At 68.5% G+C, this 56861-nt stretch carries 48 protein-coding genes and 3 pseudogenes (1 of these 51 running past the window's edge); 31 read left to right on the forward strand and 20 right to left on the reverse strand.

All coding sequences use genetic code 11. The features are described from left to right. Nucleotides 1-656 (forward strand): vitamin B12 dependent-methionine synthase activation domain-containing protein (locus tag DIE06_RS28705; RefSeq protein WP_311767646.1); only part of this gene is annotated, 656 nt, incomplete at its 5' end. A gap of 122 nt (nt 657-778) precedes the next feature. On the opposite strand, the gene DIE06_RS28710 is transcribed toward DIE06_RS28705, so the two are convergent. Further along, nucleotides 779-1102 (reverse strand): DUF1840 domain-containing protein, encoded by a 324-nt coding sequence (locus DIE06_RS28710; protein ID WP_006489103.1) that lies wholly within the window; start codon nt 1100-1102, stop codon nt 779-781. A gap of 200 nt (nt 1103-1302) precedes the next feature. On the opposite strand from DIE06_RS28710, the gene argS reads away from it, so the two are divergent. The 6 genes from argS to DIE06_RS28740 all read left to right on the forward strand — a co-directional run bounded on the left by argS (nt 1303) and on the right by DIE06_RS28740 (nt 9443). After that, complete coding sequence (gene argS, locus DIE06_RS28715; protein ID WP_124664303.1) at nt 1303-3084, forward strand: arginine--tRNA ligase; 1782 nt, start codon at nt 1303-1305, stop codon at nt 3082-3084. Nucleotides 3085-3168: 84 nt separating this feature from the next. Continuing rightward, nucleotides 3169-4068, forward strand: a complete 900-nt coding sequence (locus DIE06_RS28720; protein ID WP_124664304.1) for an SPOR domain-containing protein — start codon at nt 3169-3171, stop codon at nt 4066-4068. Nucleotides 4069-4137: 69 nt separating this feature from the next. Beyond that, nucleotides 4138-4779, forward strand: a complete 642-nt coding sequence (locus DIE06_RS28725; protein WP_124664305.1) for a thiol:disulfide interchange protein DsbA/DsbL — start codon at nt 4138-4140, stop codon at nt 4777-4779. Between the two features lie 19 nt (nt 4780-4798). Continuing rightward, the gene (locus DIE06_RS28730; protein ID WP_124664306.1) at nt 4799-5572 is read left to right on the forward strand and encodes an SDR family oxidoreductase; all 774 of its coding nucleotides are present in this window, start codon (nt 4799-4801) and stop codon (nt 5570-5572) included. Nucleotides 5573-6016: 444 nt separating this feature from the next. Further along, a complete protein-coding gene (locus DIE06_RS28735; RefSeq protein WP_124664307.1) occupies nt 6017-7612 on the forward strand; it encodes an ABC transporter substrate-binding protein in 1596 nt (531 codons plus the stop codon). A gap of 190 nt (nt 7613-7802) precedes the next feature. Continuing rightward, entirely contained in the window at nt 7803-9443 is a 1641-nt protein-coding gene (locus DIE06_RS28740; protein ID WP_124664308.1) for an ABC-F family ATP-binding cassette domain-containing protein, read from the forward strand. A gap of 7 nt (nt 9444-9450) precedes the next feature. Here DIE06_RS28740 and DIE06_RS28745 read toward each other — a convergent pair whose 3' ends face one another. From DIE06_RS28745 to DIE06_RS28755, 3 genes are all read right to left on the reverse strand, one after another. Beyond that, on the reverse strand, nt 9451-9705 hold the full coding sequence (locus DIE06_RS28745) for a DUF6429 family protein (RefSeq protein WP_185733498.1): 255 nt from the start codon (nt 9703-9705) through the stop codon (nt 9451-9453). Nucleotides 9706-9734: 29 nt separating this feature from the next. Beyond that, on the reverse strand, nt 9735-11519 hold the full coding sequence (locus tag DIE06_RS28750; RefSeq protein ID WP_124664310.1) for an SWIM zinc finger domain-containing protein: 1785 nt from the start codon (nt 11517-11519) through the stop codon (nt 9735-9737). A 73-nt stretch (nt 11520-11592) separates the two neighbouring features. Further along, nucleotides 11593-12669 carry an MBL fold metallo-hydrolase gene (locus DIE06_RS28755; protein ID WP_124664311.1) on the reverse strand — a complete coding sequence of 359 codons (1077 nt, stop codon included), beginning with the start codon at nt 12667-12669 and terminating at the stop codon, nt 11593-11595. 341 nt (nt 12670-13010) lie between these two features. On the opposite strand from DIE06_RS28755, the gene aceK reads away from it, so the two are divergent. From aceK to bioB, 9 genes are all read left to right on the forward strand, one after another. Next, a complete protein-coding gene (gene aceK / locus DIE06_RS28765; protein ID WP_124664312.1) occupies nt 13011-14837 on the forward strand; it encodes a bifunctional isocitrate dehydrogenase kinase/phosphatase in 1827 nt (608 codons plus the stop codon). 67 nt (nt 14838-14904) lie between these two features. Continuing rightward, complete coding sequence (gene can / locus DIE06_RS28770; protein ID WP_124664313.1) at nt 14905-15672, forward strand: carbonate dehydratase; 768 nt, start codon at nt 14905-14907, stop codon at nt 15670-15672. Nucleotides 15673-15899: 227 nt separating this feature from the next. After that, nucleotides 15900-16577 carry an SDR family oxidoreductase gene (locus DIE06_RS28775; RefSeq protein WP_124664314.1) on the forward strand — a complete coding sequence of 226 codons (678 nt, stop codon included), beginning with the start codon at nt 15900-15902 and terminating at the stop codon, nt 16575-16577. A gap of 39 nt (nt 16578-16616) precedes the next feature. Next, nucleotides 16617-17054 carry a YchJ family protein gene (locus tag DIE06_RS28780; protein WP_124664315.1) on the forward strand — a complete coding sequence of 146 codons (438 nt, stop codon included), beginning with the start codon at nt 16617-16619 and terminating at the stop codon, nt 17052-17054. Nucleotides 17055-17161: 107 nt separating this feature from the next. Then, nucleotides 17162-18421: a dienelactone hydrolase family protein gene (locus tag DIE06_RS28785; RefSeq protein WP_124664316.1), complete on the forward strand. Its 1260-nt coding sequence runs from the start codon at nt 17162-17164 to the stop codon at nt 18419-18421. A gap of 557 nt (nt 18422-18978) precedes the next feature. Further along, nucleotides 18979-20322, forward strand: a complete 1344-nt coding sequence (bioA, locus tag DIE06_RS28790; protein WP_124664317.1) for an adenosylmethionine--8-amino-7-oxononanoate transaminase — start codon at nt 18979-18981, stop codon at nt 20320-20322. Further along, the gene (gene bioF / locus DIE06_RS28795) at nt 20322-21533 is read left to right on the forward strand and encodes an 8-amino-7-oxononanoate synthase (RefSeq protein WP_124664318.1); all 1212 of its coding nucleotides are present in this window, start codon (nt 20322-20324) and stop codon (nt 21531-21533) included. Before bioA ends, bioF begins: the two co-directional genes overlap by 1 nt. Next, nucleotides 21530-22249 carry a dethiobiotin synthase gene (gene bioD, locus DIE06_RS28800; protein WP_124664319.1) on the forward strand — a complete coding sequence of 240 codons (720 nt, stop codon included), beginning with the start codon at nt 21530-21532 and terminating at the stop codon, nt 22247-22249. Before bioF ends, bioD begins: the two co-directional genes overlap by 4 nt. Before the next feature lie 36 nt (nt 22250-22285). Then, nucleotides 22286-23305, forward strand: coding sequence for a biotin synthase BioB (gene bioB / locus DIE06_RS28805; protein ID WP_124496556.1), 1020 nt, complete (start codon nt 22286-22288; stop codon nt 23303-23305). Nucleotides 23306-23399: 94 nt separating this feature from the next. Here the strand turns inward: bioB and DIE06_RS28810 are convergent, their stop codons facing one another. Both DIE06_RS28810 and DIE06_RS28815 read right to left on the reverse strand, forming a co-directional pair. Then, nucleotides 23400-24125 (reverse strand): copper homeostasis protein CutC, encoded by a 726-nt coding sequence (locus DIE06_RS28810; RefSeq protein WP_124664320.1) that lies wholly within the window; start codon nt 24123-24125, stop codon nt 23400-23402. Between the two features lie 76 nt (nt 24126-24201). After that, nucleotides 24202-25488: an EAL domain-containing protein gene (locus DIE06_RS28815; protein ID WP_124664321.1), complete on the reverse strand. Its 1287-nt coding sequence runs from the start codon at nt 25486-25488 to the stop codon at nt 24202-24204. Between the two features lie 292 nt (nt 25489-25780). Here DIE06_RS28815 and DIE06_RS28820 point away from each other — a divergent pair, with 292 nt between their 5' ends. After that, a complete protein-coding gene (locus tag DIE06_RS28820; RefSeq protein WP_124664322.1) occupies nt 25781-27448 on the forward strand; it encodes a Na+/H+ antiporter in 1668 nt (555 codons plus the stop codon). Between the two features lie 90 nt (nt 27449-27538). On the opposite strand, the gene DIE06_RS28825 is transcribed toward DIE06_RS28820, so the two are convergent. Then, nucleotides 27539-31111: an indolepyruvate ferredoxin oxidoreductase family protein gene (locus DIE06_RS28825; protein WP_124664323.1), complete on the reverse strand. Its 3573-nt coding sequence runs from the start codon at nt 31109-31111 to the stop codon at nt 27539-27541. A gap of 2031 nt (nt 31112-33142) precedes the next feature. After that, a pseudogene (locus DIE06_RS28835) lies at nt 33143-33687 on the reverse strand (sugar O-acetyltransferase). A gap of 474 nt (nt 33688-34161) precedes the next feature. On the opposite strand from DIE06_RS28835, the gene DIE06_RS28840 reads away from it, so the two are divergent. Then, nucleotides 34162-34776 (forward strand): glutathione S-transferase family protein, encoded by a 615-nt coding sequence (locus DIE06_RS28840; protein ID WP_124664325.1) that lies wholly within the window; start codon nt 34162-34164, stop codon nt 34774-34776. 74 nt (nt 34777-34850) lie between these two features. On the opposite strand, the gene DIE06_RS28845 is transcribed toward DIE06_RS28840, so the two are convergent. Together DIE06_RS28845 and DIE06_RS28850 are read right to left on the reverse strand one after the other, a co-directional pair. Further along, complete coding sequence (locus tag DIE06_RS28845) at nt 34851-35819, reverse strand: ion channel (protein WP_124664326.1); 969 nt, start codon at nt 35817-35819, stop codon at nt 34851-34853. 160 nt (nt 35820-35979) lie between these two features. Continuing rightward, on the reverse strand, nt 35980-36999 hold the full coding sequence (locus tag DIE06_RS28850; RefSeq protein WP_124664327.1) for a sulfate ABC transporter substrate-binding protein: 1020 nt from the start codon (nt 36997-36999) through the stop codon (nt 35980-35982). A 452-nt stretch (nt 37000-37451) separates the two neighbouring features. Between DIE06_RS28850 and dapA the strand changes: the two genes are divergently transcribed. Further along, nucleotides 37452-38345, forward strand: a complete 894-nt coding sequence (gene dapA, locus DIE06_RS28860; protein WP_124664328.1) for a 4-hydroxy-tetrahydrodipicolinate synthase — start codon at nt 37452-37454, stop codon at nt 38343-38345. Nucleotides 38346-38398: 53 nt separating this feature from the next. On the opposite strand, the gene DIE06_RS28865 is transcribed toward dapA, so the two are convergent. From DIE06_RS28865 to DIE06_RS28875, 3 genes are all read right to left on the reverse strand, one after another. After that, on the reverse strand, nt 38399-38779 hold the full coding sequence (locus tag DIE06_RS28865) for a type II toxin-antitoxin system VapC family toxin (protein WP_124664329.1): 381 nt from the start codon (nt 38777-38779) through the stop codon (nt 38399-38401). After that, entirely contained in the window at nt 38779-38988 is a 210-nt protein-coding gene (locus tag DIE06_RS28870; protein WP_124664330.1) for a hypothetical protein, read from the reverse strand. Before DIE06_RS28870 ends, DIE06_RS28865 begins: the two co-directional genes overlap by 1 nt. Nucleotides 38989-39098: 110 nt before the next feature. Beyond that, a complete protein-coding gene (locus tag DIE06_RS28875; protein WP_124664331.1) occupies nt 39099-40145 on the reverse strand; it encodes a LysR substrate-binding domain-containing protein in 1047 nt (348 codons plus the stop codon). Between the two features lie 107 nt (nt 40146-40252). Between DIE06_RS28875 and DIE06_RS28880 the strand changes: the two genes are divergently transcribed. Continuing rightward, the gene (locus DIE06_RS28880; RefSeq protein ID WP_124664332.1) at nt 40253-41509 is read left to right on the forward strand and encodes an MFS transporter; all 1257 of its coding nucleotides are present in this window, start codon (nt 40253-40255) and stop codon (nt 41507-41509) included. 71 nt (nt 41510-41580) lie between these two features. On the opposite strand, the pseudogene DIE06_RS28885 reads toward DIE06_RS28880, so the two are convergent. After that, nucleotides 41581-41838: pseudogene (locus tag DIE06_RS28885) on the reverse strand (glutathione S-transferase); the annotation flags it as partial. Between DIE06_RS28885 and DIE06_RS28890 the strand changes: the two are divergent. The 3 genes and pseudogenes from DIE06_RS28890 to DIE06_RS28900 form a co-directional block, all read left to right on the forward strand. Continuing rightward, nucleotides 41816-41992 (forward strand): annotated as a pseudogene (locus tag DIE06_RS28890) (LysR family transcriptional regulator); the annotation flags it as partial. The pseudogenes DIE06_RS28885 and DIE06_RS28890 overlap by 23 nt on opposite strands. A 160-nt stretch (nt 41993-42152) precedes the next feature. Next, nucleotides 42153-42437 carry a hypothetical protein gene (locus tag DIE06_RS28895; RefSeq protein WP_124664333.1) on the forward strand — a complete coding sequence of 95 codons (285 nt, stop codon included), beginning with the start codon at nt 42153-42155 and terminating at the stop codon, nt 42435-42437. 52 nt (nt 42438-42489) lie between these two features. Beyond that, nucleotides 42490-44610 (forward strand): phosphocholine-specific phospholipase C, encoded by a 2121-nt coding sequence (locus tag DIE06_RS28900; RefSeq protein ID WP_124664334.1) that lies wholly within the window; start codon nt 42490-42492, stop codon nt 44608-44610. Between the two features lie 53 nt (nt 44611-44663). Here DIE06_RS28900 and DIE06_RS28905 read toward each other — a convergent pair whose 3' ends face one another. Next, entirely contained in the window at nt 44664-45287 is a 624-nt protein-coding gene (locus tag DIE06_RS28905; RefSeq protein ID WP_124664335.1) for an alpha/beta hydrolase, read from the reverse strand. Between the two features lie 258 nt (nt 45288-45545). Between DIE06_RS28905 and DIE06_RS28910 the strand changes: the two genes are divergently transcribed. From DIE06_RS28910 to DIE06_RS28930, 5 genes are read left to right on the forward strand one after another with little or no spacing between them, the layout of a single operon-like run. Next, nucleotides 45546-45983, forward strand: coding sequence for a VOC family protein (locus tag DIE06_RS28910; protein ID WP_185733499.1), 438 nt, complete (start codon nt 45546-45548; stop codon nt 45981-45983). Between the two features lie 4 nt (nt 45984-45987). Continuing rightward, on the forward strand, nt 45988-46929 hold the full coding sequence (locus DIE06_RS28915; protein ID WP_124664336.1) for a glyoxylate/hydroxypyruvate reductase A: 942 nt from the start codon (nt 45988-45990) through the stop codon (nt 46927-46929). A gap of 29 nt (nt 46930-46958) precedes the next feature. Then, nucleotides 46959-47891 (forward strand): hydroxymethylglutaryl-CoA lyase, encoded by a 933-nt coding sequence (locus DIE06_RS28920; RefSeq protein ID WP_124664337.1) that lies wholly within the window; start codon nt 46959-46961, stop codon nt 47889-47891. A gap of 22 nt (nt 47892-47913) precedes the next feature. Continuing rightward, on the forward strand, nt 47914-48420 hold the full coding sequence (locus tag DIE06_RS28925) for a YbaK/EbsC family protein (RefSeq protein WP_124664338.1): 507 nt from the start codon (nt 47914-47916) through the stop codon (nt 48418-48420). After that, nucleotides 48417-48623: a DUF1289 domain-containing protein gene (locus tag DIE06_RS28930; protein WP_059511865.1), complete on the forward strand. Its 207-nt coding sequence runs from the start codon at nt 48417-48419 to the stop codon at nt 48621-48623. The genes DIE06_RS28925 and DIE06_RS28930 overlap by 4 nt, the downstream gene beginning before the upstream one ends. Nucleotides 48624-48856: 233 nt before the next feature. On the opposite strand, the gene DIE06_RS28935 is transcribed toward DIE06_RS28930, so the two are convergent. Next, nucleotides 48857-49759: a DMT family transporter gene (locus tag DIE06_RS28935; RefSeq protein WP_124664366.1), complete on the reverse strand. Its 903-nt coding sequence runs from the start codon at nt 49757-49759 to the stop codon at nt 48857-48859. Between the two features lie 113 nt (nt 49760-49872). On the opposite strand from DIE06_RS28935, the gene DIE06_RS28940 reads away from it, so the two are divergent. Further along, nucleotides 49873-50364, forward strand: coding sequence for an Lrp/AsnC family transcriptional regulator (locus DIE06_RS28940; RefSeq protein WP_124664339.1), 492 nt, complete (start codon nt 49873-49875; stop codon nt 50362-50364). 63 nt (nt 50365-50427) lie between these two features. Here the strand turns inward: DIE06_RS28940 and DIE06_RS28945 are convergent, their stop codons facing one another. Continuing rightward, nucleotides 50428-51324, reverse strand: coding sequence for an alpha/beta fold hydrolase (locus DIE06_RS28945; RefSeq protein WP_124664340.1), 897 nt, complete (start codon nt 51322-51324; stop codon nt 50428-50430). 279 nt (nt 51325-51603) lie between these two features. Between DIE06_RS28945 and DIE06_RS28950 the strand changes: the two genes are divergently transcribed. Further along, nucleotides 51604-52563 carry a nitronate monooxygenase family protein gene (locus DIE06_RS28950; RefSeq protein WP_124664341.1) on the forward strand — a complete coding sequence of 320 codons (960 nt, stop codon included), beginning with the start codon at nt 51604-51606 and terminating at the stop codon, nt 52561-52563. Nucleotides 52564-52670: 107 nt separating this feature from the next. Here the strand turns inward: DIE06_RS28950 and DIE06_RS28955 are convergent, their stop codons facing one another. The 3 genes from DIE06_RS28955 to DIE06_RS28965 all read right to left on the reverse strand — a co-directional run bounded on the left by DIE06_RS28955 (nt 52671) and on the right by DIE06_RS28965 (nt 55739). Next, nucleotides 52671-53633, reverse strand: coding sequence for a LysR family transcriptional regulator (locus DIE06_RS28955; RefSeq protein ID WP_124664342.1), 963 nt, complete (start codon nt 53631-53633; stop codon nt 52671-52673). A 179-nt stretch (nt 53634-53812) separates the two neighbouring features. Continuing rightward, the gene (locus tag DIE06_RS28960) at nt 53813-54889 is read right to left on the reverse strand and encodes a porin (RefSeq protein ID WP_124664343.1); all 1077 of its coding nucleotides are present in this window, start codon (nt 54887-54889) and stop codon (nt 53813-53815) included. A 352-nt stretch (nt 54890-55241) separates the two neighbouring features. Beyond that, a complete protein-coding gene (locus tag DIE06_RS28965) occupies nt 55242-55739 on the reverse strand; it encodes a peptide-binding protein (RefSeq protein ID WP_185733500.1) in 498 nt (165 codons plus the stop codon). Nucleotides 55740-56097: 358 nt separating this feature from the next. On the opposite strand from DIE06_RS28965, the gene DIE06_RS28970 reads away from it, so the two are divergent. Continuing rightward, nucleotides 56098-56861, forward strand: partial view of a bile acid:sodium symporter family protein gene (locus DIE06_RS28970; RefSeq protein WP_124664345.1) — the 5' portion only. Its footprint extends 280 nt past the window's final position; only the first 764 of its 1044 coding nucleotides appear in the window; the start codon lies at nt 56098-56100; its stop codon lies off the right edge, out of view.

The following is a 56861-nucleotide window of genomic DNA, read 5'->3' on the forward strand; positions in this document are numbered from 1 at the left end:
ACGACATCGAGATCTACACCGACGACTCGCGCTCGGAAGTGCTGCTCACGTGGCGCAACCTGCGCCAGCAGAGCGTGCGTCCGGTGGTCGACGGCGTGATGCGCCCGAACCGCTCGCTCGCCGACTTCATCGCGCCGAAGGAATCGGGCGTCGCCGACTACATCGGGATGTTCGCGGTGACGGCCGGCCTGGGCGTCGACGTGAAGGAAAAGCAGTTCGAAGCCGATCACGACGACTACAGCGCAATCATGCTGAAGGCGCTCGCGGACCGCTTCGCGGAAGCGTTCGCCGAAGCGATGCACGCGCGCGTGCGCCGCGAGCTGTGGGGCTACGCGAGCGGCGAGACGCTCGACAACGAGGCGCTGATCGCCGAAAAGTACGCCGGCATCCGCCCGGCGCCCGGCTACCCGGCCTGCCCCGACCACCTCGTGAAGCGCGACATGTTCGCCGCGCTGCAGGCGGAGGAAATCGGGATGAGCGTGACCGATTCGCTGGCGATGCTGCCGGCGGCGAGCGTGTCGGGTTTCTACCTCGCGCATCCGGACAGCCGGTATTTCTCGGTCGGGAAAATCGGGCAGGATCAACTCGAGGACTACGCGCGGCGGATGGCGCTGCCGCTCGACGACGCGCGCCGCGCGCTCGCGCCGCAGCTCTGAGCCGCGCACGACCGGGGCGGCTCGCCGCCCTTTTGGTCAGACAAAATGAAAAAGCCCGCATCGCGCGGGCTTTTTCATTTGCCTTTGCAGCCTTGCGATCTGCGTCAGGCGGGCAACGAAGCTCAGAAGCCCCAGTGCACGTCGGCCTGGCCGGCCTTCGCTTCGCGCAGCATCGTGAGGAACGGTGCGACGCGCTGCGCCAGGCTCGGCGGCACTTCGTGGTGCGCGTGGTCGGCTTCGTCCTCGTGGAAATGGCCGGCGTGCTCGGCGCGCTCCTGCTTCGCCTGCGCAACCGCACCTTCCAGCTTCGCGATCGCGTGGTCCAGTTCGTCGTGCGTAATGACGCCGCGCTCGCCCAGCTGCTTGCCGACGAGGCCCAGCACGTACACGGCGAAATCCTTCAGCACGTCGAGATCCTGTGCCGCCTTGCTCTTGAACGTAATCATGACAATTCCCTTTTCATCTTGTTGTGCCTGCGCGGCGTGGTTGGGGGGACGCCGGCAGACCGGCGTCCGGCCTCGCGGACGCGGGGCGCCTGAGCGGCATATTAGCACCTGTTAAAATTCTGCGATCCCTGAAACGCGCGCTTAAAAGCGCGCCGGCCGGCCGGCGTTTCCGGCCGCCACCAACGAAGCCTTCTACCAGCATGCTGCCAGCTCACAAACAGACCCTCGAAGCCCTGCTCGCGGATAGCGTCACGCAGGTCGCACACGCGCTGAAAGGCGCCGACGCGGCGTTCGTCGCCCCGGCCATCACGCTGGAGCGCCCGAAGGTCGCCGCCCATGGCGACGTCGCGTGCAACGTCGCGATGCAGCTCGCCAAGCCGCTCGGCACGAACCCGCGCCAGCTCGCCGAACAGATCGTCACCGCCCTCACGGCCCAGCCGGCCGCGCAAGGGCTCGTCGACGCGGCCGAGATCGCCGGCCCCGGCTTCATCAACCTGCGCCTGACGGCCGCCGCGAAGCAGGCGGTGATCGCCGCCGTGTTCGACCAGGGCCACGCGTTCGGCACGTCGGATCGCGAAAAAGGCAAGCAAGTGTTGCTCGAATTCGTGTCGGCCAACCCGACCGGCCCGCTGCACGTCGGCCACGGCCGCCAGGCGGCGCTCGGCGACGTGCTCGCCAACGTGATCGCGAGCCAGGGCTACGCGGTGCACCGCGAGTTCTACTACAACGACGCCGGCGTGCAGATCGGCAACCTGGCGATCTCGACGCAGGCGCGCGCGCGCGGCCTGAAGCCGGGCGACGCGGGCTGGCCGGAAGCCGCGTACAACGGCGAATACATCGCCGACATCGCGCGCGACTACCTGAACCGCGAGACGGTCGCCGCGAAGGACGGCGAGCCGGTGACCGGCGCGGGCGACATCGAGGATCTCGACGCGATCCGCAAGTTCGCGGTCGCGTACCTGCGTCACGAGCAGGACATGGACCTGCAGGCGTTCGGCGTGAAATTCGACCAGTACTACCTCGAGTCGTCGCTGTACAGCGAAGGCCGGGTCGAGCAGACGGTCGACGCGCTGATCAAGGCCGGCATGACCTACGAGCAGGACGGCGCACTGTGGCTGCGCACGACCGACGAAGGCGACGACAAGGATCGCGTGATGCGCAAGTCGGACGGCACGTACACGTACTTCGTGCCGGACGTCGCGTACCACGTGACCAAATGGCAGCGCGGCTTCACGAAGGTGATCAACATCCAGGGCTCCGACCACCACGGCACGATCGCGCGGGTGCGCGCGGGCCTGCAGGGCCTGCACGTCGGCATCCCGAAGGGCTATCCCGACTACGTGTTGCACAAGATGGTCACCGTGATGCGCGACGGCCAGGAAGTGAAGCTGTCGAAGCGCGCGGGCAGCTACGTGACGGTGCGCGACCTGATCGAATGGTCGGGCGGCGCAACGCCGGGCCAGGAAGCCGCACCCGACCTGATCGACGAGGCAACCATCACGCGCGGCCGCGACGCGGTGCGTTTCTTCCTGATCTCCCGCAAGGCCGACACCGAATTCGTGTTCGACATCGACCTCGCGCTGAAACAGAACGACGAGAACCCGGTCTATTACGTCCAGTACGCGCATGCGCGGATCTGCTCGGTGCTCAACGAACTGAAGTCGCGCTACAACGTCGAGGCCGCGCAGCTGCCGGGCGCCGACCTGTCGCAGCTGACGAGCCCGCAAGCCGTGTCGCTGATGCAGAAGCTCGCCGAGTATCCGGACATGCTCACGCATGCGGCGAACGAACTGGCGCCGCACGCGGTCGCGTTCTACCTGCGCGATCTCGCTGGTGAATTCCACTCGTTCTACAATGCGGAGCGCGTGCTGGTCGACGACGAAGCGCCGCGCAACGCGCGCGCCGCGCTCCTCGCCGCGACCCGGCAGGTGCTCGAGAATGGTCTGGCGGTACTCGGCGTGTCCGCGCCCGCCAAGATGTAAGCGGCCCGGACCGGGCAGCGAATGGCCGCGGCAGGAGCGCCCGCCGCGGCCTTTTCACGATTCTTTTTGCAGGTGACTCAAGCAATGGCACAACCACGCCGAACTTCGAAGCAATCGAAACAAGCCGGAGGGACATTTCTTGGAATCGTGCTGGGCCTGATCGTCGGCCTCGCGATCGCGGTGGTGGTGGCGCTCTACATCACGCGTTCGCCGTCGCCGTTCGTGTCGAAGGTCGCGCCACCGCCGGCCGACAACGGCGCGAGCCAGCCGCAGCAGTTCGACCCGAACCGCGCGCTGCAGGGCAAGACGCCCGGCCAGCCGGTGCCGCAGGCCGCGCAGCCCGCGCCGCCCAACACCGCGCCCGGCCAGGCCGCGAACCAGACCCAGGGCGGCCTGCTGCCCGAACCGCAGATCGTCGAAGTGCCGCCGTCGGGCAACACGTACGGCTCCGGCAACGCCAGCGGCTCGGGCAACACCACCGCGTCGAACAACACGTCGTCGGGCAACGGCGTCGCCGTCGCGCCGAAGCCGGCCGACAACCCGCCGCCGCCGAAGAAGACGCAACAGGCGCAGCAACAGCAACAGCAAGGCGGCGAGGACGACCTCGCGCGCTTCGCCGCGCAGAAGCAGGCGCAGCAGGCCGCCGCGCAGAAACAGCAGCAGCAGCTGGCCGCGAACACGCCGAAGCCGGCGCCGTCCGCGACGTCCGCCGCGGCAGCGAAGCCGCCGACCGCGAGCGACGCGAACACCGGCTACTTCCTGCAGGTCGGCGCGTACAAGACGGAAAGCGACGCCGAGCAGCAGCGCGCGCGCCTGGGCTTCCAGGGCTTCGAGTCGAAGGTGTCGAAGCGCGATGTCAGCGGCGTGACCTATTTCCGCGTGCGCGTCGGCCCCTTCTCGAAATTCGAGGATATGAACTCGGCCCGTCAGCGCCTGTCCGATGCAGGTGTCGACACGGCGGTGATCCGTTTCACGAAGCAGTAAGGAACCGGCCGCGCCCACGCAGAACCCGTTACGTTTCGTAACCCGAGCAACTGATTCGACGTCTACAACATGAAAAAACTGCTTAGCACGCTCCTTCTGTCCCTGGGCCTGGCCGCTGCCGCCTTCGCCCAGGCTTCGCCCGCCGCACCGGTGTCCGGCAAGGACTTCGAGGTGATGAAGTCGCCGCAGCCGGTGTCCGCGCCGGCCGGCAAGGTCGAGGTCATCGAGTTCTTCTGGTACGGCTGCCCGCACTGCTACGAATTCGAGCCGACCGTCGAGGCCTGGGTGAAGAAGCAGGGCAACAACATCGACTTCAAGCGCGTGCCGGTCGCGTTCCGCGACGATTTCGTCCCGCACTCGAAGCTGTTCTACGCGGTGTCGGCGCTCGGCATCTCGGAGAAGGTCACGCCGGCAATCTTCAACGCGATCCACAAGCAGAAGAACTACCTGCTGACGCCGCAGGCGCAGGCCGACTTCCTGGCGACGCAAGGCGTCGACAAGAAGCAGTTCATGGACGCGTACAACTCGTTCAGCGTGCAGGGCCAGGTGAAGCAGTCGGCCGAGCTGCTGAAGAACTACGCGATCGACGGCGTGCCGACGATCGTCGTCCAGGGCAAGTACAAGACGGGCCCGGCTTATACGAACAGCATCCCGGGCACCGCTCAAGTGCTCGACTACCTCGTGAAGCAGGTTCAGGACAAGAAGCTCTGATCCCCGTCCGCGCGCCGGCATGACTACTCCGTTGAAGGTCTTCATCACCGGCGCGTCGAGCGGCCTCGGCCTCGCGATGGCCGAGGAATACGCTCGCCAGGGCGCCACGCTCGCGCTCGTCGCGCGCCGCACCGATGCCCTCGATGCGTTCGCGCGACGCTTCCCCAAGCTGTCCATCTCCGTCCATTCCGCCGACGTGCGCGACGCCGATGCGCTGGCCACCGCCGCCGCGTCGTTCATCGCCGCGCACGGCTGCCCCGACGTCGTGATCGCGAACGCGGGCATCAGCCAGGGTGCGGTCACGGGCCAGGGCGATCTGGCCACGTTCCGCAACGTGATGGACATCAACTACTACGGGATGGTCGCGACGTTCGAGCCGTTCGTCGGCCCGATGACGGCCGCGCGCCACGGCACGCTGGTCGGTGTCGCGAGCGTCGCCGGCGTGCGCGGCCTGCCCGGCTCCGGCGCGTACAGCGCGTCCAAATCGGCCGCGATCAAGTATCTCGAGGCGCTGCGCGTCGAGCTGCGCCCGGCCGGTGTCGGCGTCGTGACGATCGCGCCCGGCTACATCCGCACGCCGATGACCGCGCACAATCCGTACCGGATGCCGTTCCTGATGGACGCCGACCGCTTCGCGGCCCGCGCCGCGCGCGCGATCGCGCGGCAGCACGCGTTCCGCGTGATTCCGTGGCAGATGGGCATCGTCGCGAAGGTGCTGCACGTGCTGCCGCGCTGGCTCTACGACCGCCTGTTCGAGAAGGCGCCGCGCAAGCCGAAGGCCGGCGCGCACTGAGGGCATCGGGTTGTCCGGCGCACCGTTCGCGCCGGGCCGGGCCGGGCCGATGCGGCGTCGGCGTCGCGGTCCCCGCCAACACCGCTCGCGTGGCCTCCTCCCTCCGGCCGTACCACGCGTCGGCCGACGATGCCGCGATCCCGTCGATCCGTCGATCCCGCTGATCCCGCTGATCCCGCTGATTTGCCGGTTCCCCGCCGCCTTCGCGGCAGCCCGTCGTTCGCCGCCGCACGGATCCCGCCTCCCTGCCGCCGTGCCGCTCCAGCACGCATTCCGTCGCGAACGCAGCCGTTTTTCGGTCAATTCACCGCGTTCCGGCGCCTTTTTTCACGCGTCGCGCGCTTTGACGGTATGCTATCCGCCAGCCGCGCCGGCCCCGCCTGTTACCGGGCCGCGCCCGCATTCCGATACCCAGCAAAAATCACAAGCCACGTGGGAGAACCCATGCACGTCAAGCTGTTCGCCGCGGCCGTCGTCGTCGCCGCCGTCGCCGCCCCCGGCCTCGCCGCCGCCAAGCCGCTCACCGTCTGCACGGAATCGAGCCCGGACGGCTTCGACGTCGTGCAATACAACTCGCTCGTCACGACCAACGCATCGGCCGACGTGATCTTCAATACGCTCGTGTCGTACGACGAAGCCGCGAAGAAGGTCGTGCCCGCGCTCGCCGACAAATGGGAGGCAAGCGCCGACGGCCTCACGTACACGTTCCACCTGCGCCCGAACGTCGCGTTCCAGACCACCGACACCTTCAAGCCGGGCCGCCCGCTGAACGCGGACGACGTCGCGTTCACGTTCTCGCGAATGCTCGACGATGCAAACCCGTGGCACAAGGTGGCCGGCGCGAGCGGCTTCCCGCACGCGCAGTCGATGGGCCTCGTGAAGCTCGTGAAGTCGGTCACGAAGGTCGACGACAACACAGTGAAGTTCGTGCTGAACGAGCCGAACGCGACGTTCGTGCCGATCCTGACGATGGGTTTCGCGTCGATCTACTCGGCCGAATACGCGGACCAGCTGCTGAAGGCCGGCAAGCAGGCCGACCTGAACGCGAAGCCGATCGGCACCGGCCCGTTCGTGCTGAAAAGCTACACGAAGGACGCGCTGATCCGCTACGACGTGAACCCGACCTACTGGGGCGCGAAGCCGAAGGTCGACCGGCTGATCTACGCGATCACGCCCGACGCATCGGTGCGCATGCAGAAGGTGAAGGCCGGCGAATGCCAGATCGCGCTGTCGCCGAAGCCGCAGGACGTGCTCGCCGCGAAGGGCGAAAGCGCGCTGAAGGTCGTGCAGACGCCCGCGTTCATGACCGCGTTCGTCGCGCTGAACACGCAGAAGAAGCCGCTCGACAACGACAAGGTGCGCGAGGCGCTGAACCTCGCGTTCGATCGCGCGACCTACCTGAAGGTCGTGTTCGACAACACGGCGACGGCCGCGAACAACCCGTATCCGCCGAACACGTGGAGCTACGCGAAGGACGTCGCGCCGTATGCGTACGATCCCGCGAAGGCGAAGCAGCTGCTCGCGTCGGCCGGGTTCCCGAACGGCTTCTCGACGACGATCTGGACGCGCCCGACGGGCAGCGTGCTGAACCCGAACCCGAAGGCCGGCGCGGAACTGCTGCAGGCCGACCTCGCGAAGATCGGCGTGAAGGCCGAGGTGAAGGTGATCGAATGGGGCGAACTGATCAAGCAGGCAAAGCTCGGCCAGCATGACATGCTGTTCATGGGCTGGGCCGGCGACAACGGCGATCCGGACAACTACCTGTCGCCGCTGTTCAGCTGCAACGCGGTGAAGTCGGGCATCAACTTCGCACGCTTCTGCGACGCACAGCTCGACAAGCTGATCACCGACGGCAAGTCGACCGCCGACCAGGGCAAGCGCACGAAGCTGTACGAATCGGCGCAGAAGATCATCCACGACCAGGCGCTGTGGATTCCGCTCGGCTACCCGACCGCGGCCGCGCTCACGCGCGCGAACGTGAGCGGCTATCGCGTCAGCCCGTTCGGCCGCCAGAACTTCGCGGCGGTCGCCGTGCAGTAATCGCGCGTGGCGGGCAAGCGACGGCGCACCGGCCCGTCGCTTGCGGCCCGCGCGCCGCGCTTGCTACACTGCGCGCTCATTCCTCATACCGGACGCCAGCCGAAGTGAACAACTAAGCCTTCCCAAAAATGTTTTCGCCGCCGTGCCACGCACGCCGCGCGAAGGGTTTCACACATTTTCGGAGGTGCTTATGGCTGCTGCCTCGCCGACCGGCGCGCTCGTCGCGCTTCATCACGTTTCCTTCCGCTTCGACGACGGCGTCACGCTGTTCGATTCGCTCGACCTGTCCATCGATCGCACGCCGACGGGCATCGTCGGCCGCAACGGCGCCGGCAAGAGCCTGCTCGCGCAACTGATCGCGGGCCGGCGCGCGCCGAGCGCGGGCACGATCGACCGGCACACGCCGGTCGTCTACGTCGCGCAGCAGCACGACGACGCGCCGGCCGGCACGCGCACCGTCGCGGAAATCGCCGCGCTCGATACGCCGCTCGCGGCCCTGGCGCGCCTCGCGGACGGCTGCGCGCACGCGCACGACTTCGACCTGATCGGCGATCGCTGGGATCTCGCCGAGCGGCTGCGCGCGGCGCTCGACGCAGCCGGCCTGCACGACGTGCGCGCCGACACGCCGGCGCACGCGCTGAGCGGTGGCCAGCTCGCGCGCGTCGCGCTGATCGGCGCGTTGCTGTCGGAGGCCGGGCTGCTGGTGCTCGACGAACCGACCAACCACCTCGATGCGCCGGGCCGGGCGTGGCTGCGCGCGGCGCTCGACGGCTGGCGCGGCGGCGTGGTCGTCGTCAGCCATGACCGCGCGTTGCTCGCGCACGTGCAGCGCATCGTCGAACTGACGCCGCACGGCGTGCGCGCGTATGGCGGCAACTACGCGCTGTACCGCGCGCAGCGCGATGCCGAGCACGATGCCGCGCAGGCCGCGCTCGAGCATGCGCGCACCGAGCGCGGACGCGTGCGGCGTCGGCTCGAACAGGAACACGACACGATCCAGCGCCATGCGGCCGGCTCGCTGCGCGATGCGAAGACGGCCAACCTGTCGTCGATGGCACGCCAGAGCCGCAAGGGGGCCGCGCGCGGCATCATGGGGACGGTCCGCCGTCACCAGAGTGAATCCAACGCAACGCTCGACGCTCGGGTGCAGGAAGCGGCCGCACGCGTCGAAACCGACGCGCCGGTGCTCGTGTCGCTGCCGGGCACCGAGGTCAGCGCGCGCCGCCAGCTGTTCACGCTCGAGCACGCGCAAATGCCGTGGCATGCCGCCGGGCGCACGGACGCAATCACGTGGTCGGCCAGCGGCCCCGTGCGGATCGCGCTGACGGGCCCGAACGGCTGCGGAAAATCGACGCTGCTGCGCATGCTCGCCGGCGAACTCGCGCCGCGCGCCGGTGCGTGCACGACGCACGTGAGCGCCGCCTATCTCGACCAGCGCCTCGCGCTGCTCGACCCCGATCGTTCGATCGTCGAGCAGTTGGGATTCCTCGGTACGCCACTTGCCGAAGGTGAACTGCGCAGCCGGCTCGCGCTGCTGCAGCTCGATGCTGCGCGCGCGACGCAGCCGGTGCGCCGCCTGAGCGGCGGCGAGCGGCTGAAGGCCGCGCTCGCATGTGCGTTGTGGCGCGGCACGCCCGCGCAGCTGCTGCTGCTCGACGAGCCGACCAATCACCTCGATCTCGAATCGGTGCGCGCGATCGAAGCCGCGCTGGCCGGCTTCCCCGGCGCGATCGTGGTCGCGTCGCACGACGCCGCGTTTCTCGCGGCGCTCGCACCGACCCACACGATGCAATGGCAGCGCGACGGGTGGCGTTACGAACCCATCGCGTGAGTGAAGGTCACGGTCGCTCGCTCGTCCGCGTGCCGCCCGAATCGACGAACAGCCGCGTGAAGAGTCGCTCGGATTCCCGCAAGCCTTCATCGGTCAGGATGACTGCTTTCGCCTTGTTGATCGGATTGCCGATCAACCCGCGCTCATGCAGTCGATTCAGCGTATCCCAATCGAAACTCTTCCACGCGCGATTTCCGTCGTGCAACGTCAGATAAAGGAGCGCGAGCACGGCGTCGTCGACGGCCGGTAGATCGATATCCATTTCCATCTCCTCCCGTCGCAGCGGCCGGGCTACGCGTCCAGCTTCGCGAGCAGCTTGATGAAGTTGCGCTTCGCGCGGTATGTCTTGCGAATCTCTTCGAGTTCCACGTCGAATGCCGCGTGCTGACGATGCGCGGCTCGAAGCGCGCGAATATCACGCACGACGTTGAATGCCTCATCGTACCGCGCGTTGCCCGCGCCGTGGTCGAGCGCGAACGGCAGATACCGGCGATAGAGCGCGATCGCGTCCTCCGGATGCGTCTTCGCGCGCGCCGCCGCCAGCGTGGGCCAGACGCCCGCCTCGATCGGTCCGCCGAGAAACGCATCCCACGCTGCGGCGTCGTTCTTCTCCGCGAGCAGCAGCTTCACGAGCTCCGTGCGCGGCGACGGTTCCCAACGCCGAGCAGCCGCGCCAGGCTGCGCCGGCGCTTCCCGCTTGCGCGCAAGAGCCAGCAGATGCCCGATCGCCCGCTCTCTGACGGCATCGTCTCGCTTCGTCGCCTTCGCGACCTTCATCAACGCACGGAATGCTTCCGCCGTCGGATGGTATGCAAAGCGCCGCCACGCAAGTTCGTCCGCCCGATCGTAATCGCGCCGGCGCACATGCTCGTCGATACAGAAGCCCAACAGACGGTTGTCGTGCCGATCGCTCATGTCACGCATCCCGCGCTCGGCCCACGCCAAACCTTCGTCGAAGCGCCCATGCTCCGCGCACAGTTCCGCGATCTGCGCGTACCGGTACGATGCCGACAGATCCTTCGACCAGATGCGAATCAGCGCGTCGACGTCGCCGTCGTGTTTCGCGAGCGCCTCCATCGCATGCTCGAGATTGTGACGCAGCACATCATGCGCGTACTTGTCGCGCTCGTTCAGTGGTCGCGCGGGCAGCACGGCCCAACTTTCCTCGACGCGCTCCCGATAGCGGCCCAATCCCGCGTCGCCCAGCACCTCCGCGTAGGCCGGCAGGACATCGCGGAACGTGTCCCACTGGCCGGCGGCTTGCAGGCGAAACAGTCGGTCCGCCAGCTTCACCGGATCCGGCCGTGTCTGGATGCATGCATCGAGATGCAGAGCGGCCAATTCACCGATTCCGGGTGCAACGCTACCGTCCGAGTCGTCGATCTGCTCGAGACTCGCTTCGGCGTCGGCAATCGCGAGTTCGGCCAGTTCGACGACCTGCGCGGCGTGGGGACCGGCCAGCCGCCGCCGCAGCGTGTCGGCAAGCTCGAACAGCTGTTCTCCGAACACGTGCGCTTCGTCCCAGCCGAGCGGCCGCGACACGCGGGCCATTTGCCGGACGGCGGCGCGCAGGTTCGTGATGTCGTCGGCCCGCGCCGCGCGTGCATCGAACAGCAGCCTGTCGCGCAACGATCGGTCGCGCTCGGCTGCGTCCAGCAGCCAGCGGCGCAACGCGTGTTCGTCGAGCGTCTCCAGATGGTCGCGAATCAGCTCCGCGTGCGTCTTGCGCTTGCGCCGCGACCGCACCGGCTCGTTTTCTTCGTCGTGAAAAACCTCCTCGCCGCTGTTCTCCAGCCACGACAGCGCGACCGCCACCGCATGCTTGCAGAACGCGCCATCGTCGCCGACCGGGCAATTGCATGCATAGTGCAGCGTGTCGTCGCTGCCGATTGCGAATTCGACGTGATAGCGATACGTGCCTCGCACGGTCGCCGACAGTTCGCGGTCACGCTCGGTCAGCCGCGAAACCGCGCCGTCGCGATAATACGTGCGACCGCGCTCGAAGGATTTTGGGTCGGCCAGTGTGCGGACGGCCGCAAGCGTGATGAGGTCGGCGAAGCTGACGTTGCGTGGCATGGATCGTGGAGCGTATGGCGATTGAAACGGAAGCGACGGCGACGGTGCGGCGCGCCCACCGCGATGGGCACGATCACGCGCGCGCGTAGCGAATCACGCCGTCGTCGCCCTGCTCGCGCACGAGTTCGCCCGCGAGCCACAGCAGGTTCAGATGGGCGATCGCCTCGCCGAGCGCGAACGTCATCTGGTGGATGTCGAGCTCGCGGCGGCGGAACATGATCGGCACGATGTCGGCCGCGCTCGCCGGCTTCTCCGCGCAGGCGACGCGCACTTCGTCGAGCCGCGCGTCGTGGTGCGCGCGCAGTTGCGCGATGCGCGTGCGCACGCCGCGGAACGGCTTGCCGTGCGACGGCAGCACGAGCGTGTCGGGCGCCATCGTCTCGTAGCGGCCGAGCGATTCCAGGTACAGCGCGAGCGGGTTCGCCTCCGGTTCGAGATCGAACACGGACACGTTGGTCGAGATGCGCGGCAGCACCATGTCGCCGGAAATCAGCACGCCGTCCGCTTCGCTGTGGAGCGCGCAATGTTCAGGCGAATGGCCGTAGCCGGTGACGACGCGCCAGGTGCGCGCGCCGATCGTCACCGCGTCGCCTTCGCGCAGGCGCCGGTAGCGCGGCGGCACGGCCGGCACCAGATCCGAGTAGTAGCTGCGGCGGTTGCGCAGCTTGTCGAGCGCGGCCGGATCGGTCAGCCCGTGGCGCGCGAAGTGATCGGCCGCGGCCGCGCCGCCGGCGTTCGAACCGTTGCCTGCCGCCATCAGGCAGCCGAACATGTACTCGCCGAGCGTCATCCACAGCCGCACGTTCCAGCGGCCCTGGTCGCCGCCTTCGCACAGCCAGTTCGCAAGGCCGAAGTGATCGGGGTGGCAGTGCGTGACGAGCACGCGCAGCACCGGCAACCCGTCGAGATGCGTATCGAAGATCTGTTCCCAGTGCGTACGGATCGCGTCCGACGAGATCCCGCAGTCGACGATCGTCCAGCCGGCCTGTCCGTCGATCTCGTCGCGCAGCAGCCAGAGATTGATGTGATCGAGCGAAAACGGCAGCGGCATGCGCAGCCAGCGCACGCCGGGCGCGACCTCGAACGTGTCGCCCGCGGCGGGCAGCGTGTCGGCGAAGGGATAGTCGAGTTGGTGTTCCAGTGCGTTCATCGGTGGGGTGTCTCGTCGTTATCGGGAAGAATGCGGGTGCGAATGCGGGTACGAATGCGAGTGCAAGCGCGCGCGGGCGGCAGGCCGCGGCGGGCATCGCGTCGATTCTATCGCCGTCGCGCGAAACGCGTGCCCGGCGGCCGCCGGCCGGTCAAAAAAAGTTCGTGCCAGAATCGGTTCCGTACCCGTATCTTTACGCGAAGATGCACGGAACGGTGTGCAACGGCGAACAACCCGCGCATTGACGGCGCTTGGCGCCGGACCCCGAAAGTCATTGAAACGCCGACTTGGGCGCTAAAATGGCGAGTGCTTACAGTCCCTCTCGAACGAGCCTGCACGCGATGAATCACTTCCCCAAACTGCTGTCGTCGCAGATCGGTTTCGACGTCGCGCAGACGATGCTCGAATACTTCGACCGCCACTACCGGATCTTCCGGGAAGCGGCCGTCGAGGCGAAGACGCTGTACGAGCGCGCCGACTGGCACGGCCTGCAGCGGCTGGCGCGCGAGCGGATCACGTCGTACGACGATCGCGTTCAGGAATGCGTCGAGGTGCTGGAAGACGAATACGACGCGGAAAACATCGACGACGAAGTGTGGCAGCAGATCAAGCTGCACTACATCGGGCTGCTCACGTCGCACCGCCAGCCCGAGTGCGCGGAAACGTTCTTCAATTCGGTGTGCTGCAAGATCCTGCACCGCTCGTATTTCAGCAACGATTTCATCTTCGTGCGGCCCGCGATCTCGACCGAATACCTCGAGAACGACGAGCCGGCCGCGAAGCCGACCTATCGCGCGTACTACCCGGGCACCGACGGGCTCGCGGCCACGCTCGAGCGCATCGTCACGAACTTCCAGCTCGAGCCGCCGTTCGAGGACCTCACGCGCGACATCGGCTGCGTGATGCAGGCGATCTTCGACGAATTCGGCCAGTTCGACGCGGCGCCGAATTTCCAGATCCACGTGCTGTCGTCGCTGTTCTTCCGCAACAAGAGCGCGTACATCGTCGGCCGCATCATCAACGCCGATCGCGTGCTGCCGTTCGCGGTGCCGATCCGCCACGTGCGCCCGGGCCTGCTCGCGCTCGACACCGTGCTGCTGCGCCGCGACCTGCTGCAGATCATCTTCAGCTTCTCGCACTCGTATTTCCTCGTCGACATGGGCGTGCCGTCCGCGTACGTGGACTTTCTCTGCACGATCATGCCGGGCAAGCCGAAGGCGGAGATCTACACGTCGGTCGGCCTGCAGAAGCAGGGCAAGAACCTGTTCTACCGCGACCTGCTGCACCATCTGTCGCATTCGAGCGACCGCTTCATCATCGCGCCCGGGATCAAGGGCCTCGTGATGCTCGTGTTCACGCTGCCGTCGTTCCCGTACGTGTTCAAGATCATCAAGGATCAGTTCCCGCCGCCGAAGGAAACGACACGCGCGCAGATCATGGAGAAGTACCAGCTCGTGAAGCGCCACGATCGTCTCGGGCGGATGGCCGACACGCTCGAGTATTCGAGCGTCGCGCTGCCGCTGTCGCGGCTCGACCATGCGCTCGTGCGCGAGCTGGAGAAGGAAGTGCCGTCGCTGCTCGAATACGAGGACGGCAACCTCGTGATCAAGCACCTGTACATCGAGCGCCGGATGACGCCGCTCAACCTGTACCTGCAGAACGGCACCGACGCGGACGTCGAGCATGGCGTGAAGGAGTACGGCAACGCGGTGAAGGAATTGATGAAGGCCAACATCTTCCCGGGCGACATGCTGTACAAGAACTTCGGCGTCACGCGCCACGGCCGCGTCGTGTTCTACGACTACGACGAGATCGAGTACCTGACCGACTGCAACGTGCGGCGCGTGCCGCCGCCACGCAACGAGGAAGACGAACTGTCGGGCGAACCGTGGTATACCGTCGGCCCGCACGACATCTTTCCGGAAACCTACGGACCGTTCCTGCTCGGCGACCCCCGCGTGCGGACGGTCTTCATGAAGCATCACGCGGACTTTTTCGAGCCCGCGCTGTGGCAGGCCAGCAAGGACAAGCTGCTGCAGGGCGAATTGCCCGATTTTTACCCGTACGACGTGTCGCTGCGCTTCAGCGTGCGCTACCCGGCGCGCTTCGACGCGACGCCGGACGCCGGCGACGGCAACGGCGCGGGCGACGCGCAGCGCGCCGCCTGACGCACGACCGAATCCGATCGAATCGAACCCGTTATCGACCCGCTTTCCGCCAACGGAATCCACACCGATGAATACCCAAGACAATCCGCTTTCACACCTGTTCGACAACAACGACGCCTGGGTCAAGCGCCAGCTCGCCGACGATCCGGATTTCTTCGCGCGTCTCGCCGACCAGCAGGCGCCGGAATATCTGTGGATCGGCTGCTCGGATTCGCGCGTGCCCGCGAACCAGATCATCGGCCTGCCGCCGGGCGAAGTGTTCGTGCACCGTAACATCGCGAACGTCGTCGTCCACAGCGACCTGAACTGCCTGTCGGTGATCCAGTTCGCGGTCGACATCCTGCGCGTGAAGCACATCATGGTTGTCGGCCACTACGGCTGCTCTGGCGTGAACGCGGCGCTGCACAACCGCCGCGTCGGCCTCGCCGACAACTGGCTGCACCACGTGCAGGACGTGCGCGAACGCCATGCGGCGCTGCTCGACGAATGGCCGGTCGGCGAAGCGCGCTATCGCCGCCTGATCGAGCTGAACTCGATCGAGCAGGTCGTCAACGTGTGCCGCACGACGATCGTCAACGACGCGTGGGCGCGCGGCCAGTCGCTCACCGTGCACGGGCTCGTGTATGGCGTGCACGACGGGCGGATGCGCAACCTCGGGATGGCCGTGTCGCGCTTCGACGCGCTGGATGCAACCTACAAGCGCTGCGTCGCGGCGCTCACCGCGCGCGGCCAGCACGCGCCCGACAACGACATGGTCGCGGCGGATGCCGCGCGGCTCGACGGCGTCGCGCAGGCGATCGCCGACACGCTGAAGCCGTGCGGCGACGCGAAGTAACCGACGCACACGCCCATGCGAGCGCGGCACGCAAGCACCCCGCCGCGCTTCATCCGGCTGAACGCGCATCATGAGCCGGGCCGCTCCGCCGGCATCCCGTCACCCGACGGGCGCGCCGCGCGCACGCGGCAGCCGGAGCAACGGCGGTGACGCGGCCGCGACGGCCGTCGAACTGATCTGACACCGACACTGCCGCGAAGGCGGTGCAACGCAAAGGAGCGGCGAACATGAAAACCGTACTGATCGTCGGCGCATCGCGCGGCCTGGGGCGCGAATTCGTCCGGCAATACCGGCGCGACGGCTGGAACGTGATCGCGACCGCGCGCGACGACGCGTCGCTCGCCGCGCTGCGCGAACTCGGCGCGCACGCACATGCGCTCGACATCGCGCAGCCCGAACAGATCGCGGCGCTCGGCTGGAAGCTCGACGGCGAACGGCTCGACGCCGCGGTGCTCGTGTCGGGCGTGTACGGACCGCGCACCGAAGGGGTCGAAACGATCGACGCCGCGGATTTCGACGCGGTGATGCATACGAACGTGCGCGGGCCGATGCAGCTGTTGCCGATCCTGCTGCCGCTCGTCGAGGACGCGCGCGGCGTGCTGGCGGTCGTGTCGAGCCGGATGGGCAGCATCGCGGAAGCCACCGGCACGACCGGCTGGCTGTACCGCGCGAGCAAGGCCGCGCTGAACGACGTGCTGCGCATCGCGTCCCTGCAGACGCGCCACGCCGCGTGCATCTCGCTCCATCCCGGCTGGGTGCGCACCGACATGGGCGGCGCGCAGGCCGCGATCGACCCGGAAACCAGCGTGACCGGCATGCGTCGCGTGATCGCCGAAGCCGGCGCGGACGTGTCGCAGGCCAACGGCCGTTTCTTCCAGTACGACGGCGTCGAGCTCAGTTGGTGAGCCGGCATCACAACCCGGCGTCGTTAATTCACGATTCGCATGATTTTGAACCGACCTGACGCGTGCCCGTGCGGCGGCGCGGCCCCCGCACCTGCCGGCAAAGCCCCGGCGCCACGCTATGCGGCCTGCTGCGGCCGCTTCATCGACGGCGGCGAAGCCGCACCGACCGCGCTCGAATTGATGCGTTCACGGTACAGCGCGTACGTGCTCGGCGCGACCGACTACCTGCGCGCGACCTGGGACGCGCGCACCTGCCCGGCCGATCTCGATGCGGACCCGAATGCGCCCGACGCGCCGCGCTGGCTCGGCCTCGCGGTCAAACGCCATGCGCCGCTCGACGAACGGCACGCGGAGGTCGAATTCGTGGCCCGCTACAAGGTCGGCGGGCGCGCATACCGGCTCCACGAGACGAGTCGTTTCACACGCGACGAGCAGGGTTTCTGGCGCTATGTCGACGGCGAAGTAAGTGAACGCTGACAAATAGTTGCTGTGTCAGACGCCGGGTAATTCCCGCATTGCACAACCTGAATTTGTCGGGCTACGATGGCCGTCAGATTGGTCATGTTGCATGGCAGGGCTTACGAATGGCGTTCAGCAAGGTATTGGTGGGATGGATGGCGGCCTGCGCGCTGTCGGCCGCTCAGGCCGGTACGCCGCCGAGCGCGAATGCCGGCTCGGCCACGGCCAGCGGCTCGCTCGCCCATGCCGAGCGCTTCGATTACGGCGATTCGGGCCTCCCGCAGGTCGCCGCGAACCTCAACGAACAAATCATCAGCATTCCGGCCGATGCGCCGGGCGCCGTGATGCTCGAGGCCACGCTGTTCAAGCCGAACGGCCCTGGCCCGTTCCCGCTCGTCGTCTTCAACCACGGCAAGAACACCGGCGATCTCCATCAGCAGCCGCGCAGCCGGCCGCTCGCGTTCGCGCGTGAATTCGTGCGCCGCGGCTATGCGGTGATCGCGCCGAACCGCCAGGGCTTCGCCGGGTCGGGCGGCACGTACCAGCAGGAAGGCTGCAACGTCGGCAAGAACGGCCTCACGCAGGCCGCCGACGTCGACGCGACGGTCCGCTACATGTCGCGTCAGTCGTACATCGATGCGTCGCGCGTCGTCGTCGCGGGCACGTCGCACGGCGGCCTCGTGTCGGTTGCGTACGGCACCGAAGCGGCGCCCGGCGTGCGCGGCATCATCAACTTCTCCGGCGGGCTGCGCCAGGACCTCTGCGACGGCTGGCAGCGCAATCTCGTCGATGCGTTCGACCAGTACGGCGCGCATACGGCCGTGCGATCGCTGTGGCTGTATGGCGACAACGATTCCGTGTGGACGCCCGCGCTCGTCGCGCAGATGCACGACGCGTACGTGTCGCACGGCACGCAGGCGCAATTCATCGATTTCGGCCGCTACAAGGACGACGCGCACCGGCTGATCGTCGATCGCGACGGCGTGCCCGTGTGGTGGCCGGCCGTGCATGCGTTCCTCGCGGAACTGAACCTGCCGACCTCGGTGCGCTATGCGGTCGCCAACCCGCACGAACCGAATGCGACCGGCTATGCATCGATCGATGCGGTCGAGGCGGTGCCGTTCCTCGACGAAGCCGGCCGCGAAGGCTATCGCCGCTTCCTGAGCCAGCATCCGAGCCGCGCATTCGCGGTGTCCGCCGAAGGCGCGTGGTCGTGGGCCGAAGGCGGCGACGATCCGATGGCGCTCGCGCTCGACAACTGCGCGAAGCAGGGTGCGGGCGCATGCCGGCTGTATGCGGTCAACGATCGCGTCGTGTGGAATGCGAACGCGACGCAGACGGCCGGCAACGGCGACGCCGACACGCGCGCGCTGGCTTCGCGCTGACGCGCGGGTCGCGACGCACGTCAGGGGCGCGTTCTTCCCGCGTCCCTTTCCCCTCCTCCGGTTTCGTGAACGCTCGCGCGGTCCGCAGCGGCGGTCGCACGTCCGCTCTCGCGCTCATGTGATCCATCGGGGCGTACCCCGCCCCCGACGCCCTCCGCTGTCCTTTTTTTTCCGGCCCTTTTCCTGGCCCGGCCGCGCGTGACTCCACCCATCAGCCTGATTCCACCCATCATTCACCCGCCGCTGCGCGCATTGCGTCGCGCCCCCTTTCGCCTCCCGCCCCCGATTTTTCACCCTCGCGCATCTGCCTGCCCGACGATTTTTTCTGTCGGGGGGTGTCACTCGACCGTCGTCATCTGCGGTCATTTCGAGGCAATTGGCGCGTACCGCCCCGAGCACCCCGGATCTGCGCCGAACTCCCGTCCGGCAAGGCTTTGCGGTGTTTGTAACCGGTAGTGCAACGTGCGGCGGAACACGCTAATCTCAGCGCGTTTTCCGTCTGTCGCCGCGCGGCATCCCGTTCGATGCCAGCCGCCGTTTTACCCCCCGGAGTTGCCTTGAGTACGCCAGCCACCGACGACTGGGTCGCGCGCAGCCTGCGCGCGGTCTGGCATCCCTGCACCCAGATGAAGCACCACGAGCGCCTGCCGCTCATCCCCGTCGCGCGCGGCGCGGGCCTGTGGCTGTACGACCGCGACGGCCGCCGCTACTTCGACGCGATCAGCTCGTGGTGGGTGAACCTGTTCGGCCATGCGAACCCGGACATCAACGCGGCGCTGAAGGACCAGCTCGACACGCTCGAGCACGCGATGCTCGCCGGCTGCACGCACGAGCCGGCGATCGAGCTCGCCGAGCGGCTGCACGCGCTCACCGCGCGCACGCTCGGCCATGCGTTCTTCGCGTCGGACGGCGCGTCGGCGGTCGAGATCGCGCTGAAGATGAGCTTCCATGCGTGGCGCAACCGCGGCCGCGCGGACAAGCGCGAATTCGTGTGCGTCGCGAACAGCTATCACGGCGAGACCATCGGCGCGCTCGGCGTGACCGACGTCGCGCTGTTCAAGGATGCGTACGACCCGCTGATCCGCAACGCGCACGTGGTCGCGTCGCCCGACGCGCGCGGCGCGCTGCCGGGCGAGACGGCCGCCGACGTCGCGGGCCGCGCGCTCGACGACGTGCGGCACCTGTTCGCCGAACGCGCCGACCGGATCGCCGCGCTGATCGTCGAGCCGCTCGTGCAATGCGCGGCCGGCATGGCGATGCACGATCCGTCGTACGTACGCGGGCTGCGCGCGCTGTGCGACGAATTCGGCGTGCACCTGATCGCCGACGAGATCGCGGTCGGCTGCGGCCGCACCGGCACTTTCTTCGCGTGCGAGCAGGCCGGCGTCTGGCCCGATTTCCTGTGCCTGTCGAAGGGCATCAGCGGCGGCTACCTGCCGCTGTCGCTCGTGCTCACGCGCGACGACGTGTTCGCGGCGTTCTACGACGACGACACGACGCGCGGCTTCCTGCATTCGCATTCGTACACCGGCAACCCGCTCGCGTGCCGCGCGGCGGTCGCGACGCTCGACCTGTTCGCGCGCGACGACGTGCTCGCGAGCAATGCGCGCAAGTCGGCCGCGCTGCGCGCCGCGCTCGCGCCGCTCGACGCGCACCCGCAGGTGCGCCACCTGCGCGAGCGCGGCACGCTGTTCGCCTTCGACGTCGCACTCGACGGCGACCCGGCGCGCGGCTTCTCGCGGCGCTTCTTCGAACGCGCGCTCGAACGCGAACTGCTGCTGCGCCCGATCGGCACGACCGTGTACCTGATGCCGCCGTACGTGATGAGCGACGACGACATCGCGTGGCTCGCGCAACGCACGCGCGACACGCTCGATGCGACGCTCGCGGAGGCAGCGTGATGAAACAAGCTTCGCGGGAAACCGTCACGCCGCTGCTCGACACGCTGCAGCGCGGCCTCGCCGAACTCGATGCGCAGGGCCTGCGCCGCGTGCGCCGCACCGCCGACACGGCGTGCGACGCGCACATGCGCGTCGACGGCCGCGACATCGTCGGCTTCGCGAGCAACGACTACCTCGGCCTCGCCGCGCATCCGGCGCTCGTCGCCGCGTTCGCGGAAGGCGCGCAGCGCTACGGCTCCGGCAGCGGCGGCTCGCATCTGCTCGGCGGCCATTCGCGTGCGCACGCGACGCTCGAGAACGAACTCGCCGGCTTCGCGGGCGGCTTCTCCGACGCGCCCCGCGCGCTGTATTTCAGCACCGGCTACATGGCGAACCTCGCCGCGATGACGGCGCTGACGGCCAAGGACGCAACGATCTTCTCCGACGCGCTGAACCACGCGTCGCTGATCGACGGGATCCGGCTGTCGCGCGCGACCGTGCAGGTCTATCCGCATGCGGACATGGACGCGCTCGCCGCGCTGCTCGACGCGTCGCAGGCCGAAACGAAACTGATCGTCAGCGACACCGTGTTCAGCATGGACGGCGACATCGCGCCGCTCGCCGAACTCGTCGCGCTGGCCGAACGCCACGGCGCGTGGCTCGTCGTCGACGACGCGCACGGCTTCGGCGTGCTCGGCCCGCAGGGCCGCGGCGCGCTCGCGGCCGCCGCGCTGCGCTCGCCGAACCTCGTGTACGTCGGCACGCTCGGCAAGGCCGCCGGCGTCGCGGGCGCGTTCGTCATCGCGCACGAGACCGTGATCGAATGGATGATCCAGCGCGCGCGCAGCTACATCTTCACGACGGCGGCACCGCCGGCGGTCGCGCATGCGGTATCGGCGAGCCTGAAGGTGATCGCCGGCGACGAAGGCGACGCGCGACGCGCGCACCTCGCCGCGCTGATCGAGCGCACGCGCGCGCTGCTGCGCATGACGCGCTGGCAGCCGGTCGATTCGCACACGGCCGTGCAGCCGCTCGTGATCGGCAGCAACGACGCGACGCTCGCGGCGATGCGCGCGCTCGACGCGCACGGCCTGTGGGTGCCCGCGATCCGGCCGCCGACGGTGCCCGCCGGCACGTCGCGGCTGCGCATCTCGCTGTCGGCCGCGCATTCGTTCGACGATCTCGCGCGGCTCGAAACCGCGCTGATCGAAGCCAGCGAGGCAGCAGCATGACCGCACCACTCTCTCTTTTCGTCACCGGCACCGACACCGAGATCGGCAAGACCTTCGTGTCGGCCGCGATGCTGCACGGCTTCGCGCGGCACGGCCTGCGCGCGGCCGCGCTGAAGCCCGTCGCCGCCGGCGCGTATGAGCGCGACGGGGTCTGGCGCAACGAGGACGCCGACCAGCTCGACGCGGCCGCGAACGTCGTGCTGCCGCCCGAGCTGCGCACGCCGTTCCTGCTGAAGGCGCCGGCCGCCCCGCACATCGTCGCCGCGCAGGAAGGCGTGACGCTCGACCTCGACACGATCGTCGCGAGCCACCGCGAAGCGCTGACGCGCGCGGACGTCGTCGTCGTCGAAGGCGTCGGCGGCTTCCGCGTGCCGCTGAACGACACGCAGGACACGGCCGATCTCGCGGTCGCGCTCGGCCTGCCCGTCGTGCTCGTCGTCGGCGTGCGGCTCGGCTGCATCAGCCACGCGCTGCTGACGGCGGACGCGATTCGCCAGCGCGGCCTCACGCTCGCCGGCTGGGTCGCGAACCACGTCGACCCGGCCATGTCGTACGCCGACGAGAACGTCGCGACGATCCGCGACTGGCTCGCGCGCGAGCATCGCGCGCCGCTCCTCGGCCGCATCGCGCACCTGCGCCCGGCCGCCCCCGAATCCGCCGCGGCGATGCTCGACATCGCCGCGCTCGTCGACACGCTGCGCCACGCGCGGCATTGACGCCCCGATCCCCGCATTCACGACAGGAAAACCACCATGACCCAAGCCCAGACCGCCGCCGTGCAACCCGACGCGATCCCCGTGGCCGCTCCGGCGCCGCAGCGCTGGCGCGTCGCCGACGTCGTCGCGCTGTTCGAGCTGCCGTTCAACGACCTGATGTTCCGCGCGCAGCAAGTGCATCGCGAGCACTTCGACGCGAACGCGGTGCAGCTGTCGACGCTGCTGTCGATCAAGACGGGCGGCTGCGAGGAAGATTGCGGCTACTGCTCGCAGTCGTCGCACCACGAAACGGGCCTGAAGGCCGAGAAGCTGATGGACGTGGACACGGTGCTCGACGCCGCGCGTGCGGCCAAGGCGAACGGCGCGAGCCGCTTCTGCATGGGCGCCGCATGGCGCAACCCGAAGGAGCGCCACATGCCGGCGCTGACCGAGATGGTGCGCGGCGTGAAGGAACTGGGCCTCGAGACCTGCATGACGCTCGGCATGCTCGAGGACGAGCAGGCGCAGCAGCTCGCCGACGCGGGCCTCGACTACTACAACCACAACCTCGACACGTCGCCGGAGTTCTACGGCCAGGTGATCTCGACGCGCACGTACCAGGATCGTCTCGACACGCTCGACCGCGTGCGCGACGCGGGCATCAACGTGTGCTGCGGCGGCATCATCGGGATGGGCGAATCGCGCCGTGAACGTGCGGGCCTGATCTCGCAGCTCGCGAACCTGAACCCGTATCCGGAGTCGGTGCCGATCAACAACCTCGTCGCGATCGAAGGCACGCCGCTCGAAGGCACCGCGCCGCTCGACCCGTTCGAGTTCGTGCGCACGATCGCGGTCGCGCGCATCACGATGCCGAAGGCCGTCGTGCGCCTGTCGGCCGGCCGCGAGCAGCTCGACGACGCGATGCAGGCGATGTGCTTCCTCGCGGGCGCGAACTCGATGTTCTACGGCGACCAGCTGCTGACGACGAGCAACCCGCAGACGCAACGCGACCGCGCGCTGTTCGAGCGCCTCGGTATCCGCGCGAGCCAGGCCGACGCGCTGGCGGAGAACGCGTAAGCGACGACGTCGCGCACCGCGTGCAGATGACAAAGCCGGGGCATGCCCCGGCTTTTTTTCACCCGATCGCCGGCGCGCGGCTGCGGCGTGCGCGTCACACGTGCGCCGCCGCGCCGTCGAGCGCCGCGCGCACGCGCTCGACGCGCTGTTCGTCGACGGGTGCCAGCACCTCGCCGCGCGGCCGCACGCCCGAGCCGAAATGCACCGCGCGCACGCCGGTGGCACGGACGAAATCGCCGACCGCGTCGATCGTGAGGCCCGAGCCGGCCAGCACCGTGCAGGTCGAGCCTGCCGCCTGCCGGACCAGCCGCGTGATCGTCGCGACCGCGTCGAGCACCGACGGATGGCCGCCCGAGGTCAGCACCGACGTGACGGCCGGCACGCGCAGCAGCGCGTCGAACGCGGCGTTGAGGTCGCGCGACACGTCGAATGCGCGATGGAACGTCAGGTCGCGGCCGTCCGCGGCGGCCGCGATGCGGGCAAGCGCATCGAGATCGACGTCGCCGCGCGCATCGAGCGCGCCGAACACGGCGCCGTTCGCGCCGGCCGCGACGGCGGCGCGCACGTCGCGTTCGATCACGCGCAGGTCGTCGGCATCGTAGACGAACGCGCGGCTGTGCGGCCGCACGATCACGTTGACGGGGATCGCCACGGCGGCCACGACTGCCTCGATCAGGCCGACGCTCGGCGTGAGGCCGCCTTCGCTGATCGCGGTGACGAGTTCGAGCCGGTCGGCGCCCGCGCGGGCGGCGGCCTTCGCGTCGCCGACGGTGGTGGCGATCACTTCGAGGAGGACGGAGGAAGCGGCGGTTCGGTTCATCGGCGGCTCGCGAATCGTCTGGACAATTCGCGCATCCTAGCCGAGCAGCGCGAACGGCGCCAGCGCGACGCCGGTGCTATGCGCCGCCGGCTTCTTCGTCGGTCCAGTCGATATCGCCGCACAGCACGTGCTGCGCATCGCCGATCCGCACCGCCACCGACAGCGTCACGCACGGCTGCGCCTCGTTGATCGACAGGTACGGGCGCGTCACCTGCACGCGTCCGGGCTCCGCGATCGCCGTGCGGAAATACGGCCGGCGCAGCCAGTTCGCGCCCTGCGCATCCGACAGCGGCGAGAAGCGCGCCTCGGCGAGCGCGCGGTCGGCGCGCAGCACGACGTTGCGGCCCGCCTGGCGGCCCCGCGCGTCGAGCAGGAAGCAGCGCGCCGCGTCGTCGAGCGCGAGGAAGTTCCAGCACACCTCGTCGAGCGGCTCGCCGGCCGCCACCCGCTCGGCCGCGCGCTCGAACGCACGCAGGTACGGCGCGAGCCGCTGCGCGTCGCGCCGCTCGCGCGCTTCGGTCTGCTGACGGAACCGCTCGGTCAGCTCGCCGATGCAGCCGGTCGCCGTCGCACTGTCGGGGAGCCCGGGCGCCGGGCGGCCGAAGAAATAGCCCTGCACGAAATCGGCCTCGCACGACAGCGCGATCTGCGCGTCGTGCTCGGTCTCGATCCCCTCGACGAGCACGAGCTTGCCGGCCTCGTGCAGCAGCGTGACGAGCCCGTGCAGGATCGCGGTGAGCCCCGTGCGGTGCGCCGCGTGGGACAGCATGATCCGGTCGAGCTTCACGATGTCCGGGTTCAGCTGCCAGATCCGCTCGAGGTTCGAGTGACCGGCGCCGAAATCGTCGAGCGCGATCAGGAAACCCTGCGCGCGGAATTCGCGCACGGCGTCGGCGAGCCGCTCGATGTCTTCCGCGCGCTGTTCGAGCACTTCGAGCACGACGCGGCGCGGCGGCATGCCGATCCGCTTCAGGTTCGCGAGCAGCGCGGCAGCCTGGAACGGGTCGGTCAGCACGCCCGGATGCACGTTGAGGAACAGCCACTCGCGCTCGGCGCCGAGCAGCGTGAAGTTCTCGAGATGCAGCGCCTGCGCGAGCCGGTCGAGCTGCAACAGCTCGCCCTGGCGCGCGGCCTCGCCGAACACGTCGAGCGGCGACACCGCGCGGTCGAGCGCGTCATGCGCGCGCAACAGCGCCTCGTAGCCTACCGCACGCTGGTGCGACAGGCTGAAGATCGGCTGGAACACGGTCGTCAGCGTCAGGTCGCGATGCTGCGTCGCCAGGCGTTCGAGGCCGGAACTCATCTCCCGCTCGAAACGATACGGCGATGCGGTGGCCGGACGTTCCTGCTGCACGATCGTCATGGCGCCCTCCTGGTGATGCAGCCGAACGCGGCGGGTGAACGGGACGGCGCACGCAATGTCATGGTTGGAATCCTCGGTTGTCCGGCCGGTGCCGGACGGTACGCAAGCATCAAGCAATCTCCGTGCAAGGGCTGAACACGCGCGCCGCGCCTGCGTGCGGCGCCGCCGCACCAGCATGGCGCAGGCCGGACGCACCGTTTGCGTGCATGCGCACCGGCGCACGCGAGCGCACCCGTCACGCCGTCACGCTAAACTCCGTCCGGTCGTTTCATTCCGCACAATTGCCGTATCGATGGAAATCGTCTTCACCGTCCTGATCCTGCTGCTGACCGTCGCGCTGTCCGGCGCGGTCACGCGCATCCTGCCGTTGCAATTGCCGCTGCCGCTGATGCAGATCGCGTTCGGCGCGATGCTCGCGTGGCCGAAGCTGAACCTGCACGTCACGTTCGATCCCGAAATCTTCATGCTGCTGTTCATTCCGCCGCTGCTGTTCGCGGACGGCTGGCGGATTCCGAAACGCGAGCTGTACCTGCAGCGCCGCGCGATCCTGATGCTCGCGTTCGGGCTCGTGTTCATGACGGTACTCGCAGTCGGTTACTTCGCGCACTGGCTGATACCCGAGTTGCCGTTGCCGATCGCGTTCGCGCTCGCCGCCGTGCTGTCGCCCACCGACGCGGTCGCGCTGTCGGGCATCGCCGGCAAGGGCAGGATTCCGCCGCAGCTGATGCACATCCTCGAAGGCGAGGCGCTGATGAACGACGCGTCGGGCCTCGTCGCGCTGAAGTTCGCGGTCGCGGCGGCGCTCACGGGCATGTTCTCGCTGCGCGCCGCGTCGGTCACGTTCGTGATCGTCGCCGCCGGCGGGCTCGCGACGGGCGCGATCGTGTCGTGGGTGTTCAGCGCGCTGTCGACGCGCTTCCTGAACGCCGAGCAGGAAGGCGATCCGGCCCCCGGCATCGTGATGACGCTGCTCGTGCCGTTCGCCGCCTATCTGTTCGCCGAGCACCTCGAGCTGTCGGGCGTGCTCGCCGCCGTGTCCGCCGGGATGATGATGAATTACACGAGCTTCTCCCGCGAAAGCACCGTCGCGTCGCGCGTGCGGGCCGAAAGCACGTGGGCGATGATCGAGTTCGTGTTCAACGGCATGGTGTTCATCATGCTCGGGCTGCAACTGCCGCACATCATCGGCCGCGCGCTCGTCGACGCGCACCACACGAGCGACGCGCTCGTCGGCCGGATGATCTTCAACGTGTGCGCGATGATGCTCGCGCTGTATGCGATCCGCTTCCTGTGGGTCTGGCTGCTGCGCTGGATCGCAAGCCGCCGCGCCGCGCGCCACGGCCTCGCGGGCACGATGGCCGGCGTGCGCACGATCGCGGTGATGACGGTCGGCGGCGTGCGCGGCGCCGTCACGCTCGCGGGCGTGCTGTCGATCCCCGTCGCGCTGTCCGACGGCGCGCCGCTGCCCGGGCGCGACACCGCGGTCTTCGTCGCATCGGCGGTGATTCTCGGTTCGCTGATCGTCGCGGTGATCGGCCTGCCGCTGCTGTTGCGCGGCGTGCGCTCGACGCGCAACCCGCTCGCCGACGAGGAGCGCACCGCGCGCGCGGCCGCCGCGCAGGCCGCGATCCGCGCGATCGACTCGTCGCACGACGCGATCTCGGCCGATCTCGACGAATCGGGCGCCGCGCGCTGCGCGGACATCTCCGCACGCGTGATGGACCAGTACCGCCGCCGCCTCGCCGCGCTCGCCGAAGACGGCCCGACACCGCGCGCGCAAGCGCGGCAAGCCGAGACGATGGAACTGCAGATGCGGATCGCGGCGGTGCGCGCGGAACGGTCGGTGCTGTACCGGCTGCGCAGCGAAAGCAGGATTTCCGACGAGACGCTGACGAAGCTGATTCGCGAGATCGACCTGTCGGAAACGGCGCTGTCGACGCGCAAGAAAGGGATCGTCTGAGCCGCCGCGCCGCGGTGCGGCTGCACGGCTTCCCGATAAAAAAACGGCGACGCGCGAGCGTCGCCGTTTTCACATCCGCGCGGGTTCGCGCTACTTCGCGACGACGACCGGAATCCCCTTCAGCATCCCCGCACCCTTCATCTCGTCGAGCGCGTGCTGCACCGCCGCACTCGTCGCCGCGTCGATGCCGAGTTGCAGCGCGAGCTCGCGCTCCGCACGCTTCACGCCGGCGAGGTTGCGCACCTTCACGTGACCGAAGCCGCGCACGCGGGCATGCAGGTCGGCCAGCTGCGTGACCTGCGCCGCATTGCCGGCGGTCGTCGCGGCGAGAGCGCGCGTGAGCGTCGTCTCGTAGTCGTCCGCAAGCGCGCGCTCCATCCGGCGCTCGGCCGTGCGGCCGAACGGATCGAGCCACGTGCCGCGCAGGCTGCGCACGCGCGCGAGCGTGCCGAGCACCGGCCACATCCACTGGCCGAACACGCGTTTCTTCGGCGTGCTGCCGTCGCGGCCGGCCTTCGCGACCGTCGGCGGCGCCAGGTTGAACTTCACGCGATAGTCCTGCCCCGGCACGCCTTCGAACTGCGCCTCGAGCGCGGTGCGGAACGCGCCGTCCGCGTACAACCGTGCAACCTCGTATTCGTCCTTCACCGCGAGCAGCCGGTAGAACGTCGTCGCGACCGCGCGCGCCAGCGCATCGTCGCCCTTCGCGCACGCCGCGTTCACCAGCGCGCGGTAGCGCTCGACGTAACGCGCGCCGCCGTATGCATCGAGGCGCGCTTCGCGATCGGCGATCAGTTCGGCGAGCGTCTCCGGCGCAACCTGCACGGCCACCGCGTGACGCGCGTTCCACAACGCGTCGAGGCCCGCCGCGTCGCCGGCCGCCATCCGGCCGATCGCGAACGCCAGCTTGTTCATCGGCACCGCGACGTTGTTCAGCTCGATCGCGCGCATCATCGCGGCGAGCGACACCGGCACGAGGCCGAGCTGCCACGCGTAGCCGAGCATCAGGATGTTCGCGCCGATCGGGTCACCGAGGAATTTCGCGGCGAGCGCCTGCGCGTCGCAGCTCGACAGGTAGCCGTCGCCGGCCGCGTGATGCATCTTCTCGAGCAGCGCATCCGCGTGCAGGTTCGCGTCGGGGTTCTGCACGAACGATGCGTTCGGAATCCGGTGCGTGTTGACGACGATCCGCGTGCGCTCGTGGCGCACCGTCTGCAGCGCCTCGGCGCTCGCGCCGACGACCATGTCGCACGCGAGCAGCACGTCGGCCTGCTGCGTATCGATGCGCACCTGGTTCAGCCAGCGGTCGCTCGATGCGATCCGCACGAACGACAGCACCGAGCCGCCCTTCTGCGCGAAGCCCATGAAGTCGAGCACCGACGCGCTCTTGCCTTCGAGGTGCGCGGCCATGCTGATCAGCGCGCCGACCGTCACGACGCCGGTGCCGCCCACGCCCGTCACGAGCATGTCGTACGGTGCCGCGTCGAGATGCGTCGCGGGCACCGGCAGCGCGTCGACGCGCGCGGCGAGCGCCGCCTCGTCGAACGCCGCGCCCGCGGCCTTCTTCAACGCCGCGCCTTCGACCGTCACGAAGCTCGGGCAGAAGCCGTTCACGCACGAGTAGTCCTTGTTGCACGACGACTGGTCGATGCGGCGCTTGCGGCCGAGCGGCGTCTCGAGCGGCTCGACCGACAGGCAGTTCGACTGCACGCCGCAATCGCCGCAGCCTTCGCACACCGCGTCGTTGATGAACAGGCGCTTGTCCGGGTCGGGGAACTCGCCCTTCTTGCGGCGGCGGCGCTTCTCGGCCGCGCAGGTCTGGTCGTAGATCAGCACGGTGACGCCCGGCGTCTCGCGCAGCTCGCGCTGCACCGTGTCGAGTTCGCTGCGGTGATGGAACGTCGTGCCCGGCGGGAACTGGCCGTGATGGCCGTCGTACTTCTCCGGTTCGTCGGACACCACGACGAAGCGCGACACGCCTTCCGCCTCGACCTGCCGCGCGATCTGCGGCACCGAGATGCTGCCGTCGACCGGCTGGCCGCCCGTCATCGCGACCGCGTCGTTGTAGAGGATCTTGTACGTGATGTTCGCCTTCGCGGCGACCGCCTGGCGGATCGCGAGGATGCCCGAGTGGAAGTAGGTGCCGTCGCCGAGGTTCTGGAACACGTGCTTCGTGTTGGTGAACATCGCGTGCGCGGCCCAGTCGACGCCCTCGCCGCCCATCTGGATCAGGCCCGTCGTGTCGCGCTCCATCCACGACGCCATGAAGTGGCAGCCGATGCCGGCCTGCGCGATCGAGCCTTCCGGCACCTTCGTCGACGTGTTGTGCGGGCAGCCCGAGCAGAAGTACGGCGTGCGCTTCACCGCGTCCGCCTCGTTCGACAGGATCTGCGGCGCGACGAGATCGACGACGCGTTCGCGGCGATCGAGCGCCGGCTTGTGCCGCGCGAGCCATGCGGCGAACACCGGCAGGATCCGCGACGGCCGCAGTTCGCCGAGTTCGGACAACAGGCATGCGCCCTGCGCGTCATGCTTGCCGAGCACGCGCGGGCGCGCGCCGTCCGCGCGGTTGTACAGGTAGTCCTTGATCTGCTGCTCGATGACGGGGCCCTTCTCCTCGATCACCAGCACTTCGGCGAGCCCCTCGACGAAGGTCTCTATGCGCGTCATCTCGAGCGGGTACGACAGGCCGACCTTGTAGATCCGCACGCCGGCCGCGTCGAGATCGGCGACCGTCAGGTCGAGCCGGCGCAGCGCTTCCATCAGGTCGAGGTGCGCCTTGCCGCAGGTGACGATGCCGACGTTCGCCTGCGCGCTCGGCGCGATCCACTTGTCGATGCTGTTGGTGCGCGCGAAATGGCGCACCGCGTCCAGCTTCGCGGCAAGGCGCGCCTCGATCGTGAGGCTCGGCAGGTCGGGCCAGCGGTTGTGCAGGCCGCCCGCCGGCGGCGTGAAGCCCGCCGGTGCCGGCCAGTGCGTCTGCAGCGCGTCGAGATCGACGGTCGAGCCCGACTCGACGGTCTCCGAGATCGCCTTGAAGCCAACCCATGCGCCCGAATAGCGCGACAGCGCCCAGCCGTACAGGCCGAACTCGAGCATGTCGGCGATGTTCGACGGGTTCACGACCGGCATGTGCCACGCGATCATCGCGAAGTCGCTCTGGTGCGGCATCGACGACGACACGCAGCCATGGTCGTCGCCCGCCACCACCAGCACGCCGCCGTGCGGCGACGAACCGTATGCGTTGCCGTGCTTCAGCGCGTCGCCGGCGCGGTCGACGCCGGGCCCCTTCCCGTACCACATCGCGTACACGCCATCGACGGTGCGCTCCGGGTCGGCCTCGACGCGCTGCGTGCCGAGCACGGCGGTGCCGCCGAGTTCCTCGTTGATCGCGGGCAGGAAGCGCACGCCGCCCGCGTCGAGCAGTTTCGTCGCCTTCCACAGCTGCTGGTCGACCATCCCGAGCGGCGAGCCGCGATAGCCGCTGACGAAGCCGGCCGTGTTCAGGCCCTGCGTGGTGTCGGACGCGCGCTGCATCAGCAGCAGGCGAACCAGCGCCTGCGTGCCGGTCAGGAAGATCCGGCCGCGCGTGGCGGTCAGGTTATCGGTCAGGCGGTAGTCGGATAGAGCGGGCGTGCCGTCGACGGGCAGGCGGGCGGTCATGGGGATGTCTCCTGATTGTGTGTTCTGGGCCGCGCACCGGGGCGTCGGAGGACGCCGGCCGGAGGCGGCTGGATGGCTCTATTTTTTCGCGGAGACACGAGAAAGTTTTTTCTCATCTTGCTCGGGCGACGCCGGAGTGAGAAAAACTGCGCAGGTTTTGACGGGGAATTGAGAGAGTTCTCGCGCGGGGTGATGGGCGGCTGTTGGAGGTGTGTCGGGATGGGCAGGCCGGTTGCCTCGAAACGGCGGCGATGCGCGGGAGGCGGCCCGCGGGTGCGACAGCGGGCGCCCGCGGGCCGTGCGAGAAGGGTTTGGGTGGCGGAACCGGCACGTCCTCACCCATGGAATGCACAGCGTTCGGATTGGTCGCGGGTGCGGGATGTCCACAACGCCCGGGCTGCGGGCGTAGCGGCGGTGCGCTCACCGGTCGATTGCACAGGGTTTCGCGTTGCGTCCGGGGCCGGATGTCCACACCGCAATCGGTCCGCGGTTCGAGCGGATGCCGACGCTCACCGTTGAAATCCACAGCGCGACGAGTCGATGTCGGCGGGAGATATTCACACCATCGGATCCCCGCCCAGCCGATGCGACGTTCGCCCTCACCGTTCTGATGCACAGGATGGCGAGTCCATTGGGCGGTGCGATATCCACACCGCTGTCCGCCCTCGCGACGCTTCGGGGCTTCGGGGCTTCGGGGCTTCGGGGCTTCGGGGCTTCGGGGCTTCGGGGCTTCGGGGCTTCGGGGCTTCGGGGCGACGCAGGATAGCGCGTTGTTCGACGGGCGCGTGCCGGGTGCAGGCTTCAGTGGGGGTGGGCGCCCCGTCTGCAAGCCCTCGCGGGGCTTCGGGGTTCATCGATGCATGCCGTTGCGCAGCCGAACGAAGTGCCGGTACAGGTGTGGATATCGCTACCGCCAGACACTCAAAACCCTGTGAATTTCGATGGTGAGCACCGGCACGCGATCAAAGCAGGATGCCGATTCGGGTGTGGGCCCGCCCCACGACAACTCGAAACACTGTGAATTCCGACGGTGAGCGACAGCACCCGATCGAGCGAGAGCGCCAATTCGGGCGCGAACAGCCCGCTCAACGACGACTCGAAACGCTGTGAATGCCAACGGTGAGCGACGGCACGGCGATCGAACGAGGGCGCCGATTCGGGTGTGGACAAATCGATCCACGACCACTCGAGACGCTGTGAAATTCCACGGTGAACGTCGGCCCGGCATCGCACGAAGGCGCCGAATCAGGCATGGACAGCGGCGCCCGCAACCACGCGGAGGCCCGTGCATCCGGATTCGCGCGGACGCGACCGAGCGGCATCCACGCGGCTTCACCGCTGGAATACACAGCACGTCGACTGGTTTCGGTAATCGGATATCCACATTGCGGCATGCAATCGAATGGAACGTGCGATCGCGAGTGCGGTTAGAATGCGCGACCCTCGAAGCCGCGTCGACAATCGGGAACGGGCATGCAATCCAATACCCGGTTCGACCGGGTGCCGACGCTCACCGTCCGAATACACAGCGCTTCGAGTGAATTCCGCGGCAGGATATCCACACCGCGATACGCGTGCGAATCTATCGCCGATCTGCGCGCGCCGTTAGAATGCGCGTCGCGCCGACTCTCGCGCGACGCCCGGAAGTCCACGCCAGGCAAGCCCCACGCGCAATCGGACGTCAGCACTCACCCTTCGAAAGCACAGTATTTTTCGTCGTTGGGAGCCCCGGTTGTCCACACCCTGCATCGCGCATCCGGCCGCATGCGGTCACCCTCACCGGTGAAAAGCACAGCGTGCCGAGTGGTTTGGCGGCCAGGATATCCACAACCGATACTGCGCATCAATTCACCACCAGCGCATCGGCCACGTCGGTTCCCGCATCTGTCCGCGATCAGCGTCAAATGCCGGAAAGCCCCGCGGATCCGGCCTCCGGGCGTGCGCTCACCGCTCGTATTCACAGCATTTCGAGTGAGCGGAAAGGCCGGTTGTCCACATGCGCTCCGCAGCGGATGGCGCACGCAAGCGCCCTCACTCGGCAATCGAACGGATGATCCGCGCCGGATTTCCGCCGACCAGCGTATTCGGCGGAACGTCGCGCGTCACGACGGCACCCGCGCCGACCACCGAGTTCTCGCCGATCGTCACGCCGCTAATGATCGTCGCGCCCGCGCCGATCCACACGTTGTTCCCGATCACGATCGGCCGGGCGACGACGGCGTCGTGCCGGCGGGACGGCTCGACCGGATGGCCCGACGTGATGAGGCTGACGTTCGGCCCGATCATCACGTCATCGCCGATATCGAGGCCGCCGAGGTCATAGAACGTGCAGTTCTGGTTGACGAACACGTTGCGGCCGATCCGCGTATCGGTGCCGCCCGCGGGATCAGCAGGAAGCCGTCGTCCATCGGCTTCCCGATCAGTTCTCCGAACAATGCTCGGACTTCATCCGCATCGTCGAACGTCAGACGGTTGAGCCGCGCGGTAATCGCCATCGTCCGCTTGAGCTCGGCGCGCATTGCGGCCGATTCCGGCGTGCGCCGGGGAATGATCGTGGTGCGATCGTCGTTCGCCATTCGTTGCCGATCTCCGTGCGCGATCGATCCGGCACGCGGCGCATCACGCAGCGCCTGACTCGCCGAATGCGATCGCGTCGCCTTGAATTCAATCGTTCGGTCGACCCGCGCGGGATGACCCGGTTGCGTGTTTCGTGCCCCGTCGACGACGATCGTCCGGGCGCCTGCGGCCGGCCGCCGACGTTGCTGCAAAGCCGGCGGAACAGTGCGGTCGCACCGTTTCAGCCGACCATTCACGCGCCAACTTCAAACTAGTAAATTCATAACTAGTTAATTCATGAACTCCCACCACACCTGGCTTTGCGGGAAATTTGCTACCCGCCGCATCCGCCGACCATGCACGACTCTCGCCCCGTCACCGAGCCAGGACCCGCCGCTTCCACCGTCCACCGTCCGCCCCTGTCCGAACCCGCCCCGCTCGGGTACGCTTGAGCATCCACCGAACCGACACGCACACCCAAACGCGGAGGCGCGATGAAGCTCTACTACTGGCCGAAGACCCGGGCATTCCGGGCACTGTGGATGCTGGAGGAAATCGGCGCCGTCTACGAGCTCGTGCCGATCGACTTGCGGTCGCACGAACAGGGCAGCGACGCGTTCGTCCAGGTCAATCCGATGGCCAAGCTGCCCGCGCTCGACGACGGCAGCGAACCGTTCGCCGAATCCGGCGCCGTGCTGCTCTATCTCGCCGACCGCTGCCCGGGTGCCGGGCTCGGCATCGCTCCGGACGATCCGCTGCGCGGCCGCTTCCTGCAGTGGATGTTCTTCACGCCCACCTGCCTCGAGCCCGCGATGGCCGAGAAATTCACCGGCGCGTCGGGCAATCCAGTCGCCTTCGGCTGGGGCAACATCACACGCGTGCAGCGTGCGCTCGCGCAAACACTCGCCCAACACCGCTGGCTCGTCGGCGATCACTTCACCGCGGCCGACCTGCTGCTCGCCAGCACGCTGAAGATCGCGTTCGACGCGCACCTGCTGCCGCATGAAGGCGTGCTCGGCGACTATGTCGCGCGCGCCGAGGATCGCGACGGCCACCGCCGCGCGATCGCGGTCGAACAGCGCGAAGCGGCGCGTCTGCTGCATGCGTGACGCGTGAACGGCACGGCATTCGGTCGCGGCAGCCGCGCCCGAATGCCGGCGCCCGCGCGCGCCGCACGCCGATGTCATGCAGCCGGCCCTGGCGCCTGCGCGGTCGGACTGGCCTCGACCACCACGCCCGGCGAACCGCGTTCGTCGGTGTCGGTATCGACCGGCACGACCTCGTGAAAATGCGTGTAGTCGATGTGCGTGATGCCGCCTTCGTCGTGCATCAGGTCGACGTAGCGGTGACGCCAGCGGATGTCCGCATGCGCCCATGAGTAACGCGCCTGCATGACCTGCGCGGTCGTCTCGTCGGAGCCCTCGATCGTGATCAGCAGCGACGCGTCGTGCGCGGCGAGCGACTCGGCCGTCTCGCCGAACAGCGGGCTCGTTTCGTCGATCACGTGCATCAGGTTCCAGCCAAGCAGGAAGATCGGATGCTCGCTGCGCACGAGCGGCAGGTCATGGATCTTGCGCAGCGTATAACCCTCGTGCGTGCCTTCGACACGCATCAGCCGCAGTTTCGCCTGCGCTTCGGCGATCACGTTCTGGCGTGCATTCGCGGCACGCACCATCAGCGTCATCCGCCCGTTCAGCGGACGCACGATCGCATAACGCGCGAACAGGATCTTCGCTTGCGGCCGGGAAAACCGCGCGAACACGAGGCCGGTGGCCAGCGCGATGCCCGACATCCCGATGAAGATCTCGAAGGTCGAGACGAGGTGCGCATAGACGGTCTGCGGATGCATGTCGCCATAGCCGACCGTCGCGAGCGTCTCGACGCTGAAGAAGAACGCGCCGACGAACCCGGCCGGCGACTGGTTCGCGATCGGCGCCTGGCCGAGCAGGTAGAGCGTCGCGAAGCCGCCGTTGAGCAGCAGGAACAGCAGCGCGAGCGACAGGAAGAATACGGGCCAGCTCACCGTCAGTGCGCGGTGATAGAGATCGCGCCAGCCGAGCGGCGGCATCCCGTACGCGATCACGGGGCGGGTGCCCGACCAGAGCTTGCGGCCACGGCCGCGGGAGGCTGGGGAGGACGAATCGACGTTCATCGTGCGAGGCCGGAAGCAGGGAGGCGACGAGCGTAGCACGCGAACGCGGCGGGCGGGAATGCGCGGCGATGCGGAGCGGGCCTGCGCATGCGGCACGAAAAAAACCGGCCGCATGGGCGGCCGGCTTCGCGGTGATCCTGCGGGCACGCGTGCGGCGTGCTTACTTGCGGTCGACGATCACGCGGTCGAACGTGCCGCCGTCGGCGAAGTGGGTCTTCTGTGCGTTCGCCCAGCTGCCGAAAACCTGCTCGACGCTGAACGTCTTCAGCGGCCTGAATTCGGCCGCGTGCTGCTTCAGCACGTTCGCATCGCGCGGGCGCAGATGGTGCTGCGCGATGATCTCCTGCGCCTGCGGCGTGTACAGGTAGTCGAGATACGCCTGCGCGACCTTGCGCGTGCCCTTCTTGTCGGCGACCTTGTCGACGACGGCGACGGGCGGCTCCGCAAGGATGCTCACCGACGGGTACACGGCGTCGAATTCCGCACCCGACGCGCCCGTGTCCATCAGCGCGACTTCGTTCTCGAACGTGACGAGCACGTCGCCGATGCCGCGCTGCGTGAAGGTCGTCGTCGCGCCGCGGCCGCCCGAGTCCAGCACCGGCACGTTGCGGAAGATCGCCTTCTCGAAGTCGAGCGCCTGCTGGTCGGTCGCGCCCTTCTGCTTCTGGTAGCCCCATGCGGCAAGATACGCGTAGCGGCCATTGCCCGACGTCTTCGGGTTCGCGATGATCACCTGCACGCCCGGCTTCGCGAGATCGCTCCAGTCCTTGATCGCCTTAGGATTGCCCTTGCGCACGAGGAACACCATCGTCGTCGAGTACGGCGAGCTGCTGTCGGGAAAGCGTGCGCGCCAGTCCTTCGGCAGCAGCTGGCCGCGCTCGGCGAGCAGGTCGATGTCGTTCGGCTGGTTCATCGTCACGACGTCGGCCTGCAGCCCCTGCAGCACCGACAGCGCCTGCGCGCTCGACGCGCCGTGCGACTGCTTGATCGTCACCGTTTCACCCGTCTGCTGCTTGTAGGCGGCGGCGAAGCGCGTGTTGATGTCCTTGTACAGTTCGCGCGTCACGTCATACGACACGTTCAGGATCGACGTGTCCGCGTGCGCGGCCGTCGCCGCCACGACCAGCGCCGCCGCGGCGCCCGTGTGCAGCCAGCGGCCGATCCCCTTGATGCTTGCCATCGTGATATGCCCCGTTTCCAGTGGTGGTGAATGTGCGTGACGGCACGCGTACGCGCTGTCATCGAAACGTAAGCGGGCATTCTAGCGGCCGGGCGCGGCGCGCTTTCCAATCTGTCGTGCAAAGCAAATCTCGAATCCTGCTAAACGGCGCGCGCCGCTCGCGTACGCGCCGGATCCGGTGTTAAGATCGCCGCTCAGCCCTTTTCACGGTTCATCCATGTCCGCTGCCCTGCGCTCGTCGTCGATCCTTGCCGCCATCGCGGCAGGTGCGCGCGCGGCCGGGCTGAAACTGAAAAAACGACTCCTCGACTGACGGGGACGTCGCGTCCCGTCAGGCGAATGCCGGACGGGATGCCCGCAGGTCGTTTCATTCTCCTTGCTCGCACGCCTCGCTCCGGCACACCGCCGGCGGAACGGTTCCTTCCCACTCCGTTTCCACCATGAGGCTTTGCATGAACACACGTTTCGAAGGTATCTGGCTGCCGCTCGTCACGCCGTTCCACGACGGCGCGGTCGACCACGGCGCGCTTGCGCGGCTCGCGCGTCACTATGCGGCCGCGGGCATCGCCGGTTTCGTCGCGGGCGCGACGACCGGTGAAGGCGTGCTGCTCGACGCGCGCGAACAGGACGCCGTGTTCGCAACGCTGCGCGACGCGGTGCCCGACCTGCCGATCGTCGTCGGCCTCACCGCGAGCGCGACGCACTTCGCGGCCGCCCGCGCACGCGAACTCGCCGCGCTGCGGCCCGACGGCCTGCTCGTCACGCCGCCCGTCTACGTTCGGCCGACGCAGGACGGGATCCGCCGCCACGTCGAGGCGATCGTCGACGCGGCCGACCTGCCGGTCCTCGTCTACAACATCCCGTACCGCACCGGCGTGAACGTCGAACTGGAAACGCTGCAGGCGCTCGCGCGCGACCCGCGCGTCGCGGGCATCAAGGAGTGCGGCGGGACGCTCGACCGGATGAGCCGGCTCGTGCACGACACGCCGCTCGCGATCCTCTCCGGCGACGACAACCAGAACTTCGCCGCGCTGTGTGCCGGCGCGCATGGCGCGATCGCCAGCAGCGCGCACGTGCTGCCCGAATGGCACGTGCGCATCCACGCGCTGCTGCGCGACGGCCGGCTCGCCGACGCGCGACGGCTGTCTGTCGCGCTGCAGCCGCTCGTCGCGGCGCTGTTCGCGGAGCCGAATCCGGCGCCGGTGAAGGCGGTGCTGGCCGCGCAGGGGTGGTGCCAGGACGGGTTGCGGTTGCCGTTCGTGCCGGCGAGCGAGGGATTGCGGGAGCGGCTGGGTGCAATTCTTGCCGCGCTCGGCGAAATTGCGCCGGACACCGCTGCAGCATAGGCAGCCAAGCAACGCGCGGCTCGGACAACAGGCAAATCTTTGCCCAACCCGTTTCAAACCGTCAGCACGAGAGACAGGCCGTAGCGCGCAAGCTGGGCGTCGGCCGTCACGAGTTGCAGCGGTTCGTGCCGAGCCTGCGCGACGAGCAAGCGATCGAACGGATCGCGATGGTGATGCGGCAAATCACGCACCGCGGCCCCATGCACGGCGCGAACCGGCAGTTCGCGCACCCCGCTTGTGTCGATCGAGCAGATCAATCTGCCCACGTCGATGTCGAGCTTGCCGAGGCCGGCCTTGATGGCGGCCTCCCAGATACTCGCACTGCTGACGAAGGGTTCATATGCACCCGAGATCAGCTTGCGCGCCCGCGCACCAAGCTTCGGGTCGTTGGTCACGATCCACAAAAAGATGTGCGTATCGGGCAGCAGGCGCATCAGCGTCCCTCGAAGGCGTCCAGCAGATACTCGGGCTGCGGTGCGTCGAAGTCATCCGCGATCCACGCCTGACCTTCCAGGACACCGAATCGAACGGGCTGCTTCGCCGACCCGGTTGGATCGACGGAAGGCCCGTCAGTCGGGCCCGATACATCGCCCCGTTGCAACGGGTCGATCGCAATGCCGTTGGGCAGGTGCGTGTTTTGCATGATGACCTCCGTTTCAGGTGTCCATCACTGTAGTCCCGTTCGCCTGACGGCTCCATTCGGCCGATCGGGAGATACCGATGCATGCCGAGCCGTTGCTCCGGAACGTTTCGTCACGCCGCCAGCACCGTCACCTCCCCCGCCGTCGCGTCCCGCACCGCCTGCGTGACGATCCGCGCGAGCCGCTCGACGGTCGGCGTCGCCGACGACGTCCGCCGCAGCAGCATCAGCGGCAGGCTCGGCAGTGCCGGCAACCCGGACGACGCCGCGTCGAGCACGCGCACCGCCGCGGGCAGCCCGTAGTGCGAGCGCACCGTCAGCCCGAGGCCGGCCGCCGCCGCGGCCCACAGCCCGGCCAGGCTCGGCGTCGTGAACGCGACGCGCCACGGCACGCCCGCGCGGTCGAGCGCATCGGTCGCCGCGCCGAAGAAGCGGCACGGCCGGTCGAACACGACGAGCGGCAGCGGCTCGCCCGGTGCGCGTATCGCACGAAGACGCGCGGCGCCGTCGTCGGCCGCATCCGCCTGTCCGCCGCCGTCCGGCATGCCATGGCCGCCCGCCCCGACTGCCGCGATCCACTGCATCGGCACCTGCGCGATCGCGTCGCTGTCGATGCCCGCGCGCGACACCAGCGTCGCCGACGCCGGATCGCCCCACACGAGCGCGAGATCGAGCTGGTTCGCGTCGAGCCGCTCGAGCAGTTCGGCATTGCGCGCGACACGCGCCTCGATCCTCACCTTCGGATGCGCACGCGCGAAACGCCCGAGCACATCGGGCAGGATCGCCTCGCCGAAGTCCTCCTGCAGGCCGACCCGCACCCAGCCGTCGAGATTCACGCCGCGCACGGCCGCGGCCGCCTCGTCGTTCAGTTCGATCATCCGCCGCGCATAGCGCAGCATCGCATCGCCGGCGTCGGTCAGCGCGAGCCCGCGCCCGGCCTTCACGAACAGCGGCGTGCCGGCCTGTTCCTCGAGCTTGCGGATCTGCGCACTTACCGCCGACGACGAACGCGCGACGCGATCGGCGGCCTTCGCGAAGCTGCCGAGATCCACGCCCGCGACCAGGCTGCGCAACGCCGCGACGTCAAAGTTCGGCCGAGCCAGCGTGGCGTCGGGTGCCGCGAGCGACGCCGCGCCGTGGGCATTGTCTTGTCCGGACATCTCGACCATCCTGTTTTATCGAACGATTCATCCAATACTTTCCGATTTTCAGGATGAATGTAGGTCGCCACACTGGCGATGTCAATTTCCAAACGGGCCCTGTCGCCATGGATACCTCCTGCCTCGCTTCCCCGTCCTCGCCCGCGCGCGACGCGCGTGGCCCGGCCCATCGCTGGCGCGTGCTCGCGGCCGGCGTCGCGGCGAACATGAGCTTTTCCGCCGCCGCCGCCGGCATTCCGACCACCGCCGTGTGGATGCGCTCGGCCTATCACCTCGACAACGGCGCGCTCGGCCTCGTGCTCGGCGCGCTCGGCTTCGGCGTCGCGCTGTCGGAGCTGCCGTGGGGGATCGCCGCCGACCGCTTCGGCGATCGCCGCGTGCTGCTCACCGGCCTCGTCGCGACCGCCGCGATGCTGGCGCTGATGGTGGTCGCGATCGTCCCGACCGCGCACGCGGTGCCACCGCTCATGCGCGTCGTCGCGGCGATGTGCTGCGTCGGCCTGCTCGGCGGCAGCGTGAACGGCTCGAGCGGCCGCGCGGTGATGCGCTGGTTCGGCGAGCGCGAACGCGGGCTCGCGATGAGCATCCGCCAGACGGCCGTACCGCTCGGCGGCGGTGTCGGGGCGGCGCTGCTGCCGTCGCTCGCGTCGCACGCGGGCTTCGCCGCGGTGTACGGCGCGCTGATGCTGCTGTGTGCCGGATCGGCCGCGCTGACGTGGCGCTGGCTGCACGAACCGGTCGACGCGCCGGCCGCCGCGCGCCGCCCGGTCGGGCAGCAACCGCCGGCCGCGCCCGCGCGCAGTCCGCTTGCGAGCGGCCGCGTCTGGCGCATCGTGCTCGGCATCGGCGCGCTGTGCGCGCCGCAGTTCGCGGTGCTCACCTTCGCGACCGTGTTCCTGCACGATTTCGGCCGGCTCGGCCTCGCCGGCATCAGCGCGGCGATGGTCGCGCTGCAGCTCGGCGCCATGGTGATGCGCGTATGGAGCGGCCGCCATACCGACCGGCACGGCAACCGGCGTGCGTACCTGCGCGGGTCGGTCTGCATCGCGACCGGATCGTTCGCGCTGCTCGCGGCCGCGACCGCCGGCAGCCCGCACGTGCCGCTCGCCGTGATCGTCGCGATCCTCGTGTTCGCCGGCATCTGCGTGTCGGCTTGGCACGGCGTCGCATACACCGAACTCGCGACGCTCGCCGGCGCGAACCACGCAGGCACCGCGCTCGGGATGGCGAATACAATCGTCTATCTCGGGCTGTTCGCGACGCCGCTCGCGATTCCGCCGCTGCTCGCCGTCAGTTCGTGGAGCGTGGTCTGGCTCGCGGCCGCGCTGATCGCAGGCGCGACCTGGCCGCTGTTTGCGCGATAGCGAGCCATCGCGCGGAACACGCGGACGTCGCCGCTCATACCGCACACGCCGCGACGTCCGCGCGACGGCCGCGCACCGTCATGCCGCCTCGCGCGCCGCGCGGCCGGCCGCTCGGCCTCGCGCTGCGCATGCACGGTTCACGCGGGATGCCGCGTCATGTCGAGCCCGATCGCGACGCCCCAGCGATACAGCACCAGCAGGAACGGATCGACGATCGAATGGCCGCCCGGCTCGGCCCACGTGCGGCGATCGGCGAGCGCGGCTTCGATCGTTGCGTTCGCGGCATCGATCAGCTCGCGCCCGTGCGCGCTGATCGCCCCCGAACTCGCGGCCGGCATGCTCGTACGCGTGTCGACGGTGCGCGTGACCGACGTGTATGCGCATTACGTGGTGTGGCGCCCCGATCATCCGCACGAAGCGGCGATCCGCACGTGGCTCGACTGGCTGCGCAGCGAAGTGCGACGCAGGACGCCGCGACGCTGAAACACGGCGCCCGCCTGCGCGGCAAAGCGCGCGAAAGCATTTAGTCGGCTCGACGCAAGCCATTCGCGATCATGCTCCGGTCGCAAACGATTCACCGAATCGTCGCATCGCATCGGCATACTCGAAAACGTTTCCCGATCCGCCAGCCAGGAGAGCAGTCATGCATCGCGTTGCCCTCGTCGTCGTTCTATGTGCCGCCGCCTTCGTCGCCGCCTGCAGCGACGACGCGCCGCACGACGCGCACGCGGCCGACACCTCGCAACAGCCCGGCGCATCGTCCGGCTCCGCGAGCGCATTCAACAGCGACGCGGGCGCGACCGCCGCCGCGTCCGATGCCGCGCCGCTCGCGCCGCCGGTCGTCCACTACCCGCCCGACGATGACGACGACGCCAAGCCCGCGACGAACGCGGGCGCGTCCGGCGTCGCCGCATCGTCGCCGCACTGATCCCACCGTTCCTGTCCCCGTCCCCCCGATCGCAGAACCGAGGTGAAATAACATGACGTCACCCAGCCGCCGCCGTTTCCTGCATACCGTCGCACAGTCAGCGGGCGCGGCCGTCGCGCTCAACGCGTTTCCGGAGTCGATCCGCCGCGCGCTCGCGATTCCGGCCGCGCGCGGCACCGGCACGATCCGCGATGTCCAGCACATCGTCGTGTTCATGCAGGAGAACCGCTCGTTCGACCATTACTTCGGACACCTGCGCGGCGTGCGCGGCTACAACGACCGCTTCCCGATCCCGCTGCCGAACGGCAAGCCGGCGTGGTACCAGCCGTCGAAGGAAGACCCGACGAAACCCGTGCTGCCGTTCCGGCTCGACACGAAGACGACCAGCGCGCAGTGCCTCGGCGCGCTCGACCACTCGTGGGCGAAGACCCACGCGGCGATCGACGGCGGCCGCTACGACCAGTGGCCCGCGAACAAGACCGACATGACGATGGGCTATCACGTGCGCGAGGACATCCCGTTCCACTACGCGCTCGCCGATGCGTTCACCGTATGCGATAACTACTTCTGCTCGCTGCCGGGGCCGACGCACCCGAACCGTTCATACCTGATGACGGGCACGGTCGACCCGACCGGCAAGTTCGGCGGCCCGCTGCTCGACAACGCCGACTACGTCGACGGCGACCTGCCGCCCGCGTACCAGCTGCTGTCGTGGACGACCTTCCCCGAACGGCTCGAGGCGCGCGGCGTGTCGTGGCAGGTCTACCAGCAGGGGCTCACGTGGGCCGATCCGTACAACGGCAACTACGGCACGAACATCCTGCAGAACTTCGCGAACTTCATCAACGCGAAGCCGGGCTCGTCCCTGTACCAGCGCGCGCAGACGGTGCGCACGCTCGACAACCTGAAGGACGACGTGATCAACGACCGGCTGCCGCAGGTGTCGTGGCTGCTGCCGCCCGCGGTGTTCTCCGAGCATCCGAAGTACACGCCCGCGTACGGCGCGAACTACACGTCGCAGATCCTCGACGCGCTGACGTCGAATCCGGACGTGTGGGCGAAGACCGTGCTGTTCATCATGTACGACGAAAACGACGGCTTCTTCGATCACGTCGTGCCGCCGCAGCCGCCGACGTCGGCCGCGCAGGGTGCATCGACCGTGACGACCGACGGCGAGCTGCACACGGTCGTGAATCCCGGCCGCGGCGGCAGCTACACGGCCGACGGACTGCCGTACGGCCTCGGGCCGCGCGTGCCGATGACGGTCGTGTCGCCGTGGTCGAAGGGCGGCTTCGTGTGCTCGCAGGTGTTCGACCACACGTCGGTGATCCGCTTCATCGGCGAACGCTTCGGCGTCGACGAGCCGAACATCACGCCGTGGCGCCGGACCGTCTGCGGCGACCTCACCGCCGCGTTCGACTTCCGCTCGTCGGACGCGACGTTCCCGACACTGCCCGATACGAGCCAGTATCGTTCGATCGCCGACCAGCAATGCACGTCGCAACCGGCGCCCACCGTGCCCGCAACGCCGTCGCCGATCGATCCGCAGGAGCCCGGCGTGCGGCCCGCGCGCGCGCTGCCGTACGAGCTGCATGTGAACGCGAGCATTTACGGCGGCAACATGCTGCGCATCGAGTTCGCGAACCGCGGCAACCAGGGCGCGCACTTCCAGGTGTACGCGACGAACCGCACCGACGGCCCGTGGCGCTACACGGTCGGCGCGCGCCGCGTGCTGCACGCGGACTTCGACCTGACGGAGACGCACGGCGCGTATGCGTTCTCGGTGTACGGGCCGAACGGCTTCGTGCGGATGTTCGCGGGCAACGTGTCGGCCGCGACCGCGCGCCGCCGCAACCAGGCGCAGCCGGAGGTGAAGGCCGGCTACGACATCGCGAACGGCAACCTGTACCTGAAGCTGCGCAACCACGGCAGCGGTCACGTGACGCTGACGCTGACCGACAACGCATACGGCGCGCCGTCGCGGCAGGTCACGCTGCACGGCGGCGACGAGCACGTCGAGCAATGGGCGCTCGCGTCGAGCCACCACTGGTACGACGTGACGGTGAGCGACGGCGCGAACGGCACGTTCTCGCGCCGCTTCGCGGGCCACGTCGAGAACGGCCGGTCGAGCTTCTCGGATCCGGCCGCGATGCAGCCGGTCGCCGCGTCGTAAGCATGGCGGCACGCGCGGCTCGGCACTCGCCGCGCAGCGCGTGCCCGTGAGTGTCAGATCGCGTGCGCGAGCGCGCGGTCGACGAGCGCGGCGTCGAAGCCGTCGTCCGCGTCGCGAAAGCGCAGCGGCGCCGCGCAATGCACCAGCGTGTCGATGAAGTACTTCGCGCGCGGCCACGGCCCGAAACCGGCCGCGGTGTTGATGTGTCCCGCGTCGCCGAGGTTCACGAACGCGCTGCCGAGCCGCTGCGCGAGCGTGCGCGCATCGGCGAGCGGCATCCACGGATCGGTCTCGCTGCCGATCACGATCGACGGCACCGCGAGCCGGCGCGCGTCGAACGGCCCCGCGAACGTGAATTTCTTCGGACTGGCCGGAGCGACGAGCAGCACGCCCGCGACGTCGGCCGCCTGCGGCCATTGCGCGAGCGCATGCGCGGCCGCGAGGCAGCCGAAGCTGTGCGCGGCCAGCACGAACGGGCCGCGCTCGCGGTCGAGCAGCGCGCGCACGGACTGCGCCCAGCGCGCGAGATCGGGAGCCTCCCAGTCGGCCTGTTCGACCCGCAGCGAACGCGGGAACTGCCGCTCCAGCCAGGTCTGCCAGTGGGCGCCTTCGCTGCCGTGCAGGCCCGGAACGGTCACGAGCCGCGGCGGCCACGCCGATTTGCTGCATGCGCGCATGATTGCCCTCGCTTGCTTTGCTTGGAGACGAGGTTCGATTGTGGCGTGGCGCCCTCCGCGGCCGAACCAATATTTTGTGCTTTGCTTTTGCGCGGGACGGCGGCAGGCACGGCCCCCTGCGCGGGCCGCGTGGTGCGGGCCGGCAGCCTCGCGGCGGCGCAACGCGCCGCGAAACCGTAGAATGTGGGCTTCCCGCTTGCCTTGCATCGGATCGCACCGGGGCGCCCCGCGCCGGTTCCGATCGACAGGAGACGCCCGATGTCCGCTACGCCCGCCGGCGCGCTGCGCCCGTTCCATCTCGCCTTTCCCGTGTCGAGCCTCGCCGGCGCGCGCGCGTTCTACGGCGGCCTGCTCGGCTGCCCCGAGGGCCGCAGCTCGGAACACTGGGTCGACTTCGACTTCTTCGGCCACCAGCTCGTCGCGCACCTCGCGCCGGACGAAACCGGCAAAAGCGCGGTGAATCCGGTCGACGGCGACGACGTACCCGTGCGCCATTTCGGCGTCGTGCTGTCGATGGACGAATGGCATGCGCTCGCCGACCGACTGAAGGCCGCCAATACACGCTTCGTGATCGAGCCGCACATCCGCTTCAAGGGCGAGGTTGGCGAGCAGGCGACGATGTTCTTCCTCGATCCGTGCGGCAACGCGCTCGAGTTCAAGGCGTTCGCCGACATCGGCCAGCTGTTCGCGAAGTAAGCGCATGAAGATCCTGTTCTACTCGCCGCACCAGGAAGCCGGCGCATGGCGCGACGCGATCGCGCAGGCGCTGCCCGACGCCGAGCTGCGCGCGTGGCAGCCGGGCGACGCGGCCGCCGCCGACTACGCGCTCGTGTGGCGGGCGCCGCGCGAGCTGTTCGCGCCGCGCGACGGCCTGCGCGCGATCTTCAACCTCGGTGCGGGTGTCGATGCGCTGCTCGCGCTCGACCGCGCGCATCCCGGCACGCTGCCGCGCGACGTGCCGCTGGTGCGCCTCGAGGATTCGGGCATGGCGCGGCAGATGATCGAATACGTGACGCACGCGGTGCTGCGCTACCTGCGCCGCTTCGACGAATACGAGGCGCTGCAGCGCGAGCGCCGCTGGCAGGTGCTCGAGCCGCATCCGCGCGCGCACTTCACCGTCGCGGTGCTCGGCCTCGGCGTGCTCGGCGCACAGGTCGCGCAGGCGCTCGCCGCGCTCGGCCTGCCAGTGCGCGGCTACAGCCGCAGTCCGAAGCAGCTCGACGGTGTCGCGACCTTCGCGGGCGACGGCGCGTTCGACGCGTGCATCGACGGCGCGAATGTGCTCGTGAACCTGCTGCCGAGCACGAACGACACCGACGGAATCCTGTCGGCGCGCACCTTCGCCAGGCTCGCGCCGGGCGCCTACCTGGTGAACGTCGCACGCGGCGCGCATCTCGTCGAGGCCGACCTGCTCGACGCGCTCGCGAGCGGCCGGGTCGCCGCGGCGACGCTCGACGTATTCCAGCACGAACCGCTGCCCGTCGATCACCCGTTCTGGCACGCGCCGCGCATCACGATCACGCCGCACAGCTCGGCCGAGACGCTGCGCGACGAAGCCGTCGAACAGATCGCCGGCAAGATCCGCGCGCTCGAGCGCGGCGAGCGCGTCGGCGGCATCGTCGACTACGCGCGCGGCTACTGAATTCCGCCCTACACAAACTGGAGACAACCATGACGTTCCCCACCGCTGTCAAGATCGTCGAAGTCGGCCCGCGCGACGGGCTGCAGAACGAAAAGACCTTCGTGCCGACCGACGTGAAGATCGCGCTCGTCGACCGGCTGTCGCACGCCGGCTTCCGCAATATCGAGGCCGCATCGTTCGTGTCGCCGAAATGGGTGCCGCAGATGGCCGACGGCGCGGACGTGATGGCCGGCATCGAACGTCGCGCGGGCGCCGTGTATTCGGTGCTCACGCCGAACCTGAAAGGCTTCGAGAATGCGCTCGCCGCACGCGCCGACGAAGTGGTGATCTTCGGCGCGGCGAGCGAGGCGTTCTCGCAGCGCAACATCAACTGCAGCATCGCCGAAAGCATCGCGCGCTTCGAGCCGGTCGCGAAGGCCGCGAAGGATGCCGGCCTGCGGCTGCGCGGCAGCGTGTCGTGCACGCTCGGCTGCCCGTACCAGGGCGAGGTGCCGGTCGCCTCGGTCGTCGACGTCGTCGAACGCTTCGCCGCGCTCGGCTGCGACGAGATCGACATCGCCGACACGATCGGCGTCGGCACGCCGAAGCGCACGCGCGAAGTGCTCGCGGCCGTCACGCGCGTGTTCCCGCGCGAACGGCTGTCGGGCCACTTCCACGACACCTACGGCCAGGCGCTCGCGAACATCTACGCGGCGCTGTTCGAAGGGATCGAGATCTTCCACGCGTCGGTCGCCGGCCTCGGCGGCTGCCCGTACGCGAAGGGCGCGACCGGCAACGTCGCGACCGAGGACGTGCTGTACCTGATGCAGGGCCTCGGCATCGACACCGGCATCGATCTCGCGCAGGTGGTCGCCGCCGGCGACTTCATCTCGACGGCGATCGGCCGGGCGAACGTGTCGCGCGCCGGTCGCGCGCTGCTCGCCAAGGCGCAGAGCGCGGCCGACGCGCCGAGCTGCGTCTGACCCCGACATTCACGGATTCCCCATGACGACACCCACTTCATTCGACGCTCTCCCCGATTCCGCACGACGTGTCGCGCTGCTGTTGCGCGAGCGCGGGCATGCCAAAGGGATCGTGATGCTCGCCGAAACCGGCAAGACCTCCGCCGAGGCCGCGGCCGGGCTCGGCTGCGACGTCGCGCAGATCGCGAAGTCGATCCTGTTTCGCCGCGAATCGGACGGCCTGCCGGTGCTCGTCGTCGCGAGCGGCGTGAACCGCGTCGACGAGAAGAAGGTCGCCGCCCAGGTCGGCGCGGTCGGCCGCGCCGACGCGAAGTTCGTGCGCGACAACACCGGTTACGCGATCGGCGGCGTCTGCCCGATCGGCCATCTCGTCGATCCGGTCACGCTGATCGACGCCGACCTGCTCGAACTGGACAGCCTGTGGGCAGCCGCCGGCCATCCGCACGCGGTGTTCAACCTGTCGCCGCAGGAACTCGTCTCGCTGACGGGCGCGCCGGTCGCCGACGTCGCGCTGCGCAACGACGCATGAGCGACGTGCCGGTACCGGTCGGCACGGTCGCCTCGCCGTGCACCGACGTATGCAGGATCGACCCGCGCACCGACTGGTGCGCGGGCTGCCTGCGCACGCGTGACGAGATCAAGGGATGGCGCGCGTCGGACGACGACGCGAGACGCATGTTGCTTGCGCGGCTCGACGCGCGGCGGCGCCTGCTCGCGCGGAGCGGCGCATAAAAAAATGCCGTTCGGCCTGTCTGGCGAACGGCATGAGATCGGAATCCTGTGAACGTGATCAACGTCACAGCCCGCATCATACGAGCGACGCCGCAGCGTCGCATCGGGTGTTTCCCTACAACTTCTTACAGCATTGTTCGTGCGCAATCCGCGTTCCCGGATCTGGCGCCCACCGGCGTCGGCGGCGGGCCGTGGCGGCAAGCCGTAGCGGCAAGCCGAATCGCACGCCCGTTTCAGTTGCCGACCGCCGCGCGACGCGTCGGCACGATGCGCCAGCCGAGGTTCACGCCGGCCGCCGCCAGCAGGATCAGGAGCGCGCCGAGCACCTGCGTCCACGCGAGCGTCTGCCCGAACGCGACGCGATCGACGATGATCGCGACGACCGGATAGACGAACGACAGCGCGCCCGTCATCGCGACCGGCAGCTTCTGGATCGCGCCGTACAGCAGCACGTACATCAGACCGGTGTTCACGACACCGAGCACGACGAGGTCGAGCCACTGCGCGGCCGTCGCGGGCAACGTGCCGAAGTGCGCGAACGGCGCGAGCAGCACGATGCCGAGGCCGGCCTGCAGCAGCGCGAGCAGGTGCGGCGGCGTGCCCTTCAGGTGCTTGGTGACGATCGACGACACCGCATACAGGAACGCCGCGCCGAGCGACAGCGCGACGCCTTCGAGATATTCGCCGGGCACCGCGAGCACGGCCGGCTCGACACGCACCACGCACACGAGCCCGACGAAGGCGAGCGCGAGCCACGCGATCGTCGACGCGCTGATCCGTTCGCGGAATACGATCGCGCCGAGCGCGACCAGCATGAACGGCTGCGTGTTGTAGACGGCGGTCGCCATCGAGATCGACGCGCGCGAATACGCGGCGAACAGCAGCAGCCAGTTCGTGACGATCGCGACGCTGCCGAGCGCCGCGAGCGCGAGCATGCGCGGCGAGAACAGCGCGCGGCGCAGCAAGCCGAGCGCCGCGCAGACGATCGCGAGCGTCGCGGCGCCGAACAGGCAGCGGAAGAACACGACGTTGGTGAGCGGTTGCTGCGACGACATCACGAGCCAGCCGATCGTGCCGGACATCATCATCGCGACGACCATCTCGGCGGCACCGCGGCGGATTTCGTTCGAGGCCATCATGGACTCCGTTCGACGAGAGAAGATGACTTCGATTCTAGAAACTTGCTTTCCGTGCATCCACGGCTAAACTGAAGCGAAACAACCGATTCACCTTCGAAAGAAAAGCGATCATGTCGAAACGCCTTTCCCCGCCCGCCGTCGCGTCGCTCGACGCGACCGACCGCGCGATCCTCGCGGCGCTCGCCGAGGATGCGCGCATCGCCACCAGCGAACTGGCGCGGCAGATCGGGCTGTCGGCGCCCGCGACCGCCGACCGCGTGCGGCGGCTCGAAGCGCAGGGCGTGATCGCGGGCTTCACCGTCGAGCTCGACCCGCGCGCGCTCGGCTACACGCTGCAGGCGATCGTCCGCGTGAAGCCGCTGCCGGGGCAACTGCATCTCGTCGAGGAACTATTGCGGAGGATTCCGGAATTCGTCGAATGCGACAAGGTGACCGGCGAGGACTGCTTCATCTGCCGGCTCTACCTGCGCACGATCGAGCACCTCGACGACATCCTGTCGAAGGTCACGGAGCGCGCGGAAACGAGCACGGCGATCGTGAAATCGACGCCCGTGCCGCGCCGCCTGCCACCGCTCGTCGACGACGACGCGGCGCGCCGCTGACCGCCACGCGCCGACCGTCGACGCGCGCGCCAGCGCCGCGCTGCCCGCCGCGGCCGGCGCCGCTCACGCGGCCGCGTCGCGCGCCTCGAAGAACGCGAGCAGCTCGTCGATCAGCGCGACGGGCGCCTCTTCCGGGATGTAGTGCCCGCAATCGAGCGCACGGCCGCTGACGTCGCGCGCGACACGCCGCCATTCGTCGAGCGGATCGAAGCAGCGCCCGACGATCCCGTTCTCGCCCCACAACACGCGCAGCGGACACGCGACCTTGTTGCCGCGCTCGAGATCCGCGCGGTCGTGTTCGAGATCGATCGTCGCCGATGCCCGGTAGTCCTCGCACATCGCATGCACGGCGCCCGGCTGCGCGAGCGCGGCGCGATACGCGGCGAGCGCCGCCGGCGCGAACGGCGCGAGCCCGGCGGACCGGTTGCCCATCACGCGCTCGATGTACGCATCGGTGCGGCCTTCGATCAGCGTTTCGGGCAGCGGCGCCGGCTGGATCAGGAAGAACCAGTGGAAATACGCGGTCGCGAACGCGCGGTCGGTCTGCTCGTACATCGCGAGCGTCGGCGCGATGTCGAGCAGCATCATCCGCTCGACGGCCGCCGGATGATCGAGCGCGAGCCGGTGCGCGACGCGCGCGCCGCGATCGTGCGCGCAGACGTGGAATTGCTCGAAGCCGAAATGCCGCATCACGGCGACCTGGTCGGCCGCCATCGCGCGTTTCGAGTACGGCGCGTGCAGTGCGTCGCTCGGCGGCTTGCCCGACGCGCCGTAGCCGCGCAGGTCGGTCGCGATCACCGTGAAGTGATTCGCCAGCGTCGCGGCGACGCGATGCCAGATCATGTGGGTCTGCGGATGACCGTGCAGCAGCAGAAGCGGCGGCCCCGCGCCTCCCTTGACACCGAAGATGTCGGTGTCCCGCACCGTCACGCGAAACGGTGCAAACGCCTCAAACGACATGGTTTGTTTCTCGTTGGTTTGTTATGGCGGTTATTGTAGGAGCGCCCGGCCGGCTGCTGCGCACTGCAGATACCCGAATGCGTAGAAAGAGAACACTCACTCGATAGTCGCCATGCCGCGCAGTTTGTTAAGCTCGCGTAGAATCGCACGACCGTTCGTATTAATATGAATGCGCCGCTGCAACGCTACACTCGAAACACCGTTCGAACGCCAAGCATGGATGCCGGCACCGGCGCGACCGCGCCGGATCCGGCCGCCCCTCGAGACTGGAGACATCACATGGCATTGCCCGCCGTCCTGCAGAACCTGACGCTGCCCGTCATCGCGTCGCCGATGTTCATCGTCAGCTACCCCGAACTCGTGCTCGCGCAATGCAAGGCGGGTATCGTCGGATCGTTTCCCGCGCTCAACGCCCGTCCGGCCGAACTGCTGGACGAGTGGCTCACGCGGATCCAGTCCGAACTCGCCGACCACAAGACGAAGCACCCGGACGCGGTGATCGGCCCGATCGCGGTCAACCAGATCGTCCACCAGTCGAACGTACGGCTCGAGCATGACGTGCGCGTGTGCGTCGAGCACAAGGTGCCGATCTTCATCACGAGCCTGCGCGCGCCGTCGCGCGAGATCGTCGACGCCGTGCACAGCTACGGCGGCATCGTGCTGCACGACGTGATCAACCTGCGCCACGCGCAGAAGGCGCTCGAAGCCGGCGTCGACGGGCTGATCCTCGTCGCGGCCGGCGCCGGCGGCCACGCGGGCACGACGTCGCCGTTCGCGCTCGTCGGCGAAGTGCGCAAGATGTTCGACGGCCCGATCGTGCTGTCCGGCTCGATCGCGAACGGCGGCTCGATCCTCGCCGCGCAGGCGATGGGTGCCGACTTCGCGTACATGGGCACACGCTTCATCGCGACGCAGGAAGCGCATGCGGTCGAGGACTACAAGCACGCGATCCTCAACGCGAAATCGTCCGACATCGTCTACACGAACCTCTTCACCGGCGTGCACGGCAACTACATCCGCGAGAGCATCGAGAAAGCCGGCCTCGATCCGGACGCGCTGCCGGAATCGGACAAGTCGAAGATGAATTTCGGCGGCGACAAGGCGAAGGCGTGGAAGGACATCTGGGGCGCCGGCCAGGGCGTCGGCCTGATGGACGACCTGCCGAGCGTCGGCGCGCTCGTCGAGCGGCTGAAGCGCGAGTACGACGACGCCAAGGCGCGGCTCGGCATCGCACGCTGACCCAGGCTGCGGCGGGTTGCGCCACCGCCGCGCATGACGTCGGACAAAACAAAAAAGCGCGACGGCTCGCGCTTTTTCATGTCCGCGCCGCGGGCGGCCGATGCCGGTCAGCCCGCGCGCTTGATCCGCGTGATCGGCAACACGCGCAGGCGCGACTCGATCGACGGGCACAGCGACTGCCCTTCGAACCGTGCGGCGAGGAAGTCGACGAACGAGCGCACCTTCGCGGACACATGGCGTCGGCTCGCGTACACCGCATAGATCGGCGCCTCGTGCGGCGGCACGGAGTCAAGCAGCACCGGTACGAGCCGGCCCGATTCGATGTCGTCGCCGACCACCTCGGTGCCGAGCAGCGCGATGCCCGCGCCCGCGAGCACGGCCGCGCGCAGCCCCTCGAGATGGTTCACGATCAGGTTGCCGTTCAGGTTCACGCGCGACGCGGCGGCCGCGTCGATCATCAGCGAGTCGAGCATCGTCGAATTCGAATCGCGGCGCAGGTAGTTGTGGTGCGCGAGTTCGGCAATCGTCTGAGGCGTGCCGTGCTTCTCGAGGTACTCGGGAGACGCGACCAGCAGGATGTGCGCGGTCGCGATCTGCCGCGCGACCAGCGACGACGATTTCAGTCCGTTCGGCGCCGCGCGCACCGCGACGTCGTAGCCTTCCTCGATCAGGTCGACCACGCGATCGGACAGCGTCATGTCGACGATCACGTCCGGGAACCGGCCCGCATAATCGGTGACGGCCTGCATCACGTGCCGCAATCCGAACGCGGACAGCGACGTCACGCGCAGGCGGCCCTGCGGCACCACGCTCGCGGCGCCGACCGCCTGCCCGGCTTCGTCGAGTTCCGACAGCGCCTGCACGAGGCGCTCATAGTATTCGCGTCCCGCCTCGGTCGGCGCGACACGTCGTGTCGTGCGATGCAGCAGCCGCGCGCCGAGCTGCTGCTCGAGATGCATCACGTGCTTGCTCGCCATCGCGGCCGACATCTGCATGCGCTCGGCCGCGCCGACGAAGCTGCCCACTTCGACGACGTAGCGAAACACATTCATGCTGACGAGGGTATCCATCGAACTAGCTCGCAATTCCTGGAAATTATGCAATTACGGGATAGGGTAACAAAGGCGAGGAAACAAGAAGGTCAACAAAGGCAAAACGGCGCCGCGGGAAGCGGCGCCGTTTCGGGGCGGAAAGCCGGCTGGCGGAACGCGCGCCGTGCTCGCGCGCGTCCCCAAAAAAAAGAGAATCGTCAGAACTTCGCGCGGATGCCCGCGCCGAACGTGTTGCCGCTCGACAGGCCGCTGATGTGGTCGTTCATGTAAGCCGCGTAGACGTCGGTGCGCTTGGACAGCGGATAGTCGTAGCCGACGGCCCAGGTCTGGCGCGTCTGGTCGAGGCCGCCGCCGTCGCGCGAGTACGCGTACGACGCCATCGCGTTGCCGACGCCGAGCGGCACCGACACGCCGCCCTGTGCGGTATTCACGTGCCAGCTGCCGGCGACCTGGTCGTTCTTCGTATACATGTACTGGCCGAACAGCTTCACGTACTTCAGGTCGTAAGTCGCGCCGACCAGCCCGATGCCCTGGCTCTTCATGCCGGTCACGAGCGAGCTCAGGTCCTGCGGGCCATTGTTGAAGTTCACGTACTGATAGACGGCGGTCGCCGCGAACGGGCCGTTCGCGTAGTTGAACTGCGCGCTCCACTTCTTCGAACGGTTGTCGCCGGCCGTGTTGCCGAGTGCGTACATCGCCGCGAAATTCAGGCCGCCGAACGAAGGCGACGTGTACGACAGCGCGTTGTTCCAGCCCGAATCGCCAACCGCGCCCTGGTCGCTCGGATAGGTCGGGAACGTGCCGAGACCGAGGAACACGTGATACACCATCGGCGAGAAGGTGTACGAATCGTAGAACGGGTTGAACAGGATCGTCGACAGGAACAGGTGCGTCGTCAGGCGGCCCGCCGTCACCGTGCCGTACGGCGAGCTGATGCCGACGTACGCGTTGCGCGCGAAGAACGTATCGCCCTGGAAGCGGCCGAACTGGCCGTTCTGCGCACGGAAGAAGCTTTCCAGCGTGAAGATCGCCTTGTAGCCGTCGCCAAGGTCCTCTGCACCGTGCAGGCCCCAGTACGACGTCGACATCCCGCCGCCCGACACGTTCCATGCGCGATTGCCGCCCGGGAACTTGGTTGCGCCGACCCATTCGTCGACCTGACCGTAGAGCGAGACGCTCGACTGCGCGTGGACGGGTGCGGCTGCCGCCACGCAGGCGGCCGCGGCGATCAGCTTGACGGACGTGCGCGACGCACGGCGAGCGAATGCTTTCATGGAATCTCCAGGTGTTGTCGAATAGTCGATAAGTGGCGCGAGCGTTGTTGTTGGAGCCGATTGCTTGCGTCGAATGGGGCGCAGCCATCTTTACGGATCATTCGTCCGGTCAAAATTGCGCACACTTATTGCGGGTATAGCGGCGGCATTAACTTCGCGGGATCGACACGTGGCCGGGCGCGCCTCGGCGGCCCCGCGCGGAGCGGGCACGTGACGGGACGGCCGCGGGGCGCGCGCGGGCCGGGCGCGAAAGATAGCGCAATGCGGCGGGAAAATCAGCGGAAATCTGCGCGCGACTGTGGCGAATTCGCATCACGGCCGGCGGGGAGGGGGGGACGAATGCGCGGGGCGTTCAGTTTCGGTAGAACGGGGAAAAAAACGGCGAGTGGGAAGGCTCTTCCTGCGCGCGGGGCGGCGGCATCGGACGGCCGCCGCGCTCCTCGTTGTAGCGCGCGACGTCGGCGCGGATCGAGCCCGCACGCAGCGGCACGTTGCCGCCGCCCGGCGGGCGCGGCATCTGGCGGGAATCGGCGCTGATCGGGCGATACGGGCTCTGCGCGGCGTAATGGCCGTAAGACGGCGTCGGCCGCAGGCCCCAGCGGGAACCGTAGCCGCTCACGCCGCCGGCACGCGCGCCGCCCGGCGGCAGCGCCCGGTGCCACACCTGCGCGTTGCCCCCCGGCTGGCCGAACGGGCGCATGTCGCGGCCACCGAAACCGTGACCGAAACCGTGGCCGCCGCCGAACGCCTGGCCGCCGTGCGGCGGTTGCGCGAGCGCAAGCGGCAGCAGCAGCGCGCCGAGCACGCCTGCCACCCATCGTCCGACCTTCAGTTTCACCCGTTCCGTCATCATTCAGTGCCTGTTACCGCTCGCCGCCGGTTGTTCCCGGCCGACGCAAGCCTTTCAGCAGTAATTTATGAGCGGTCCGAAACGGTGTCGAGCCAAAAAGTGTTAGGTCGCCGGCATCGGTGTAACACCATGTTACTGCTAGGTTTTTTCACTTCCGGGCGCGATCGTGACAGAACATTCTTCTGCCGTTTTGCGCACCGGCCGGCGCCCGCGGGCAAGCGTTGTTGTGCAATTGCAGCATGCGATTGAATCATCAATGCATTCACACAATGAATTTGTGTATTGAATAACCCATCGGGACAATATCGGCTTCGCGCGCGCGACATGCGCGTCCGCCGTTTCCGAATCGAGTTCCCCGATGGCCCGTCCCCGTTTCCTTCCCGACAACTTCACGCTCGCGCTCGTCGGTACCGTCGTGTTCGCGAGCCTGCTGCCGTGCCGCGGCCCGGCCGCCCACGCGTTCAACTGGGCGACCAACATCGCGGTCGGCCTGCTGTTCTTCCTGCACGGTGCGAAGCTGTCGCGCGAAGCCGTCGTCGCGGGCGCGACCCACTGGCGGCTGCATGCGGTCGTGCTGCTCAGCACGTTCGCACTGTTCCCGCTGCTCGGCCTCGCGCTGAAGCCCGTGCTGCAGCCGCTCGTCACGCCGACGCTCTATGCCGGCGTGCTGTTCCTGTGCACGCTGCCGTCGACCGTCCAGTCGTCGATCGCGTTCACGTCGATCGCGAAGGGCAACGTGCCGGCCGCGGTGTGCGCGGCGTCCGCGTCGAGCCTGCTCGGGATTTTCGTGACGCCGGCGCTCGTCGGGCTGATGATCACATCGCAGTCGGCCGCGGCCGCGTCGCCGTGGAGCACGGTCGGCAGCATCGTGATGCAGCTGCTCGTGCCGTTCATCGCCGGCCAGCTGCTGCGGCCCGTGATCGGCGGCTGGATCGAACGCAACCGCGGCGTGCTGCGCTTCGTCGACCAGGGCTCGATCCTGCTCGTCGTCTACGTCGCGTTCAGCGAGGCCGTGAACCAGGGGCTGTGGCACCAGATTCCGGCGCGCGCGCTCGGCGGCCTGCTGGTCGTCAACGTCGTGCTGCTCGTGGTCGCGCTGGTGCTGACCACGTTCGTCAGCAA

This window comes from Burkholderia sp. Bp8998 (assembly GCF_003854235.1).
GTDB lineage: Bacteria > Pseudomonadota > Gammaproteobacteria > Burkholderiales > Burkholderiaceae > Burkholderia.

Bases quoted from the DNA above. Each gene is read 5' to 3' on its own strand.
- DIE06_RS28710 (WP_006489103.1), bottom strand. From the start codon at position 1,102: ATGATTACGTTCAAGAGCAAGGCGGCACAGGATCTCGACGTGCTGAAG.
- argS (WP_124664303.1), top strand. From the start codon at position 1,303: ATGCTGCCAGCTCACAAACAGACCCTCGAAGCCCTGCTCGCGGATAGC.
- DIE06_RS28720 (WP_124664304.1), top strand. From the start codon at position 3,169: ATGGCACAACCACGCCGAACTTCGAAGCAATCGAAACAAGCCGGAGGG.
- DIE06_RS28725 (WP_124664305.1), top strand. From the start codon at position 4,138: ATGAAAAAACTGCTTAGCACGCTCCTTCTGTCCCTGGGCCTGGCCGCT.
- DIE06_RS28730 (WP_124664306.1), top strand. From the start codon at position 4,799: ATGACTACTCCGTTGAAGGTCTTCATCACCGGCGCGTCGAGCGGCCTC.
- DIE06_RS28735 (WP_124664307.1), top strand. From the start codon at position 6,017: ATGCACGTCAAGCTGTTCGCCGCGGCCGTCGTCGTCGCCGCCGTCGCC.
- DIE06_RS28740 (WP_124664308.1), top strand. From the start codon at position 7,803: ATGGCTGCTGCCTCGCCGACCGGCGCGCTCGTCGCGCTTCATCACGTT.
- DIE06_RS28745 (WP_185733498.1), bottom strand. From the start codon at position 9,705: ATGGATATCGATCTACCGGCCGTCGACGACGCCGTGCTCGCGCTCCTT.
- DIE06_RS28750 (WP_124664310.1), bottom strand. From the start codon at position 11,519: ATGCCACGCAACGTCAGCTTCGCCGACCTCATCACGCTTGCGGCCGTC.
- DIE06_RS28755 (WP_124664311.1), bottom strand. From the start codon at position 12,669: ATGAACGCACTGGAACACCAACTCGACTATCCCTTCGCCGACACGCTG.
- aceK (WP_124664312.1), top strand. From the start codon at position 13,011: ATGAATCACTTCCCCAAACTGCTGTCGTCGCAGATCGGTTTCGACGTC.
- can (WP_124664313.1), top strand. From the start codon at position 14,905: ATGAATACCCAAGACAATCCGCTTTCACACCTGTTCGACAACAACGAC.
- DIE06_RS28775 (WP_124664314.1), top strand. From the start codon at position 15,900: ATGAAAACCGTACTGATCGTCGGCGCATCGCGCGGCCTGGGGCGCGAA.
- DIE06_RS28780 (WP_124664315.1), top strand. From the start codon at position 16,617: ATGATTTTGAACCGACCTGACGCGTGCCCGTGCGGCGGCGCGGCCCCC.
- DIE06_RS28785 (WP_124664316.1), top strand. From the start codon at position 17,162: ATGGCGTTCAGCAAGGTATTGGTGGGATGGATGGCGGCCTGCGCGCTG.
- bioF (WP_124664318.1), top strand. From the start codon at position 20,322: ATGAAACAAGCTTCGCGGGAAACCGTCACGCCGCTGCTCGACACGCTG.
- bioD (WP_124664319.1), top strand. From the start codon at position 21,530: ATGACCGCACCACTCTCTCTTTTCGTCACCGGCACCGACACCGAGATC.
- bioB (WP_124496556.1), top strand. From the start codon at position 22,286: ATGACCCAAGCCCAGACCGCCGCCGTGCAACCCGACGCGATCCCCGTG.
- DIE06_RS28810 (WP_124664320.1), bottom strand. From the start codon at position 24,125: ATGAACCGAACCGCCGCTTCCTCCGTCCTCCTCGAAGTGATCGCCACC.
- DIE06_RS28815 (WP_124664321.1), bottom strand. From the start codon at position 25,488: ATGACGATCGTGCAGCAGGAACGTCCGGCCACCGCATCGCCGTATCGT.
- DIE06_RS28820 (WP_124664322.1), top strand. From the start codon at position 25,781: ATGGAAATCGTCTTCACCGTCCTGATCCTGCTGCTGACCGTCGCGCTG.
- DIE06_RS28825 (WP_124664323.1), bottom strand. From the start codon at position 31,111: ATGACCGCCCGCCTGCCCGTCGACGGCACGCCCGCTCTATCCGACTAC.
- DIE06_RS28840 (WP_124664325.1), top strand. From the start codon at position 34,162: ATGAAGCTCTACTACTGGCCGAAGACCCGGGCATTCCGGGCACTGTGG.
- DIE06_RS28845 (WP_124664326.1), bottom strand. From the start codon at position 35,819: ATGAACGTCGATTCGTCCTCCCCAGCCTCCCGCGGCCGTGGCCGCAAG.
- DIE06_RS28850 (WP_124664327.1), bottom strand. From the start codon at position 36,999: ATGGCAAGCATCAAGGGGATCGGCCGCTGGCTGCACACGGGCGCCGCG.
- dapA (WP_124664328.1), top strand. From the start codon at position 37,452: ATGAACACACGTTTCGAAGGTATCTGGCTGCCGCTCGTCACGCCGTTC.
- DIE06_RS28865 (WP_124664329.1), bottom strand. From the start codon at position 38,779: ATGCGCCTGCTGCCCGATACGCACATCTTTTTGTGGATCGTGACCAAC.
- DIE06_RS28870 (WP_124664330.1), bottom strand. From the start codon at position 38,988: ATGCAAAACACGCACCTGCCCAACGGCATTGCGATCGACCCGTTGCAA.
- DIE06_RS28875 (WP_124664331.1), bottom strand. From the start codon at position 40,145: ATGTCCGGACAAGACAATGCCCACGGCGCGGCGTCGCTCGCGGCACCC.
- DIE06_RS28880 (WP_124664332.1), top strand. From the start codon at position 40,253: ATGGATACCTCCTGCCTCGCTTCCCCGTCCTCGCCCGCGCGCGACGCG.
- DIE06_RS28895 (WP_124664333.1), top strand. From the start codon at position 42,153: ATGCATCGCGTTGCCCTCGTCGTCGTTCTATGTGCCGCCGCCTTCGTC.
- DIE06_RS28900 (WP_124664334.1), top strand. From the start codon at position 42,490: ATGACGTCACCCAGCCGCCGCCGTTTCCTGCATACCGTCGCACAGTCA.
- DIE06_RS28905 (WP_124664335.1), bottom strand. From the start codon at position 45,287: ATGCGCGCATGCAGCAAATCGGCGTGGCCGCCGCGGCTCGTGACCGTT.
- DIE06_RS28910 (WP_185733499.1), top strand. From the start codon at position 45,546: ATGTCCGCTACGCCCGCCGGCGCGCTGCGCCCGTTCCATCTCGCCTTT.
- DIE06_RS28915 (WP_124664336.1), top strand. From the start codon at position 45,988: ATGAAGATCCTGTTCTACTCGCCGCACCAGGAAGCCGGCGCATGGCGC.
- DIE06_RS28920 (WP_124664337.1), top strand. From the start codon at position 46,959: ATGACGTTCCCCACCGCTGTCAAGATCGTCGAAGTCGGCCCGCGCGAC.
- DIE06_RS28925 (WP_124664338.1), top strand. From the start codon at position 47,914: ATGACGACACCCACTTCATTCGACGCTCTCCCCGATTCCGCACGACGT.
- DIE06_RS28930 (WP_059511865.1), top strand. From the start codon at position 48,417: ATGAGCGACGTGCCGGTACCGGTCGGCACGGTCGCCTCGCCGTGCACC.
- DIE06_RS28935 (WP_124664366.1), bottom strand. From the start codon at position 49,759: ATGGCCTCGAACGAAATCCGCCGCGGTGCCGCCGAGATGGTCGTCGCG.
- DIE06_RS28940 (WP_124664339.1), top strand. From the start codon at position 49,873: ATGTCGAAACGCCTTTCCCCGCCCGCCGTCGCGTCGCTCGACGCGACC.
- DIE06_RS28945 (WP_124664340.1), bottom strand. From the start codon at position 51,324: ATGTCGTTTGAGGCGTTTGCACCGTTTCGCGTGACGGTGCGGGACACC.
- DIE06_RS28950 (WP_124664341.1), top strand. From the start codon at position 51,604: ATGGCATTGCCCGCCGTCCTGCAGAACCTGACGCTGCCCGTCATCGCG.
- DIE06_RS28955 (WP_124664342.1), bottom strand. From the start codon at position 53,633: ATGGATACCCTCGTCAGCATGAATGTGTTTCGCTACGTCGTCGAAGTG.
- DIE06_RS28960 (WP_124664343.1), bottom strand. From the start codon at position 54,889: ATGAAAGCATTCGCTCGCCGTGCGTCGCGCACGTCCGTCAAGCTGATC.
- DIE06_RS28965 (WP_185733500.1), bottom strand. From the start codon at position 55,739: ATGACGGAACGGGTGAAACTGAAGGTCGGACGATGGGTGGCAGGCGTG.